This window comes from Desulfobotulus pelophilus, from assembly GCF_026155325.1.
GTDB classification, from domain to species: domain Bacteria; phylum Desulfobacterota; class Desulfobacteria; order Desulfobacterales; family ASO4-4; genus Desulfobotulus; species Desulfobotulus pelophilus.
Map to the genome: position 1 here is coordinate 1 of NZ_JAPFPW010000004.1, position 56,934 is coordinate 56,934.

At 51.6% G+C, this 56,934-nt stretch carries 54 protein-coding genes; 30 read left to right on the top strand and 24 right to left on the bottom strand.

The genetic code is table 11. The features are described from left to right. The 9 genes from OOT00_RS04765 to OOT00_RS04805 all read left to right on the top strand — a co-directional run. Nucleotides 1–459 (top strand): complex I subunit 1/NuoH family protein (locus OOT00_RS04765; RefSeq protein ID WP_265424167.1); only part of this gene is annotated, 459 nt, incomplete at its 5' end. Continuing rightward, entirely contained in the window at nt 456–905 is a 450-nt protein-coding gene (locus OOT00_RS04770; RefSeq protein WP_265424168.1) for a NuoI/complex I 23 kDa subunit family protein, read from the top strand. The genes OOT00_RS04765 and OOT00_RS04770, both read left to right, overlap by 4 nt. Further along, entirely contained in the window at nt 902–1,417 is a 516-nt protein-coding gene (locus OOT00_RS04775; protein ID WP_265424169.1) for an NADH-quinone oxidoreductase subunit J family protein, read from the top strand. The genes OOT00_RS04770 and OOT00_RS04775 overlap by 4 nt, the downstream gene beginning before the upstream one ends. 3 nt (nt 1,418–1,420) lie before the next feature. Further along, nucleotides 1,421–1,741 (top strand): NADH-quinone oxidoreductase subunit NuoK, encoded by a 321-nt coding sequence (nuoK, locus tag OOT00_RS04780; protein ID WP_265424170.1) that lies wholly within the window; start codon nt 1,421–1,423, stop codon nt 1,739–1,741. A gap of 27 nt (nt 1,742–1,768) precedes the next feature. Continuing rightward, nucleotides 1,769–3,256: a monovalent cation/H+ antiporter subunit D family protein gene (locus tag OOT00_RS04785; protein WP_265424171.1), complete on the top strand. Its 1,488-nt coding sequence runs from the start codon at nt 1,769–1,771 to the stop codon at nt 3,254–3,256. A 19-nt stretch (nt 3,257–3,275) separates the two neighbouring features. Further along, nucleotides 3,276–3,512, top strand: coding sequence for a hypothetical protein (locus tag OOT00_RS04790; protein ID WP_265424172.1), 237 nt, complete (start codon nt 3,276–3,278; stop codon nt 3,510–3,512). Then, nucleotides 3,502–5,307: a Na(+)/H(+) antiporter subunit D gene (locus OOT00_RS04795; RefSeq protein WP_265424173.1), complete on the top strand. Its 1,806-nt coding sequence runs from the start codon at nt 3,502–3,504 to the stop codon at nt 5,305–5,307. The genes OOT00_RS04790 and OOT00_RS04795 overlap by 11 nt, the downstream gene beginning before the upstream one ends. A 31-nt stretch (nt 5,308–5,338) precedes the next feature. Next, a complete protein-coding gene (locus tag OOT00_RS04800; protein ID WP_265424174.1) occupies nt 5,339–6,916 on the top strand; it encodes a complex I subunit 4 family protein in 1,578 nt (525 codons plus the stop codon). A 99-nt stretch (nt 6,917–7,015) separates the two neighbouring features. Beyond that, entirely contained in the window at nt 7,016–8,452 is a 1,437-nt protein-coding gene (locus OOT00_RS04805) for an NADH-quinone oxidoreductase subunit N (RefSeq protein WP_265424175.1), read from the top strand. A 494-nt stretch (nt 8,453–8,946) separates the two neighbouring features. Here OOT00_RS04805 and OOT00_RS04810 read toward each other — a convergent pair whose 3' ends face one another. The 3 genes from OOT00_RS04810 to OOT00_RS04820 all read right to left on the bottom strand — a co-directional run bounded on the left by OOT00_RS04810 (nt 8,947) and on the right by OOT00_RS04820 (nt 11,630). Further along, nucleotides 8,947–9,360, bottom strand: coding sequence for a hypothetical protein (locus OOT00_RS04810; RefSeq protein WP_265424176.1), 414 nt, complete (start codon nt 9,358–9,360; stop codon nt 8,947–8,949). Between the two features lie 187 nt (nt 9,361–9,547). Continuing rightward, a complete protein-coding gene (locus OOT00_RS04815) occupies nt 9,548–10,132 on the bottom strand; it encodes an LPP20 family lipoprotein (RefSeq protein WP_265424177.1) in 585 nt (194 codons plus the stop codon). A gap of 301 nt (nt 10,133–10,433) precedes the next feature. After that, entirely contained in the window at nt 10,434–11,630 is a 1,197-nt protein-coding gene (locus OOT00_RS04820) for a murein transglycosylase domain-containing protein (protein ID WP_265424178.1), read from the bottom strand. A gap of 453 nt (nt 11,631–12,083) precedes the next feature. Between OOT00_RS04820 and OOT00_RS04825 the strand changes: the two genes are divergently transcribed. After that, complete coding sequence (locus OOT00_RS04825) at nt 12,084–12,665, top strand: lysophospholipid acyltransferase family protein (protein ID WP_265424179.1); 582 nt, start codon at nt 12,084–12,086, stop codon at nt 12,663–12,665. 18 nt (nt 12,666–12,683) lie between these two features. Here OOT00_RS04825 and OOT00_RS04830 read toward each other — a convergent pair whose 3' ends face one another. The 5 genes from OOT00_RS04830 to argJ form a co-directional block, all read right to left on the bottom strand. Continuing rightward, the gene (locus OOT00_RS04830) at nt 12,684–14,792 is read right to left on the bottom strand and encodes an adenylate/guanylate cyclase domain-containing protein (protein WP_265424180.1); all 2,109 of its coding nucleotides are present in this window, start codon (nt 14,790–14,792) and stop codon (nt 12,684–12,686) included. Nucleotides 14,793–14,806: 14 nt separating this feature from the next. Next, nucleotides 14,807–15,706, bottom strand: a complete 900-nt coding sequence (locus OOT00_RS04835; protein ID WP_265424181.1) for a M48 family metalloprotease — start codon at nt 15,704–15,706, stop codon at nt 14,807–14,809. Next, nucleotides 15,703–16,182 (bottom strand): SH3 domain-containing protein, encoded by a 480-nt coding sequence (locus OOT00_RS04840; RefSeq protein ID WP_265424182.1) that lies wholly within the window; start codon nt 16,180–16,182, stop codon nt 15,703–15,705. The genes OOT00_RS04835 and OOT00_RS04840 overlap by 4 nt, the downstream gene beginning before the upstream one ends. A gap of 117 nt (nt 16,183–16,299) precedes the next feature. Beyond that, nucleotides 16,300–17,052, bottom strand: a complete 753-nt coding sequence (locus tag OOT00_RS04845) for a pseudouridine synthase (protein ID WP_265424183.1) — start codon at nt 17,050–17,052, stop codon at nt 16,300–16,302. Next, on the bottom strand, nt 17,033–18,214 hold the full coding sequence (argJ, locus tag OOT00_RS04850; protein ID WP_303649859.1) for a bifunctional glutamate N-acetyltransferase/amino-acid acetyltransferase ArgJ: 1,182 nt from the start codon (nt 18,212–18,214) through the stop codon (nt 17,033–17,035). Before argJ ends, OOT00_RS04845 begins: the two co-directional genes overlap by 20 nt. A 341-nt stretch (nt 18,215–18,555) precedes the next feature. Between argJ and truA the strand changes: the two genes are divergently transcribed. The 4 genes from truA to OOT00_RS04870 all read left to right on the top strand — a co-directional run bounded on the left by truA (nt 18,556) and on the right by OOT00_RS04870 (nt 21,295). Continuing rightward, on the top strand, nt 18,556–19,431 hold the full coding sequence (truA, locus tag OOT00_RS04855; protein WP_265424184.1) for a tRNA pseudouridine(38-40) synthase TruA: 876 nt from the start codon (nt 18,556–18,558) through the stop codon (nt 19,429–19,431). Then, nucleotides 19,395–20,087 (top strand): hypothetical protein, encoded by a 693-nt coding sequence (locus OOT00_RS04860; protein ID WP_265424185.1) that lies wholly within the window; start codon nt 19,395–19,397, stop codon nt 20,085–20,087. The genes truA and OOT00_RS04860 overlap by 37 nt, the downstream gene beginning before the upstream one ends. Nucleotides 20,088–20,285: 198 nt before the next feature. Next, nucleotides 20,286–20,474, top strand: coding sequence for a DUF362 domain-containing protein (locus OOT00_RS04865; protein WP_265424186.1), 189 nt, complete (start codon nt 20,286–20,288; stop codon nt 20,472–20,474). Nucleotides 20,475–20,602: 128 nt separating this feature from the next. Continuing rightward, the gene (locus tag OOT00_RS04870) at nt 20,603–21,295 is read left to right on the top strand and encodes a DUF554 domain-containing protein (RefSeq protein ID WP_265424187.1); all 693 of its coding nucleotides are present in this window, start codon (nt 20,603–20,605) and stop codon (nt 21,293–21,295) included. On the opposite strand, the gene OOT00_RS04875 is transcribed toward OOT00_RS04870, so the two are convergent. From OOT00_RS04875 to OOT00_RS04900, 6 genes are all read right to left on the bottom strand, one after another. Continuing rightward, nucleotides 21,246–22,250, bottom strand: coding sequence for a bile acid:sodium symporter family protein (locus tag OOT00_RS04875; protein ID WP_265424188.1), 1,005 nt, complete (start codon nt 22,248–22,250; stop codon nt 21,246–21,248). The genes OOT00_RS04870 and OOT00_RS04875 overlap by 50 nt on opposite strands. Continuing rightward, nucleotides 22,247–23,212: an alpha-L-glutamate ligase-like protein gene (locus tag OOT00_RS04880; protein WP_265424189.1), complete on the bottom strand. Its 966-nt coding sequence runs from the start codon at nt 23,210–23,212 to the stop codon at nt 22,247–22,249. Before OOT00_RS04880 ends, OOT00_RS04875 begins: the two co-directional genes overlap by 4 nt. Then, entirely contained in the window at nt 23,209–24,720 is a 1,512-nt protein-coding gene (locus tag OOT00_RS04885) for a UUP1 family membrane protein (protein WP_265424190.1), read from the bottom strand. Before OOT00_RS04885 ends, OOT00_RS04880 begins: the two co-directional genes overlap by 4 nt. Continuing rightward, the gene (locus OOT00_RS04890) at nt 24,720–25,682 is read right to left on the bottom strand and encodes an ATP-dependent zinc protease family protein (RefSeq protein WP_265424191.1); all 963 of its coding nucleotides are present in this window, start codon (nt 25,680–25,682) and stop codon (nt 24,720–24,722) included. The genes OOT00_RS04885 and OOT00_RS04890 overlap by 1 nt, the downstream gene beginning before the upstream one ends. Before the next feature lie 57 nt (nt 25,683–25,739). After that, nucleotides 25,740–26,531, bottom strand: coding sequence for an exodeoxyribonuclease III (locus tag OOT00_RS04895; protein ID WP_265424192.1), 792 nt, complete (start codon nt 26,529–26,531; stop codon nt 25,740–25,742). A 292-nt stretch (nt 26,532–26,823) separates the two neighbouring features. After that, nucleotides 26,824–27,831: an alpha-hydroxy-acid oxidizing protein gene (locus OOT00_RS04900; RefSeq protein WP_265424193.1), complete on the bottom strand. Its 1,008-nt coding sequence runs from the start codon at nt 27,829–27,831 to the stop codon at nt 26,824–26,826. Between the two features lie 310 nt (nt 27,832–28,141). Between OOT00_RS04900 and OOT00_RS04905 the strand changes: the two genes are divergently transcribed. The 4 genes from OOT00_RS04905 (at nt 28,142) to OOT00_RS04920 (ending at nt 31,756) form a co-directional block, all read left to right on the top strand. Next, nucleotides 28,142–28,612 (top strand): cytochrome P450 family protein, encoded by a 471-nt coding sequence (locus OOT00_RS04905; RefSeq protein ID WP_265424194.1) that lies wholly within the window; start codon nt 28,142–28,144, stop codon nt 28,610–28,612. Between the two features lie 56 nt (nt 28,613–28,668). Then, entirely contained in the window at nt 28,669–29,253 is a 585-nt protein-coding gene (locus OOT00_RS04910; protein WP_265424195.1) for a hypothetical protein, read from the top strand. A 117-nt stretch (nt 29,254–29,370) separates the two neighbouring features. Further along, nucleotides 29,371–29,919 carry a hypothetical protein gene (locus OOT00_RS04915; RefSeq protein WP_265424196.1) on the top strand — a complete coding sequence of 183 codons (549 nt, stop codon included), beginning with the start codon at nt 29,371–29,373 and terminating at the stop codon, nt 29,917–29,919. A 235-nt stretch (nt 29,920–30,154) separates the two neighbouring features. Beyond that, nucleotides 30,155–31,756: a hypothetical protein gene (locus OOT00_RS04920; RefSeq protein ID WP_265424197.1), complete on the top strand. Its 1,602-nt coding sequence runs from the start codon at nt 30,155–30,157 to the stop codon at nt 31,754–31,756. A 108-nt stretch (nt 31,757–31,864) separates the two neighbouring features. On the opposite strand, the gene OOT00_RS04925 is transcribed toward OOT00_RS04920, so the two are convergent. From OOT00_RS04925 to OOT00_RS04955, 7 genes are all read right to left on the bottom strand, one after another. After that, nucleotides 31,865–32,152 (bottom strand): hypothetical protein, encoded by a 288-nt coding sequence (locus OOT00_RS04925; RefSeq protein WP_265424198.1) that lies wholly within the window; start codon nt 32,150–32,152, stop codon nt 31,865–31,867. Next, nucleotides 32,149–33,147, bottom strand: a complete 999-nt coding sequence (locus OOT00_RS04930) for an NAD-dependent epimerase/dehydratase family protein (RefSeq protein ID WP_265424199.1) — start codon at nt 33,145–33,147, stop codon at nt 32,149–32,151. Before OOT00_RS04930 ends, OOT00_RS04925 begins: the two co-directional genes overlap by 4 nt. A 103-nt stretch (nt 33,148–33,250) precedes the next feature. After that, a complete protein-coding gene (locus OOT00_RS04935) occupies nt 33,251–33,451 on the bottom strand; it encodes a hypothetical protein (RefSeq protein ID WP_368407577.1) in 201 nt (66 codons plus the stop codon). 309 nt (nt 33,452–33,760) lie between these two features. After that, the gene (locus tag OOT00_RS04940) at nt 33,761–35,419 is read right to left on the bottom strand and encodes a fatty acid CoA ligase family protein (RefSeq protein ID WP_265424201.1); all 1,659 of its coding nucleotides are present in this window, start codon (nt 35,417–35,419) and stop codon (nt 33,761–33,763) included. Between the two features lie 33 nt (nt 35,420–35,452). Beyond that, nucleotides 35,453–36,121 carry a hypothetical protein gene (locus OOT00_RS04945; protein ID WP_265424202.1) on the bottom strand — a complete coding sequence of 223 codons (669 nt, stop codon included), beginning with the start codon at nt 36,119–36,121 and terminating at the stop codon, nt 35,453–35,455. Nucleotides 36,122–36,273: 152 nt separating this feature from the next. Further along, a complete protein-coding gene (locus OOT00_RS04950; RefSeq protein WP_265424203.1) occupies nt 36,274–37,170 on the bottom strand; it encodes an alpha/beta fold hydrolase in 897 nt (298 codons plus the stop codon). 56 nt (nt 37,171–37,226) lie between these two features. After that, nucleotides 37,227–38,264, bottom strand: coding sequence for a 3-oxoacyl-ACP synthase III (locus OOT00_RS04955; protein WP_265424204.1), 1,038 nt, complete (start codon nt 38,262–38,264; stop codon nt 37,227–37,229). A gap of 338 nt (nt 38,265–38,602) precedes the next feature. Between OOT00_RS04955 and OOT00_RS04960 the strand changes: the two genes are divergently transcribed. The 3 genes from OOT00_RS04960 to OOT00_RS04970 are packed head-to-tail and all read left to right on the top strand — an operon-like array spanning nt 38,603 to nt 41,226. Then, nucleotides 38,603–39,448 (top strand): ABC transporter substrate-binding protein, encoded by an 846-nt coding sequence (locus tag OOT00_RS04960; protein WP_265424205.1) that lies wholly within the window; start codon nt 38,603–38,605, stop codon nt 39,446–39,448. Nucleotides 39,449–39,493: 45 nt separating this feature from the next. Then, nucleotides 39,494–40,195, top strand: coding sequence for an ABC transporter permease (locus OOT00_RS04965; protein ID WP_265424206.1), 702 nt, complete (start codon nt 39,494–39,496; stop codon nt 40,193–40,195). Continuing rightward, on the top strand, nt 40,192–41,226 hold the full coding sequence (locus OOT00_RS04970) for an ABC transporter ATP-binding protein (protein ID WP_265424207.1): 1,035 nt from the start codon (nt 40,192–40,194) through the stop codon (nt 41,224–41,226). Before OOT00_RS04965 ends, OOT00_RS04970 begins: the two co-directional genes overlap by 4 nt. A 444-nt stretch (nt 41,227–41,670) precedes the next feature. Here OOT00_RS04970 and OOT00_RS04975 read toward each other — a convergent pair whose 3' ends face one another. Continuing rightward, on the bottom strand, nt 41,671–42,582 hold the full coding sequence (locus OOT00_RS04975; protein WP_265424208.1) for a TIGR01777 family oxidoreductase: 912 nt from the start codon (nt 42,580–42,582) through the stop codon (nt 41,671–41,673). A gap of 413 nt (nt 42,583–42,995) precedes the next feature. Here OOT00_RS04975 and OOT00_RS04980 point away from each other — a divergent pair, with 413 nt between their 5' ends. After that, nucleotides 42,996–44,687: a methyl-accepting chemotaxis protein gene (locus tag OOT00_RS04980; RefSeq protein WP_265424209.1), complete on the top strand. Its 1,692-nt coding sequence runs from the start codon at nt 42,996–42,998 to the stop codon at nt 44,685–44,687. 39 nt (nt 44,688–44,726) lie between these two features. Here the strand turns inward: OOT00_RS04980 and OOT00_RS04985 are convergent, their stop codons facing one another. After that, nucleotides 44,727–45,680 carry a YbgA family protein gene (locus OOT00_RS04985; protein WP_265424210.1) on the bottom strand — a complete coding sequence of 318 codons (954 nt, stop codon included), beginning with the start codon at nt 45,678–45,680 and terminating at the stop codon, nt 44,727–44,729. Between the two features lie 115 nt (nt 45,681–45,795). Then, nucleotides 45,796–46,632 (bottom strand): choline utilization transcriptional activator, encoded by an 837-nt coding sequence (locus OOT00_RS04990; protein WP_265424211.1) that lies wholly within the window; start codon nt 46,630–46,632, stop codon nt 45,796–45,798. A 505-nt stretch (nt 46,633–47,137) separates the two neighbouring features. On the opposite strand from OOT00_RS04990, the gene OOT00_RS04995 reads away from it, so the two are divergent. The 8 genes from OOT00_RS04995 to OOT00_RS05035 all read left to right on the top strand — a co-directional run bounded on the left by OOT00_RS04995 (nt 47,138) and on the right by OOT00_RS05035 (nt 56,864). Beyond that, nucleotides 47,138–48,223, top strand: a complete 1,086-nt coding sequence (locus OOT00_RS04995; protein WP_265424212.1) for a DMT family transporter — start codon at nt 47,138–47,140, stop codon at nt 48,221–48,223. Continuing rightward, nucleotides 48,220–48,486: a hypothetical protein gene (locus tag OOT00_RS05000; RefSeq protein WP_265424213.1), complete on the top strand. Its 267-nt coding sequence runs from the start codon at nt 48,220–48,222 to the stop codon at nt 48,484–48,486. The genes OOT00_RS04995 and OOT00_RS05000 overlap by 4 nt, the downstream gene beginning before the upstream one ends. Nucleotides 48,487–48,919: 433 nt before the next feature. Continuing rightward, nucleotides 48,920–49,522 carry a BMC-T shell protein gene (locus tag OOT00_RS16535; RefSeq protein ID WP_303649865.1) on the top strand — a complete coding sequence of 201 codons (603 nt, stop codon included), beginning with the start codon at nt 48,920–48,922 and terminating at the stop codon, nt 49,520–49,522. Between the two features lie 69 nt (nt 49,523–49,591). Beyond that, on the top strand, nt 49,592–51,103 hold the full coding sequence (locus OOT00_RS05015) for an aldehyde dehydrogenase family protein (RefSeq protein ID WP_265424214.1): 1,512 nt from the start codon (nt 49,592–49,594) through the stop codon (nt 51,101–51,103). A gap of 29 nt (nt 51,104–51,132) precedes the next feature. After that, nucleotides 51,133–53,673, top strand: coding sequence for a choline trimethylamine-lyase (cutC, locus tag OOT00_RS05020; RefSeq protein WP_303649866.1), 2,541 nt, complete (start codon nt 51,133–51,135; stop codon nt 53,671–53,673). Between the two features lie 111 nt (nt 53,674–53,784). Further along, nucleotides 53,785–54,717 carry a choline TMA-lyase-activating enzyme gene (gene cutD, locus OOT00_RS05025; RefSeq protein WP_265424216.1) on the top strand — a complete coding sequence of 311 codons (933 nt, stop codon included), beginning with the start codon at nt 53,785–53,787 and terminating at the stop codon, nt 54,715–54,717. Nucleotides 54,718–54,773: 56 nt separating this feature from the next. Continuing rightward, complete coding sequence (locus tag OOT00_RS16540; RefSeq protein WP_303649867.1) at nt 54,774–55,406, top strand: BMC domain-containing protein; 633 nt, start codon at nt 54,774–54,776, stop codon at nt 55,404–55,406. 3 nt (nt 55,407–55,409) lie between these two features. Continuing rightward, entirely contained in the window at nt 55,410–56,864 is a 1,455-nt protein-coding gene (locus tag OOT00_RS05035; protein WP_265424217.1) for an acetaldehyde dehydrogenase (acetylating), read from the top strand. The last annotated feature ends 70 nt before the right edge of the window (nt 56,865–56,934 follow it).

The following is a 56,934-nucleotide window of genomic DNA, read 5'->3' on the forward strand; positions in this document are numbered from 1 at the left end:
CGGACCATTGTGGATGCCCAGATTTCCGGTTTATGGTTCTGTCTGATTCAGCCTCTTGCCTTTATTATCTATCTGATAGCGGCTCTGGCAGAAACTAACAGGGCACCGTTTGACATGCCTGAGGCGGAAAGTGAGCTGACAGCAGGCTTCCATACGGAATATTCAGGGATGGGATTCGGGTTATTTTTTCTTGGTGAATATACCAATATGTTTATCGTGAGCAGTGTCGCCGTTGCTGTCTTCCTCGGCGGATGGAGCGGCCTGCCCCTGCCCATGGACGCATGGACCGGAGCCATATGGTTTCTGGTCAAGGTTTACATCCTGATGTTCATCATGATCTGGATCCGCTGGACCTATCCGCGGGTCCGTTTCGACCAGCTGATGAACCTTTCCTGGAAGTACCTGATACCTTTTGCGCTCCTTAACCTTATTGTAACGGCGGTGATCGTAAAACTATGAGCGGCTATTTTTCCGACCTCTACCACGGTACAAAAAGTTTGCTGGTGGGCCTTGGCGTGACCTTCAAGGAAATGGTCAAGCCGACGGTGACGGTTCACTATCCCCGTGAAACCATTGTCATTACGCCCAACTATCGGGGCCATATCGAGCTTGTTATTGATGAAGAGACCGGAGGTTCGCGCTGCATCACCTGTGGCATGTGTGCCAGAGCCTGCCCTTCGGACTGTATCACGGTACTAAGTGAGAAGCCCGAAGGTGCCAAAAAGAAAGTTCTTACAGGTTTTGAGCTGGATTTCACCCGCTGCAGTCTCTGTGGTATCTGCGTGGAGAGCTGTCCTACTGACGCCATTACCTACTCTCAGGACTATAATCTTGCCGGATTCTCCCGTGAGGAGTTCCATATGGACCTTCTCGGGCGCCTTGGGAAGGGAGGCTCTCTGATATGAGTACCTACGTTTTCATTGCAGAGGCACTTTTTTTTGCCTTTGTCATCCTGACCTTCATGGGAGCTGTTCTGGCTGTCCGTTCCCGCCTTTTAATGCATGCTGTTTTAGGGCTGGCGGTCTGCCTTCTGGGAGTGGCAGGACTTTATTTCTATCTTGGCAGTATTTTTCTGACCATGATGCAGATTCTTATTTATGTAGGAGCTATCTGTATCCTCATGGTCTTCGGGGTGATGGTGGGGTACACGCCACAGGAAATAGCTGAAAGTAACTTTACCGGAAGGAATCGTTTTCTTGCGGTTGCGGCTTCCTTTGCGGGTTTTTTTCTTTTGCTGATTCCTGTTCTTAGGGCAACATTCCCTGTAGCTGCTGAAAAAACTGGAGATTTTTCTTTGCCATGGCTGGGAGAAACCCTTTTGTACCGGTACTGCCTGGCTTTTGAACTTATTTCTGTGGTGCTTCTGGCAGCTATTATCGGTGCCATTATTCTGGCCACCGGTGGAAGGGAGTCCTGAAAGATGCTGAGTGCAAGCAGCTATCTGACAACCTATCTGATAATTGCCTTAGTGCTTTTTGTGATGGGTATCTACGGAATGGTACGTCACCGGTCTTTCATGGGGATGCTGGTTTCAACGGAACTGATTCTCTGTGGCGCGTCTATTAATTTTATGGCCTTTAATCGTTTTGTGCTGCCGGATCCCGCCATCGGTCAGGTTTTTACCCTGTTTATAATGGGTATTGCCGCGGCCGAAGCGGCAATTGTGGTCAGCTTTATTCTGGCCGTTTATCGTAAATACCAGACCGATGATCCCAGTGCGGTTCATGATCTGCGTCATTAACCCGAAGCCATTCGAGGCGAAACCGGTATGGAAACCATGATTACCAGTAAAATTCTTTTACCCGTGCTTCTGCCCATGCTGACAGCTCTGGCTGTTATGGCTTCGGGCTCCAGGCCAAACCTGAGAGAGGCCTGGTCTTTGACCGGTGCGGTTCTTACTTTTATCTCCGTTGCCCTTCTTGTACCTCACCTTCTGGCCGGTGGCAGCTACAGCTTTACACTTTTTGAGTTGTGGCCAGGAATATCGGTTACATTTCAGGTGGATGGACTGGGCCTTCTTTTTGCTGGAACAGCCTCGTTCCTGTGGATTCTGGCGTCCATTTACTGCGTCGGCTATATGCGCGGGTTGAATGAACATGCCCAGACCCGTTTTTATGTCTGCTATGCCGTTTCCGTTGGCGCGGCTATGGGTGGTGCCTTTTCCGGCAGTTTGTTTACCCTTTATCTTTTCTATGAAATAGTATCCATTTTCACCTACCCTCTGGTTATGCACCATCAGGATGAAGAGGGGTATGAGGGTGCACAGAAATATATTGTTTACCTGATGTTCACCTCCAAGGCTTTTCTGCTGCCCGCCATGGCCATCATTTATGTGCAGTGCGGAACTCTCGATTTTGCAGCGGGCGATATAGCCTCCGGTATTTTCCCTGGTGATGCTTCCCGGTTCATGGTGGTAACAAGCTATATCCTGCTCTTCTTCGGGTTTGCCAAAGCAGGCATCATGCCCCTTCATTCCTGGCTTCCGTCTGCTATGGTGGCTCCCACTCCGGTCTCTGCCCTTCTGCATGCGGTGGTGGTAGTTAAAATCGGTGTTTTTTCCATATGCCGCATCATGCTTTCCGTTTTTGGTGTGGATCTTCTGGCGGATACGGGACTTGGATTGATAACGGCCTATTTTGTCAGCTTCACCATTATCATGGCTTCCGTTATTGCTCTCACCAAAACCAACCTCAAGGCAAGGCTGGCCTATTCAACGGTTAGCCAGCTCTCCTATATTATTTTAGGTGTGGCGCTGCTGACACCCAATGGCATCACAGGTGGACTTATCCATATAGCCAACCATGGCTTTGCAAAGATTACCCTGTTTTTTGCGGCAGGGTGCATTTTTGTGGCAACGCAGAAAAAAGATATTCGCGAGATGGCGGGTCTGGGTTTTGCCATGCCTTTGACCATGCTGGCTTTTTCTCTTGCCTCCCTTTCCATGATTGGTGTGCCGCCTGTGTCCGGCTTTGTCTCCAAGTGGTATCTTGCACTGGGAACCATGGACATTAATAATTTGATTCTGTTGACAGTTCTGATGGTAAGTTCACTTCTTAATGCTGGCTATTTTGTGCCTGTTATTCTGACGGCCTTTTTTGGTAAGCCTGCTGAAGGAGCTGTCGTAACAGCGGGTTTTGTTGAGACCCGGCCACTTATTCTACTGATGGTGATTCCGCTTTGTATCACAGGTGCCATTTCCGTGGCTATCGGGATCAAGCCGGACCTTCTTCTGGCCATTATTCATCTTCTGATGTGAGGTAGGTATGGGACGACTGATGACCTGGCTCCGGGAACGGGCAGAATGGTTCAAATGGGCTTTTTTCGCCTTCCTGGCCGGCGCCGTTGCCTATGATTTTATGGCAGAGCGGCATGACCCCCATTTTTTCGGGGATACCCTGATTGGATTCTGGAGTGTGTTTGCCCTTTTCGGTTGCCTGGGCATGATTGTTATCTGCAAAGGTATTTCCCATGCCTGGCTTATGAAGCAAGAGGACTATTACGATGACAAGTAGTATGCTATCTCCTCTGGCCCAGCTGCACCCATGGCTCATGCATCCGGCAACGCTCTTTATTCTGGGTGCCTTGCTGATGCCGGTGCTCTGCCGGATAAATTTGAAAAATGCTGCTTTGGTGATTATTCCTCTGGTGGCTTTTTTTCAGATAAACATGCTGCCTGAAACATTTGGGCAGGTATCCTGGATGGGTTTTGACATGGTGTTTGGACGGGTGGATAAACTCACCTATGTCTTTCTCCATGTTTTTACACTCATGGCGGTAATAGGATCCCTTTTTGCGTTGAAAGTGGAAGACTGGGGGCAGCATACGGCTGCCTGGCTATATGTCGCCGGTTCCCTTGGAGTTACCCTTGCGGGAGATTATCTTACGCTCTTTATTTTCTGGGAGCTGATGGCCGTCGCATCCACCTTTCTGATTTGGTACAGAAAAAAGAAGAAGTCCATAGAAGCTGGATTCCGATACCTTCTTGTTCATGTGCTGGGCGGGTTGATACTGCTGGCGGGCATCTTTTTGAAATATCGCGCTACGGGTGGAGATCTTACCTTTGTGCAGATTCTGCCCACGGATGCGGGTCTTGGGGACTATCTCATCATGATCGGCTTCATGCTGAATGCTGCCGTACCGCCTATTCATGCATGGTTGCCCGATGCCTACCCTGAAGCAACGGTTACTGGTGCCGTTTTTATGTGTGCTTTCACGACAAAGACGGCTGTGTATGTGCTGGCCCGGGGCTTCCCCGGTTTTGAGGCTTTGGCCATTCTCGGTGCTATCATGGCGCTCTATGGTGTGGCCTATGCCGTTATTGAAAATGATGCCCGAAGGATTCTTGCCTACCATATTGTCAGTCAGGTCGGCTATATGGTTTGCGGTATCGGCATTGGAACGGCCATGGCTGTGAATGGAGCTGTAGCCCACGCGTATGCTCATATTCTTTATAAAGCACTTCTCTTTATGGGGGCGGGTGCTGTTTTGGAGATGACAGGACGATCCAAACTGAATGAGCTGGGCGGACTCTATGCTAAAATGCCCCTTGCCCTGATTTTTACGGTAATTGGCGGAATAGCCATTTCAGGTTTTCCGCTGACATCGGGTTTTGTGTCTAAATCCATGATTATTGCTGCCGCAGGTGAAGCCCACAGAACCGGACTTCTCCTTATGCTGACCCTTGCTGCTGTGGGGACTTTTCTTTCGGTTGGTATCAAACTTCCTTATTATATATGGTTTGGTGGAAAATCGGAGCCTTCGGTACCCCATGCCCAGGATCCACCGGCGTGCATGCTCTGGGCCATGGGGATTGCCGCTTTTATGTGCTTTTTTCTGGGTGTTTATCCGGAATTTCTCTATCGTATGCTGCCTTTTGCGGTTGATTACCAACCCTATACGGCCTACCATCTTTCTGAAACCCTCCAGCTTTTGGGCTTTACGGGTCTCGGTTTCTATCTGATGGTTAAAAAACTGGGGCCAGAGCCGAAGATGAATTTGGATCTGGACTGGTTTTATAGAAAAGGGAGTCTGAAATTTATGGCCTTTGCCTCCGGTCCCCTTTCAAAGGTGAATGATTGGGTAGGTGAAGTATACCGCAGCATAGGGCTAACCTGGACCATGTTGACAGCCAGGGCTCTTTCCTGGTTTGACAAAGAAGGTATTGACTATGTAGTGGATGGCACAGCGAAGGGCGTTGTGGATACGGGAGACAGACTCCGTCAGGCTCAAACGGGAAAAATTCAGCATTATATTGGTGCTGCGGCCCTTTTACTGTTCGGTATCATGATCGTTGTGATCCTCCTTTAAAGAAACCGAAGACCCGGATACGGTATTTACGATGACAAATGCTCTGCTTTATAACAGCCTGGGTTACCCCATTCTTTCGGCGGTGCTGCTGACACCCCTTGCCGGTGCTGCCTGCTGTTTTTTCATCCGGAACCAGACGGTTCTGAAATTATGGGGATTGCTGGTTACCCTCATGACAGCAGCCTTGAGTCTGCCGCTCTGGACTGCCTTTGACCGGAGCACTCCTGCCTATCAGTTTGTGGAAATGATGGAGTGGTTTCCGAGTATAGGGCTTTCCTATCAGCTGGGAGTTGACGGTATTTCCGTACTCCTGGTTCTGCTGACAACCTTTATCATGCCACTTTGTATTCTGTGCTCCTGGAAGTCTATTGAGCACAGGCTTGCGGAGTTTATTTTTGCCATACTGGTAATGGAAACGGCGATGATAGGTGTTTTTGTCAGTATGAACACGGTGCTGTTTTATATTTTCTGGGAAGCCATGCTCATCCCCATGTATCTCCTTATTGCCGTATGGGGTGGTCCGCGCAAGGATTATGCAGCCATTAAGTTTTTCCTGTATACATTTGTTGGCTCCATTTTCTTCCTTGTGGCAATTGTAGCCTTACGGGTTAAAACCGGCACATTTTTTATTCCAGATCTCATGGCAGCGGAATTCAGTTTTGGCTGGCAGGCATGGATATTTGCCGGATGTGCTCTGGCTTTTGCCGTGAAAATCCCCATGTTTCCTTTCCACACCTGGCTTCCAGCTGCCCATGTGGAAGCCCCTACTGCCGGATCGGTTATACTGGCTTCCATTCTGCTGAAAATGGGCGGATACGGCTTTCTCCGGTTTTGCTTACCCATGGCACCACAGGCAACGGAGTTTTTTGCTCCATTTCTCATCGTTCTCTCGCTTGTGGGAATCCTTTATGGCGGTTATCTTGCACTGGGACAGAGCGACATTAAAAAACTTATTGCCTATTCGTCTGTTGGTCATATGGGTTTTGTAACTTTGGGCATTTTCCTCCTGAATGATGAAGGGGTCAAGGGTGCCATGCTGCAGATGATCAACCACGGCATCACTACGGGCGCCCTGTTTCTTTGTATCGGTATTATTTATGAAAGAACCCATTCCAGAGAGATTCAGGATAATGCGGCTTTGGGAATGTTTATGCCTGTTTACGTTACATTCTTGGGGATTTTTTCCCTTTCATCCCTTGCCTTTCCGGGAACGAACAGTTTTATCGGTGAATTTCTGATTCTTATGGGAGCTTTCCGGAGTCAGCCTCTGGTGGGTGCCATTGCCATACCGGGTGCTATCCTTGCTGCGGCCTATATGCTGAGGCTTTTGCAAAAAATGGTTTGGGATTCCAGTGATGGTCATGTGCATCATCACGGTGAGGCAGCCCATGGCGGTGGTCAAGGAAATGACAATGACCATGCTCACGGGAGAAAGCTTTGGGATCTGGATCTTCGTGAAACCGCTTGTCTTACTTTTCTTGTGGTATTTGTTTTTTGGATTGGTCTGAACCCGCAACCTGTTCTTTCGGTAATGGATGCGAGTGTTACCCATCTGCTGGATCAGGTGGCCGCAGGGCAGGGGAGTGTCCAGGCTCTGGCCGGGCATTGATGACAGGGAGTGTATGTTTCTGCCCGGCTTGAATGAAGGAAGAGCACTTTTTTGCTTGATGATTACTTTGCCAACCTCAAGGTTTAGGATCGATACGCCATGTCTATGATGGAATTTCTCCCCGAACTGGTCCTCATCGGGATGACCCTGATTTTTTTCGGACTTTCCCTGTTCAAGGCAGATTCTGTTCTGGTTGGAAGGGTCGCTCTGGGCGGTGCGGGTATCCTGGTGCTGACTGCCTTTGCTGCGCTCTCATCGGAAGGCATGCTGTTCTTTGATGCTTACCGTGTGGATCTTTTCTCTCAGACTTTCAAGTTGCTGATAGCCTTTGGTTTTTTGGGTGTTTTGGCACTGGCATCGGGCTTCCCAGGAGTTCGTAATGAAATCAGTGCTGAATACGCCATGTTTCTGTCCATTTCCACCATGGGGCTTACCTTTCTTGTCAGTGGAGTGGAGCTTTTGACCATTCTTCTTTGCCTTGAGATTTCTTCTTTTGCCCTTTACGTGGCCATCCCCATGCGCAAAGGCGCGCATCGGACCCAGTACGAAGCAGGTATAAAGTATGTATTGTTTGGCGCACTGGCAACGGGTGTTACCGTTTTCGGCATGAGTTATGTGGTGGGGCTTACGGGAACGACCTATCTTTCAGAACTGGGGCCACTTCTTCCGGACCTTGTAGCTTCTGAACCTCTGGCTCTCATCGGCCTTCTCATGATTTTGTCTGGCTTTTTCTATAAACTGGCTCTTTTTCCCATGCATTTCTGGACCCCGGATGTGTATGAGGGGGCAGCCAATGAAACAACAGCATTTGTGGCCACATTGCCTAAAATTGGTGCTGTTGCACTACTGATTCGTTTTATGGCATCAAGTGGCGCAGATTCGGGTCATCTTGTTTGGGTTCTTTCTGTTTTTGCTGTATTTTCAATGACATACGGGAATCTCGCTGCTCTTGTTCAGAGTGATATCAAGCGGCTTTTAGCCTTTTCATCCATTGCCCATGCGGGCTATGTAATGGTGGGTATTCTTTCTGCGGGCCCTGAAGGTTTTGGCTCGGCTGTGTACTATATTTTCGGTTACCTGGTCATGACGCTGGGGTGCTTTTATGTTATTTGTCAGGTTGCACCAGCGGGTGAAAACCTGAGTTTCGACGGATTGAAAGGACTGCACCGAAAATCACCTGTTCTTGCCTTTACCCTTGCCGTTGCGGCGTGTGGCATGGCCGGGATTCCTCCAGCAGTGGGCTTTCCTACGAAATTTCTTGTTTTTACCGCTGCCATTGGTCAAGGATATTATGCCCTTGTGATTCTTGCAGTAATCAATGCTGCTATTTCTGCATTTTACTATCTGAAACTGGTAAGAGCGGCTTATGCCCTTCCCGAAGAAGAGCTTTCTTCAGGAGCTGTACATCCCCGTTTTGCTCTGGGTGTTCCCATGACGGCTTTGGGTATTTTTATCACAGCGGTGATTCTTGCATCAGGATTGTTTCCGGAGCCCATCGTAGCCATGGCCAGGGAGGCCGTTGGCGTACTTTTATAAAAAACCCTTTCATTGGGGTGATGAAGAAACAGGCAAGAGGAGATAAAAGCCACCGAAACAAGGCTTTTATCTCCTCTTTTTATGGATTCGAGAAGGTCCAGAACTGCTGTCAGATACTGATATCGGAGAGTTTTTCTGATTTACGGCGGGAGGGTGCAGGAGTATGCTGGCCTTTTTCAGGTGAGCATTAATGCAAAAGTCAAAAAAGCACGAATGATGTCGGCTATGCCCTGATAGGATGCCATAAAGATTTGTCGTACGGAGCAGACTGAAAGGTGCTAACCCGGCACTCACATTCTTTCCATTAAAAAGAGCGGTGCGTTTTGTTATTGTTATGGGATAAAGCTTTGAATTCAGGTGTTTATTTTGGTTTTACGAGGGGGATGGGTGGGCATTTTTTATGGGTCAAAAAACACGTATAATCAGGTGTTCCTTTTAAGGGGAAGCCAGATACACAGTTCTTTGTCAGTCAGTAGTAGGGGGAGGGCAATCAATCAATGAGTCAGCATCCAAATATAGAGCTCGGAGTTTGCCGGGTCATGCCACATCTGGCGTATGACTGCATGGATGGTTTCTCCTGAAGTTGTCTGAATGCTAACGGAATCCATGTGAGTTGTGGCACTGTCGCGGGTCCCCGTTGTCTGTACCGCATGCCATGATTGTACCTGGGTACCTTTTTGCCGTGCTATCTCGTCAATGGCTCTGGATATGGCCAGATTCCTTTGGGCATTGGGGCCATGCAGGTGCGGCCGGGCGATCCCCACTCCGCCAATCTGACCATTTACGGAAGGATTATAGATGAAAGCAGGCCTTGCATCATTTCCCTTGGGACCAGCAGGTGTACTGTGGTGGGTGCAGCCCATGGACAGAATAGTCATTAAAAGGAGTGGGATCGTTTTTTGCATCATGGAATTCAGTCCTTTCGCCGACATGCTGCGCAAAGATGCATGTTTCTGGCCATGGATAGGAGTGATGACAGCAGTAGCATATTGGTGCCTGCTGTGTGAAATGCGGAGGGAGATTTTCAACTTCCCCGCGTAAGCCTGCAGAGTTCAGTGCAGACCGCAAAGAGTGGTCTGCACTGAGTTATAACGCCTAGTTAAAGTCCGTAAATTCTTTTGCAATCATTGCATCGAGCTCGTCATGGGCTTTTTTTGCCTGGAACTGCTGCCACAGAGCCTGATCATTCTTATAGGATGTCGTCACAGCGTCTCTTGCAGCGGAGCGGACGGATTCGGGATCCACAACCATCCATACAAAAAGTTCGCCGTTGGGAGCACGCCACATGGACCGCATTTTGGATCCGGCAAGGGTTTCATTGGCAACCTGACGGGAGACCTGTGAAGATACGCGGTCAACGGTTTCATCGTCACCCATTCCCGTAGCCTGTGTGAAATTTTTTACCATGTTCTGTACTTTGACACTCATCTGGCGTGCAAGCTGATCCCTTCCGTCGGCCAGGGCTTCATTTCGGGCAAAGGCAAAACCGGCCTTACCGATTCTGGCTGTACCAACGGCGGCCACACCACCTTCCAGTTCAGGATTAAAAACCCAGCTGGGAGCATCTTTGTACTCATCGGGCATACCCGTATCGGCCACAGGTGTTTCTTTAGGAGCACAGGCAGCCATGAGTGCTGCAATCGCAGCCAGCATAATCAGTTTTACGAGTTGTTTTTTCATACAATCCTCCAGTTTTAACGGTTTTATTGTGGTAACATATCGTTATTTTTAAGGATCCGGGAAGAAAAAATCTTCTGCGGACCGCCAGGGCCGGATAGAATATGAGTCCGCTGTCTGGTTTTAGGTTAAAAAACCACTGGCCTCCTGCTTTTGTATCATACATATATTTCCGGATGACATATTCATATACCATATCTTTTTTTTTGGAAAGTTTTTACTTGATCCTTTTCAAAGAAGAAAGAGAAGAGTGCCGCGGCGCAAAAAACCTGATCCAGCTGATAGGGCTGTTATTTGGGCTGTTTCAGCGTACGGTAAAGTGGGTCTGATATCCTTTATAGCGAGGTGTTACCTTTTTCATGTAATTACGGGTTTCCTCATAGGGAAGATCTGCAACCAGTTTTGCATAGACCTGTGCCGGTGTCATGGTGTTGATCACCTCGGCCGCACGGCGTATGTTGGTATTGCCTGTAAAAGCCCGCGCCACATTGCCTGCGCCGGTGTTGTACGCGGCTATACTGCAGTATACCCTGCTTTCAGGATTCTGTATGGACGAAAGATAACGGTAATAGAGAATGTAAAGGTAGGCGGCACCCATTTTGATGTTGTTGTCCGCATTGTAAAGGTAGGAGGGAGAGAGCAGTTTCTGCTGGCCGTATACCAGCTGGGAAGCATCTTTGCCAGCGGACTGGGGTACAATCTGCATGAGTCCGTAAGCGGGAACGTGGGATTTTGCCATGGGGTTAAAGGAGCTTTCGCTGTGCATAATGGCTACCATGAGGGCCGGATCAATCTGACGTTCTCTTGCATACTGAACTATTTCTTTTTCATATGTTCCTGATTTCTCACTGAGCTTTACTTCAGGCAAGGGGATGGTAAAGCTGTGGATTCTGTTTCCTGCTTCCGGAGCATCCCGTTGGGTCTGTGTGCTTTTCTGGGCCAGCTCACTGACAGCCTTGGCCACTTCACGGTTTGAAGGAGTGGTGGTGCCCGTGAGGGTCTGGGTAAGGATGGGTTCCGGTTTTACGGTAGCTGTGACGACGTTTTTTGAGGCCTCTACAACCCGCTGTTCAATATTCTGGGAAAGGGTATCATTTTCAAAGGCTTTAGCTGTTGTGGCCGTGACCAGACTTTTGAGCCGGTCTTCCAGTTCCTTATGTACATCCTGAGCAGCGCTTTGAATTTCAATGGTGATGGTGTTATTTTCAAAATCCACAAGGGTACGATTTTTCATGTCCCTGCTGTACTCGACCCACTGGGTCGGACTGCTCAGAATTTCGTCTCCCCAGTGTTTTTTAATTTCATTTCTGTAATTTTCGAATTCTTCCTGAATAATTTTCTGGTACTCTTGGAATTCCTTTCTTATCTGTTCCTGGTAGGAAACGAAAGCGGTTTGCTGTTGTTTCATGTACTCTTCAAAGGACTGGGCAAGCCCGGCAGATGGAAAAATCAGAAAAGGGGCAAGAACCAGAGTAAGAATGCGGAAGGTTGCAGTACGCATGACAGAACTCCTTGGTTTATGGATCTGTGGAGGAAGGGCTTTTTTTTTATCCTGTAATGTACTACAGGCATTATAAGAATAAAAGAGTGGGCATGATACCTGTGTATGAGGGTAGAATGGCCCTGCCAAATGAACAATATGGAATTACATGGTTTTTTTGTACCATTCCGGAGCCTGTAAAATCCATATAAATTTTCATGTAAGAAAAAAGTGTATAAATAAATGATACTGATCTGGCCTTTCAGCCCAGAGAAAGGAGAAGAAATGTTTTGGAATCGTTTGGTTTCGTTTTTTTTTGTCTTGTCGGTAATGCTTGCGGGGCCTTTTTTTTTCGCAGGGGCACTTGTCATACGCTTTTTGACCAGGCCTTTTGATCCCCGTCTGCGTTTTTTGCATCTGTATACCTGTTTCTGGTCAACTTGCCATTACTGGACCATGCCCACATGGAAATTTGTGGTAACAGGTAAAGAGCATATAGATAAAAAAGCAACCTACGTGGTTGTGTCCAATCATCAGTCCCAGTTGGACATCCTTGCGGCATTCCGCACATTTTTTCATTTTAAGTGGGTATCCAAGATAGAGGTTTTCCGGCTCCCTTTCATCGGGTGGAACATGCACCTGAATGAATATATTCCTTTAAAAAGGGGGGATAAGGAGAGTATCCGTGAGATGCTTGAAAAATGTCGAAAAACCCTTAAAAAAGGAAATTCTGTTTTTATTTTTCCAGAAGGCACACGCAGTGAGACCGGTATTCTGCGTCCCTTCAAGCTGGGAGCCTTCCAGCTGGCCCATGAGCTGCAGCTGCCCATTTTGCCCATTGCCATTGATGGTACTCGGGAAGTTCTTCCTAAATACAGCCTCGAGCTGAAAAGTACCAAACCCATGAATATTCAGATTATGCCCCCTGTGCCCTACGAAAACTTTCAGCATATGAGCGAGGAGGAAACCGCTGCATTTTTCCGCAAGAAGATTGGTGCCCATGTCACGGCGCACACGGAGGATACGGAAGAGCCCTCTCTGCTGACAGCGGTCTGACTTGATTTGTTATGGCTGTTATTTCTGGTCCAGAATCCAGAGGCCTGACCAGGGGGTCGCTGGATCGGCAGAGATCTGTTTGATTTTTTCCATGTATGCCCTGGCCGGAGGATCTGTACTGGCTATCAGCCCGAAAAAATTTATGGCTTCCGTAAGGTTTCCTGTATAAAACGCATCCAGTCCTCTTCCGAATGTGGCAAAATCACCGGAAGGCAGTTCGGCCCATGCCGGTTCAAAAATCCGGATGGACCTTTCTTTGCCCACAACCTGCACTCTGGCTATTTCCCTAAGACGGATATGGGAGGAAAGATGGGCAGCCGTGCTTTCGGCGATGAGGATGCGGGTGCCAAAAACCTTATTCACTCCTTCCAGGCGGGCAGCAAGATTGACGGAATCTCCCAGCATGGTGTAGTCAAATCGTTTGCTGGAACCCAGGTTGCCCACAACAGCTGGCCCTGTATTGATGCCGATACGCATGCGAACAGGGCGCTCTGTCCATTGCCGGAGGTCTGTAGCCATTGCCTCAAGGCAGTCCTGGCAGCAGAGGGCGGCTCGCACGGCTCTTTCGGCGTGGTCATGAATGGCCAGAGGAGCATTCCAGAAGGCAATGATGGCGTCTCCTTCGTATTTGTCCACCGTTCCTCCGCTTTCCAGAATAATGTCTGTCATGGCGGAGAGATAGTGGTTGAGAAATGAGGTGAGGCTTTCCGGGTCCATGCCTTCGGACAGGGTTGTAAAGCCTTCCAGATCGGAGAAAAAAATAGATATTTCCTTTTTTTCTCCGCCGAGCCGGAGTTTACCCGGGTTGAGCAGAAGTTCGTCAATCACTGCAGGACTTAGATATTGGGAAAAGGCATTTTTGATGAAGCGCTTTTGCTGTCCTTCCGTGGTGTAGTTGATGAAAATGGACGCTGTTACGGCCATGAGCATTCCAGCCATAAGGGGGGTCAGGGGAAGAATGCTGCCAACTGCGTAAAGGGCCAGACTGATCACTACGGGTAGGGCAAATGATAGCGTGAGGGCGGTTGCAGCCATGGCTGTGGCAGGCACGGCCAGCACCAACAGGGAGGCAGCGGCGGAGAGGATGATCACCAGGCTCAAAAAGGGAAGTGTTTTCATATCGTCAAGAAAATCATTGGACAGGAAGTTGTCCAGAAATGTGGCATGTACCTCTACTCCGGGATAGGCACCGTCTAGGGGTACAGGAGCCAGATCGTGGAGTCCAGGAGCCGAATAACCTATCAGAACATAAGCATCTTTGAGCCGATCAGCTTCAGGCAGATCCGCATCATGCCCTTGCATTTCAAGGATGGCGGAACGGAGAATGGCCCCTGCCGGTATGGCGGTATGTGTTCGGGATGGGCCCCTGAACCGGAGTCTTGTTTCATGGTTGTGGTTCAGAGGAATGGTCCTCTGGTCAATTATAATTCTTTTTTCACCGTAGACTATGGAGACTTCCGGGTGAGCTGCCAGCCATGTGGCCAGACCCAGGCTGGGAAAAGCCCTGCCATCAAAAGAGGTGAAGGCCCGCATGTTTCGGTAAACGCCATCGGCATCGGGGTTGAGGCCCACATTACCGGGTATGCGCCAGCTGGCAGCAAGATTACCGTGGGCCATACTGGCTCTGGTCCTGGCAGGGGGTTCCTTTCCCTGCAGTAAGGGCGGCTGGGGTAGATCCGGGGGATAGGATGTGGTCGTTCCCGTGGTATGCCCCAGAAACATGGCACCGGCCACGGGTCCGAAACGCTGGGCTGCCAGGGCCAGGGCCGCGTCATCGTATTCTCCGTAAAAGGAGGGCTCCGTGAAAAGAATATCCATTCCTACGGCTCTGACTCCTCTGGAATGGCAGAAATCAAGGATGTGAGCCCATATCTCTCTGGGCCATGGCCATGGAAGCTGGCTGTTTTCCCTGGCCCAGTCCAGGCTGTTCTGGTCCACCAGTATGAGAATGATGCCTGATGTAGAGGGAGCTGGCCCCGCCATGATCCGGGCACGCAGATCAAAGCTTTTCCATTCAATTCCATTGCCAAGACCTGTGAAAAATAAAAGGCTGGCAAGACCTGTGGCCAGCGATGTTGCCAGCAGGCAGCGGTAGGCAAGCAGGTTGCGGGCCGGGCCTTTTCTCATGGAATTCTCCTGAATTATACGGCATGCAGTGCTTTGTGAAAACGGGCTTGACGGACTGAGTGTACCGTAATGTTTTTCCCATAAACGCCCATTTGCTGAAGATCCTGAATGCGGCTTTCCGGAGACGGATGGGTACTGGCAAAATCCGGTGCACCGGGTTTGAGTCTTTTTCCCATGGCGGCAAGCATGTTGGGAAGTCCGGAAGGATCATATCCGCAGGCTCGGAGTATGGCCACGGCCTCCTGATCCGCCTCGCGTTCAAAAGCTCTGGAATAGCCCCTGTTCATCAGTGTGCCCGTAATGTCGCTGATGGAGCCTCCAAATGCTTCCGTGAGCTCAGCCAGGTGCCCTCCTGCAAAGGCGCCGGCTCCTTCCACGGCAATGGTGGTAAGGGCCGTGGTAAGACGGGATTTGCGGATGGCCTTGAGCCCGTGTTTTTCAGAAACATGGGCAATTTCATGGGCCAGAACGGCGGCAAGTTCGGTTTCATTGCTGCAGAGGCGGAGCATACCCCGGGTGATGAAGATAAAGCCTCCCGGAGCGGCAAAGGCGTTGATTTCATCGGAGTCCAGGATAAGAAAGGAGTATCCTTTATAGACCTCGGGTTTGGAGGCGAAGCGGGCCAGAGTCTGGCCCAGAAGATTGAGGTAATTGGTAGCCTCCTTGTTTTCCCATGCGTTATAGGAAGAAAGCACCACAGCTCCCACACTTCGGCCGATATAGTATTCCTGCTCGGGTGTAATATCCTCAAAGCTTTTGGCAAGGGCGGCGGTACTGCGTTTGATGGCAGCAGCCTGGGACTCTGTAATGGTTCCGGAGGCTACACCAAGGGTGGTCCCAACCTCAGATACAGCCCCCATGGTTTGGCAACCTGCCATGGTCAGGCACAGAATCAGACAAAGGATCTGTTTCATCGGGCACCTCCGGGAGGATAAATGCCTCCTTGGCTAAGGAAATCCAGAGATTCTTTTGGATCTGTCCGGAAGGTTTCCATTCGGTTGATCCAGGTATAGTTCAGCTCCTGATTTTCAGCCCGGAAAGCGGCTTCCACTTCGGGGCTGAATCCTTTACCTGCAAGGGCGAGTTCATCTGCACTGACCTGGCCGGACAGGGCCTGGCCTGCGGCAAGTTCAATTTTTCGTTCCGTCAGGGCGGAGGCATGAACCCACCCTATTGTCCGTGTACCCGTAACCTGTACCCTGCGCCAGTCACCTTGCCTTGACAGCTCTTCAACGGTCTGCCCGTACGGGATGTCCCTGATGGATCCTGCGAGAAAGGAGGGCATTTCCCGCAGGGGAGTGCTGCGTACCTGAACCTGTAGGCCTGCTGCCGATACACCGCTAAGGGCCAGCAGCAGGCAGGCGAGGATAATTAAGGGAGAGATTCTCATGTCTGTCTCCTGAAAGGAAAAGTTGGTGTGGCTTTCCGCCCGGGGCCTGAGCGGAATTCTGATTCGCACCGGTGCCGGTAATCGGCAGGTGCTAAAGTACGTCCCGCAGGTGCCTGTTCATGATGCCCGGACAGGGAGCTGTAGGGACAGAAGCTGTTTCACCTCCGAAGATGTGAGATGGCGCCACTCTCCCGGCATGAGGTGTTGCAGCTCCAGAAAGGCCAGACGGATGCGGTGCAGCTGCAGAACTTTCGCGTCACAGGCTGCCACCATTTTGCGGATCTGGCGGTTACGGCCTTCTTTCAGGATGATGCGGAATCCATTCTGCTTTTCCCGAAAAACCCGGGCCGGCCTGGTTTTTTTCCCCTCAATGATTATGCCTTTTGCCATGAGGGCAAGGGCACGATCACTGAGAACGGGGGTTGTATGCACCACATACTCTTTTTCATGGTCAAAGGAAGGATGGGAAAGGCAATGGTGCAGGGGACCGTCGTTGGTAAGCAGGACAAGTCCGGTTGAATCCTTATCCAGGCGGCCCACGGGGAAAATTCGCTGGGGCAGTTTTACGAGATCGGTAACCACCTTTTCACCGGGGTGTTTGCAGGAGCTTACCACGCCAGCAGGTTTGTTCAGGATGATATACGTCATTCTTTCCCCCCCTCCCACGGCTCTGCCGTCCATCCGGACGCTATCCCCCGGGTCTACACGGGTACCCATTTCCCGGACAACCCTTCCGTTGACCTCTACCCGTCCGGCATGAATCCGGCGCTCTGCCTCCCGCCGGGAGCAGACCCCGGCGTCTGCCAGAAATTTCTGAAGTCTTGTTCCTCCCTGAGCGGGAGGGTCTTTTTCAGGAGCGGTAGTCTGCATTGATACGCACATAGTCATAGGAAAAATCACAGGTCAGCATGAAGTCCTGACCTTCTCCGACTCCGAGATCAATGAGGATGGTGAATTTTTTTTGTTTCATCACCGAGGATGCCTTTGCCTCCGCTTCGGGTCCGAGCCAGATGCCGTCTTTTACCAGCAGGGCATTGTCAAAGGAGAGGGTGATACGGTCGGGGTCGAGCTTTGCACCGGAGCGGCCAACAGCCATGGCCAGACGTCCCCAGTTGGCATCCTCACCGAAAAGGGCCGTTTTCACAAGGGGTGAGTTGGCAACGGTTTCAGCTGCTTTCAGGGCGTCTTCGCTGGTTGCCGCACCGGTAACCTCTATCCGAACCAGCTTGGTGGCTCCCTCACCATCCAGAACTACCTGTGTGGCAAGATCCATGCAAATCTGATTGAGAGCATCGGCAAAGAGTTTTTCATCGTTTTCCCTGATGCGGACACCGGAGGCGCCCGAGGCCATGAGCAGCACAGTATCATTGGTGCTGGTGTCCCCATCCACAGTAATGCGGTTGAAACTTCGGTTGACAGCTTCTGTGAGGAGTCGGGAGAGAGCAGCCGGATTCAGGTCTGCGTCGGTCATGATGAAACTCAGCATGGTTGCCATATCCGGACAGATCATGCCAGAGCCTTTGGCTACTCCGCAGACCGTAACTTCGCCGGATGGCAGTATCAGGGTTTGGGAGGCTGTTTTCCTGACAAGGTCTGTTGTCATGATGGCATGGGCCAGATCTTCAAGCCCGTCGTTTCGGAGGGAGGAAGCCAGTTTGGGTACGGCGGGAAGAATCCGGTCCATGGGGAGCTGCTGGCCGATGACACCCGTGGAAGCCACCTGTATCAGCTCCGGATCTGTTCCCAGAGCAAAGGCTGCGGCTTCTGCCATGGCTTTGGCATTTTCCATACCCTGACGGCCTGTGGCACAGTTGGCATTGCCGGAATTGACAATCAGGGCCTGGCATCGGCCGGATCGGATGTGATCACGGCTGATGCGTACGGGGGCCGCCGTGACCTGATTTCGGGTGAAAACCGCTGCTGCTGCCGCAGGATGATCACAAGCCAGCATGGCCAGATCCGGCCTGTCTTTGTGTTTGATCCCGGCGCAGACGGCACCGGCACGAAAGCCCTTGCAATACATGGATGTCATAGGGTGTAGTCCTGAAAAAAGTTTTCTTTAAAAAAAGGGAGAAGGATTCCCACAAAGACAAAGCCCCATTGTACTTTATCTTTTCAGGGGATCAAGGCATAATGCGCGCGTTTGTATAAACTTTTTGAAGACAGGGGGATGGATGGAAACGCTTCTGGTATGTCCTGTGTGTCACAAAGGACGCATTCGTGAGCGGCGGAGTTGACGCGAGCTTATTTTTCGCTGCACGGCGTGCGGCGCTGTCTGCCCGGATACCCTTGTCCGGGAGCTGATGGATGATGCCATGGAGGAACGTCTTGCCCGGATCCCGGTGGACCGCCTCTAGATGGAGAGCGTGATGGATGAGAGGAAAGGAAAGATTGGTGCGCCGGTTCAGGATTGTTATGGAGTATGACGGATGCAGTTTTCACGGATGGCAGCGACAGCCGGTCCTGCTAACCGTACAGGGAGAGCTGGAAAAGGCCCTTTCTCTCATTGCCGCCAGCCATGTGGATGTTCATGGCTCCGGCAGGACGGATGCAGGGGTGCATGCACTGGCTCAGGTTGCTCATTTTGACATGGACACCCGGATGAATGGGGTTCTTTTGAAAAAGGCGCTGAACTGCCTGCTGCCTCCTGGGATCGTAATTCATAATTGCATGGAAGTCGGGCCAGCCTTTCATGCCCGCTTCGGAGCAAGGGCTAAAACCTACCGTTACCGAATTCTGAACCGTGCCCTAAGGTCGGCTCTGGGGCGTACCCATGTGTGGCATGTGTGGCAGCCTCTGAACCGATCAGCCATGGACCGGGCAGCGGCCCTTCTTACGGGAACCCATGATTTTAAAAGTTTTGAAGGTGCGGGAAGCCCGCGAAGCAGCACGGTGCGGACTCTCTTTCATGCGGCCTTTGATGACGAACCGGCCAATCCAGGAGTTTTTGCCTTTGAGGTTACGGCCAATGGGTTTCTGCGTTACATGGTGAGAAATCTGGTGGGCACGCTGGTTCAGGTGGGTATGGGTAAAATCAGGGAGGAGAGTATACCGGAGATTCTTGCAGGGAAAAGCCGTCACCTTGCCGGTATTACGGCACCTCCTCAGGGGCTTTATCTGAAAGCCGTCCACTATGATTTTTCTGATGATTTCAGGGAGCCGGCCATGGGGGTGCGTCAGCCACCGGGTGTTGATATGGGAGGTAAAGGGAGATGCAGAGCGTGGAGCTGCGGCAGAGACCAACACTGAAACAGTGGATTTTGACCCATGATGAGCGGTGGTCTTTTATTCTTTGTTACCTGGGGCTTGCTGTAATATTGAGTGTCTGTATCAGCCTGTTTTGGCTGGTTGTAGTGGTGGGTCTTCATGGAACCCTTGAATGGATATGTCAGCGGTCTGAGGATGCCTGTGCTCAGTCCGGGGTGATTCTGAGTCGTGTTGCATGGGCGTTGAAGCTTGATATCAGCCTGATTCTCTTTGCTCTGGCCCTGGGCGTCTATATGGAAATTATTATGGGTATGGCAGGTATCGGTGCCGCAACCCGGGCTGGTGTTCAGGGTGCCAAAGGCGGAGCTCGTTTTCTTGTGTGGGAAAAGGCTCTCCGCGCCATGTTGCTTTCCCTTGATGATCTTGCTCAGGTGTTGCGGGTCCTGCTCCGCAAGACGGCCAGCCCAAAGACGGAAGGGGAAGCCGAATGTGCTGAAAGTCTTAGCCAGCCAGATGCGCCATTCGTTTCAGCTGAGACCGGACGGAGCTGGAGGGATGCATGGTCCACCGGTGACTGGTTCTGTATGATTTTTGGTGCGGCCTGCCTTCTGATGATCGGAATCAGCCCGTGGGTGACGGGTCATGGGCTGTCCGGTGTGCTGCGTCTCATTGGTGCGGAACTCCATCCATGGCCCTGATGACAGGGCTTGTTTTACGAGCAGGGTAATTTTTATTGCAAGATCTGTTGACACGGATGCCGTTTCGCTGTACCCCGAAGAAAGGTCCGAGGACAAGGACCGGCGGGAGACAATATTTTCAGGGCCTGTAACTGCCCTGAAGAAAATGGTGGGGATATCCCCGGATGGATTCAGATCAATATTTGAAGGAGAACAGCAATGTCTTATGAACCCGTTGTAGATCAGGACAAGTGTGTTGGATGTGAAGAGTGCGTGGATGTTTGTCCTGTGGACGTATTCGAAATGAAAGATGGTAAATCAGAGGTTGTCAATGCGGATGAGTGCCTTGGCTGCGAGTCCTGCATTGAGGTGTGTGAGCCCGGCGCCATTATAGTGAACGGCCTGTAGCCGTTCTGCTCCGGTATGTACGGTCAGGTAAAAGGGTGAAGCCGGCAATCGGTTTTCACCCTTTTTATGCTTCTGCTTTCGGAGCGGTTTCAGGCAAAAGCCCTTATTCCAGGAAGAGAACAGTCTGTATGTTGGGAACCCTTGTTAACGTTGCGGCGATCTGTGCAGGAGGCCTTCTGGGGCTTTTGTTCGGCAAAGGCATTGCTGAACGATATAAGCAGACTGTTATGCAGGCACTGGCTCTGGCCGTGATGCTCATCGGGCTGAAGACGGCCCTTGCCTGCGATGCCATTCTGATCATGATAGGAAGCCTTGTGCTGGGTACCCTTGCAGGAGAGTGGCTGAGGATAGAAGAGAGGCTGGCCGGACTGGGAACGATGCTGGAAAAGAGATTTGCGGGCAGAGGCAGTGAGGGTAGTCTGGCCCAGGCTTTTGTAACCACAAGCCTTATCTTCTGCGTGGGCTCCATGGCCATCGTCGGTTCTCTGGAAAGTGGCCTGACGGGCAATCACCAGACGCTTTTTGCCAAATCCGCGCTGGATGGTGTGGCGTCTGTTATTTTTGCAGCCTCCATGGGCGCAGGCGTGCTGTTGTCGGCTCTGGCAGTACTGGTGTATCAGGGGGGGATTACGCTGGCTGCGGTGGCCATTAAGCCCCTTCTTGTTCCGGAGGTGATTGATCATATGTCCGGTACCGGCGGACTTCTTATTTTCGCCATCGGCCTGAACCTGATGGGGATTACCCGCATCCGGCTGGGTAATATGCTGCCGGCTATTTTTGTACCAATTCTTTTTTATGCCCTATCTCTTCTTGCCGGATAATTCGTTCCTGTTTCGTATCCTGCCATCGCCAGAGAGCGGCCATGAAAGATCCGCTGATGTTGTGCCATATGCTGAAGATGGCACCGGGTAAAGCGGCAAGGGCTGTGAAGTGCTGCATGGCCATGGCCACGCTCAGACCTGAATTTTGCATTCCGACTTCAATGGATACGGTCCGGCTGATGGTAGTATGATATCCCATGAGGGCTGGGATCATGTATCCGAGTCCCATACCGATGGCATTATGCAAAAAGACCATAAAATAAATAATTGTTCCCGCTTCTGCTATCCGCTGGCTGTTCAGGGCAATGATAATGGCAATAATGATGGATATGAGCAGCATGGAAAAGGGCGGGATCAGCGGAACTGTTTTTTGCGTGAGCAAAGGGAGGTATTTTCGTAAGGTCATGCCTGTGGCAATGGGGAGAAGCACGATGATAAGAAGGGAACGCACCATCGACAGAACAGGAACGGTGGTGTCGGTACCGGCAAAAAGTTCGGTGAGCCATGGCATGAGAATGATGGCGGCTATGGTCGAAAATGCCGTCATGCTGACGGAAAGGGCCACATGCCCTCCGGCAAGATAGGCGATGACGTTGGAGGCTGTCCCTCCCGCACTGGCACCCACAAGCACCATGCCCAGCAGAATTTCAGGAGGCTGCTGAAAGGCCAGACTAATGGCATAGGCCGCTGAGGGCATGACAAGAAACTGAAGAGCGGTTCCTGTAAGAATAATTTTTTTATTTTTCCATGCTTCCAGAAAATCTGAGATTTGAAGGGTCATTCCCATGGTTAGCATAATAAGGCCCAGCATGGGAACTACAAGCTTTTTCCCGGGGATGAAGAGGTTCGGGGAAAAAAAAGCAGCAAGAGAGAGGAGCAGGGCTGTCCACGGGAAAAGGGCAGCCCAGAAGAGGGGAGGACGTACCGCAGACAGGGTCAGCATATGTCCGTTCATGGCAGAGTTGTTCCCTTTGTTTTTCCGAAAGACTCCATGGCCCAGCTAACCCTTTCATCAATGTTTCGGTTGTTGCAGGTCAGGGTTTCAATGGCTGTAAGGCGTTGCAGAAGGCCTTCTCCGTTGGTCATTTGAATGGCAAGGCCGGGTCTGGCGTTGAGTTCCAGCATTAAAGGTCCACGATTTCTGTCGAGCACAATATCCGCGCCAATATAGCCCAGCCCTGTCATTTCATAGCACCGGCTGGCAAGGGTAAGCAGATGTTTCCAGTCAGGTATTGTGATGGAGTCCAGCGGTTTTCTTGTGTCGGGGTGCAGCAATACGGGCTTTCCGAACTGCAGGGCTCTTAACCCTTTGCCTGTGGCCATATCCAGACCGACCCCCACAGCTCCCTGATGCAGGTTGGCCTTGCCGTCGGAAGCTTCTGTGGCCAGTCGAAGCATGGCCATGACAGGATAGCCCTGAAAAACAATCACACGAATATCGGGAATTCCCTGATGGGAGTATCCTTCAAACAGGGGATCCATCTGAATGATGTCTTCGATCAGAGCCGTATCTGGTGTGCCACCGAGGGAGTAGAGACCTGCAAGAATATTGGAAATATGTCTTTGTATATCCCGTTCATCGAGACGTCTTCCGGAAGATTTGATAAAGCTGTTACCACGGCTTCCGGAGATGACAAGAATTCCTTTCCCACCGGACCCTTTGGCGGGTTTGATAGCAAAACCCTCACCGTTCTGAAGCTGTTTATTTACATGCCTGACTTCATGCTGGGCACTGACGATGAAGCGCAGGGTGGGCGTGGGTACACCGTAGGCACTGGCAAGCTGCTTGGTTTTGAGTTTGTTGTCCACAAGGGGGTAGTGGCAACGGGGATTGTATCGGGCTACAAAAGCATGATTACGGCGGTTCATGCCTAAAATACCCATGCCTTTTAAAGTAAAGGGTGAAATCCAGCTCATGGTGTCCGGTCTTTCATGGCCGCAAAACGGTGCAGTTCAAAGAGCCTGTAGCCGGTGTACTGACCCAGCAGGAGGATCAGGGCGGCTATGATCAGATTGAGTTCCGGAAAATTAAAGCTTAAATGGGCAATGATGGGTTGACGCATGAAGGCATAGGCGCAGAGTGCCACCACAAGACTGCCCGTTCCCTGTACCATCACTTCCCGCATGCCTTCTTCTTCCCAGAGAATGGACATGCGTTCAATGGTCCAGGCAATGATGATAAGTGGAAAGGCAGTGACAGGCATGCCCGTGTGGAAACCGAGGCGGATGGCCATAAGACTGGCCAGGGTGATGAGGGTGATGACAATGATGACAATGGTGGCAATGCGGGCTACCAGAAGAAGGTTCAGATAAGAAAGATAGCTTCTGAGAAGCAGGCCGGTTCCCACAATGGCCAGAAAATAGATGAGCCCCGGTACCAGCGATGTCTGGAGAAAGGCCATGCCGATGAGTACGGGCATGAAGGTGCCGGATGTGCGTACGCCAATAATAATACGCATGAAAGTGACCACCAGAGCACCCATGGGAATCAGGAGCAGCAGCTTGAAAATACCCTGTTGATCCAGGGGCAGGTGGTGCATGCTTAAAAAGGAAAAACCATTACTGCTGGATTGGATTCTGGCCATTTCAAGGGCCGGAATACTTTGAAAAATCATGGAGAAACTGACCCTTGCTGAACTGCCGCCGGAAAGATCCAGCAGTGACGGGCCGCCCCTGTGCCATACAAGAAAATTTTCCGGTACGCCCTGCTGGCCCGTTACAGGATTGAACAGAATCCACTGATTTCCGGTAAAGACTTCAACCATGGGAACAAGGCTCTGATTTCTTCTGCCGTCTTCCAGAAAAATACCCTGCACCACACGGCTGGGGATTCCTGCTTCTGCCAGAAGGCGGGTCAGAAGGATTTCCTGCCTGTATTCTGTGAGCAGGAGGGCTGCGTTCTGTTCCTTTTCACTGGTGGTAAGAATTTTTATGATCTCCCGGGTAAGGCTTTCCGGTGTGCTGGATGTGGCACCGGCTGTTTCAATGATAGCGAGGGCGGCCGTTGCTTCGGGAGGCTGCCAGTAAACGGTATCGGGGGACGCTGGAGGATCATGGAGTTTTCCCGTTTTTTCCGGATGGCGGGTGAGCTGGATTTTATAGTACAGCGTCTGGCTGCCCTCAGCCGTACGGCGGGACCATTCTGCCCTTCGGTTTTCTTCCTGGCCCACAATGGAGAAACCATACCCCGGAGATGCGGCCTGTTCGTTGAAAATCCGGAATCCGGGTGGCATTTTGGGAATGCTCAGGCTGGCCAGTACGGGGCGCTGGGAGGCCGTAAAGCTCACGCGGGCCTCAATGAGCCAGACACCGGTATCGCTGCCGGGTTTAAAGGGAATCTGCATCTGGTTGTGGCGGAGCCATGCAAGGCTGAGGCCTGTCAGGATAAGAAGGCCGACAATCCAGTAAAGGCTGACTCGGTGCATCAGGGAGTATCCGTTTTGTTTGATGTGGATTCAACGGGGCGCTCTGTCAGGGGGATGGCGTTGGAGATGCCCACATCCACCACCATGACATCTTTCAGAATATTGCGTCCAATGAGTATGGGAAAGCTTAAGTGGCTGCGGTCCGTAAGGGTGAATTCCGCAAGCTGGGTGGTTTCTCCTATGGTAAGGGAAAGCTCGATAACAGCCCGTCGTTCGCTTTCATCCGTGCTGGACTGGAGTATGCGGGCTTTGCGCAGGAGTTTCTGTTCCATGGGAATCATTTCACCGGTTTCAGGATGGGGCATTTCAAAGCGGACCCAGCGGTCTCCGTCCCGTTCAAAACGCTCAATGTTTCTGGCATCCAGAGAAGCCGTTTCCGCTCCTGTATCCATACGGGCCGGAAAAACGAAGCCCGGAGGGGTAATCCGCACTCTTTCCTGAGCACCAACGATTATTTTTTGTGTTGGCAGGGTTTCCGTTGTACGAGGTGGCGGCAGTATGGCCGTTTTTTTTTCTTCTGGAGTATCGCAGGCCTTTGCGGCGTTCAGCCTGGCGGGCAGGTTTTCCAGCAGGCGGTTAGTTCTTGCCTGTTTTTCAAGGATTTCCAGAGTGAGGGGGATAAATTCGCTACAGCCCTGTTGTGTTCGGGCTATCTGCAGAAGGCTGGTAAGCAGATCATTGTTTCGGTTCTGCAGTTCCAGCATGTGGCTGCTCATGAGTGCCTGATCAGACAGACGCCGGTCTACCCGGTCAAGATCGGCTTCCCGTATCAGCATGCTGCCGGAGGTACAGCCGGAGAAAAGAAAAAGGAGCAGTAACAGGCATGCGCCCCCGTGTATTGCCGTGGTTGTATGGGTATTCCTGCGGTCCTTGTCAGGGCAGGCTTTTTTCTTCTGGGAGAGCGAGGGTACGGGCAGCAGAGAGCTGTATGTACGGAAGGAGCCGGACAGAAAATATACCATAAACCAACCTTTTGTATGGGTATTGCTGTGAATCGTATTGGCTTGATGCCCGGATTGTCAGGGGATTTCCAGTATGAGCCCCACGGGGCAGTGGTCCGATCCCATGATATCATTGTCAATGAAAGCATTTTTCAGCCAGCCATTTTCTACGATATTCTGTGAGATAAGGCAAAGGTCAATGCGCCAACCCGCATTGCTCCTTCGGGCATTGGAGCGGTAGGACCACCATGAATACTTCACGGTTTCGGGGTAAAGATGCCGGAAGGTATCCGTCCATCCGTTGGCCATGATACGGTCCAGCCAGTCCCGTTCAATGGGCAGGAATCCGGAACGATCCGCATTGGCTTTGGGATGTTTCAGGTCAATGTCATTGTGGGCAGTATTATAATCTCCGCATACAATGACAGGACGGCCTTGCTTGCGCAGCTGGTCCGCATGAAAGAAAAAGGCTTCATAGAAGCGTAGCTTGTAGTCAAGACGTTCCTCGTTCATCTGTCCGTTGGGAAAATAAACATTGAAGAGGGTGAAATGGTCAAAATCCAGCTGGTTGACACGGCCTTCATCATCAAATTCAGGTACTCCTATATCCGAAGATGTGGCCATGGGCGCAATACGGGAGTAGGTCATGACACCGGAATAGCCTTTTTTTGTCCGGGCATAGCTCCATGTCTGATGGGGATAACCGGTCATCTGAAGCATTTCTGCGCTTCTCTGATCTTCCTGCAACTTGGTTTCCTGCAACATGAGGATGTCTGCATCAAGGGTTTTGACAGATGCTTCAAAATCTTTTTTCCAGATGGCCCGAAGGCCGTTCACGTTCCAGGATACAATGCGGAATGTGCGTCCCACTGTTTCTCCTTATGTTATTTCCTGAGTACCTGTTCAGCACAATTTTTTTTAATAGCTCAAAAGCCTTGAATCAAGTGCACAGACAGCCGGGCCATTTGCTTGTGGCACGAATCCTATTCGCAGGGCTTTATGTCCGAAACATATGGTACCATTACTCACAAACAGCCCGGCTGACTTATGCCAGAATCAAGACGCTAAAATTAAAAGGTAAATTTCTATAATAAAACATGCTGAATAATTGCTTTTCCGGCAGAGAAACACCTTCGGCTACTCATTTTCTTCGTTTCCGGTTTCAGTACAGGATGGACTCATCCACGTCGGCAATACTGGCACAGCCAGTCATCACCATGGCCTGTTTCAGTTCGGTACGCAGCTGCCGGATATAGGCAGAGACGCCTTCGGTTTCTCCGCCACAGGCTGCAATGGAAAAGGGTCTTCCGATGAGCACGGCATCGGCTCCCAGAGCCAGCATTTTCAGTATATCTACGCCACTGCGAATGCCGCCATCCACCAGTACCCGGATTTTTCCGTTTACGGTTTCAACAATTTCAGGAAGAACATCCGCCGTGCCGGGCGTCATATCCAGCACCCGACCGCCATGGTTGGAAACCACAATGGCATCGGCCCCGGCATCCATGGCCAGTTCCGCCTGATCCCCTGTCATGATGCCTTTCAGGATAAAGGGCCTCTGGATATACTTTCTGATTTCCCTGAGCTTTGAAATGGATTTGGGGGAAACGGGCCGGCCCTGCAGTCTCAGGGTAATGAGGCCTGCGGCATCAATGTCCATTCCGATGGCCATCGGATTGCATGCCAGAGCTCTGTCCAGTTTTTCAAAAAGCTCTTTGTCTTCCCATGGTTTAATAAAGGGTATGGCCTGGCCCTTGGCGGCCTCAATGGCCTGAAATCCACACTGGGATATTTCCGGCGGCACGCCATCGCCTGTACACCCGATGAGGCCTTCCTTACAACAACCATCCACAATGGCATGGATGTACGCCGCTTCGGAAACGGCACCTCCCATATTATAGGAAACCCCGCCAATGGGTGCTGCCAGCAAAGGGAAATCCAGGGTTGCCCCAAAGAGTTCTGTCCGGGTATCCGGTTCTGTAATATCGTGGATAAGGCGCATGTTGAGCCGGATGTCAGCAAGGGCTTCACCATTGGCACGGAAGGCTTCACCCGTACCAATACCTCCCATCCCCGGAACGCCGGAAGCGCAGTTTTTGCCGTTGCAGATGGGGCAGACCCGGCAGTAGCCGGTCATCCTTTCCCGTGCCGTATCCCGTATACTTTTCATGGAGAGCCTCCTTGCCGATGATATGAATGGGAGTTTAGGGGAAAACATCAGACAGGATATCTGTTGATGTTACCCTGCACTTTCTGGCCAATATCTGCTATCACTGCTGTGCATAAAAATCAAATTCTCATGAAAGAGATGTGGAGTCTCTCCGGATCCTATTCTTTGTGCAGAACAGGATACCTGCTTGAGGCAGGAGGGCTTTTCGGTTACAAGGGATAGGGAAGGTATAAGGAAATCAGAGTTCTCTATTCCTCCTGACGGAGAACAAAATCAGGTGGGCAGAGGATGGACAGCAACCTTTGGGAATATGGGACGAAACGTGCTGATCTTTACGAAAAAACAGCTGTACAGAAGTATGGACAAGGCCTTTGACCAGGTTAAGCATGGTATATACAGGAGGCTGGCGGAACGTTACGGGGAGGAGATGGACAGGGAAAGGGCTGGGCTGATGGCCGCTGCCGTTACCAACCGGCTTTTTTCACTGCCTCCGGCAAGCAGTGACGGGGTTCGTTTTCTGGAAGAAAACAGTGGAAAAGTCCGAAAGGCGGCCGAAGCCCTTAAGGGAGATCAAGAGATTCTCCATGCCGTAACCATGGCTCTCCGGCAGCGGCAGAAGCTGTTATTTACACTGATAGATACGGGAAAGGCCTCCGGTTCTGCCATTAACAGGCCTCTGGATAACCTCATGAAGATGGGGCTGATGGCTGAGGTGAAAGAGCTTTCTGAGCCAAAGGCTTTTTTGAAGTTTGCCCGTAAATTTCTGCAGAAGAGTTCCTGAATGTCCGATAATCAAAAAGAGTCTTTGCCCCTGTCCGTAGACCATAAGGAGCTGCCATGATGAATCCGGAAGCCGTATATCATTACACTACGGGAAAAGCCCTCGGGGATATCCTGCAGGCAGCTTGCATCCGGACATCCCCTTCCTTTTCCCATTCCATGGAAAAAGCCGTGGTCTGGTGTTCTGTCCGTGAAGACTGGGAACCCAGTGCTGCCTGTATTCATGCGCTGCCCGATGGCAGGGTTGTGCGGCGCAGCCGGGAGGAGATTCGCAGGGCTGAAGGGGGGCTGGGGCGCATCCGTATTGCTTCTGGGGCCAGATTGTTCACCTGGGAGCAATATAAACGAATCAGCAAAATTTCTAACCGTCACCTCCGGATACTTTCCCGTTTTGCCGAAGACTGCGGAGCGGATACACGGCAGTGGCGGGTCTGTTTCAACCCGATTCCAGCCGCCCTCTGGGAAACTGTGGAGATGCAGCACCCTGAAAGCGGAAACTGGATTGACCATCCCGTTCAGAAAAAAGCTGTGTTGGCGGCAACGCTGCGCGAAGTCAGGGCACATATTCCTTTCCTGTCATTTTCTCAGCGAAGAGAGCTTCATTCCCATCTGAAACGCCTTATGGCGACCTGTTTTACCTGAACGTTCCGGATGGCAGGCAGGATAGGGGAGGAACCTATGGGTAACCCGGCCGGTTTGTAGGGACAGGAGATTGGGAATGGTGTATGATTTGAAGGTGATGTCCCTTTGGGAGGCGATATGACCGGGAAAAATGTTCTGCGGATTATTGTCTGTCTGTCTGTCATGGCTGTTGGAGGTGGAGTGACGGCAGCCTCCGTGGAGGAGCCACCGGACACGATCCCTGCGAAAGACCATGTGCGGGTAACCATGGAAGTGGAAGCTGTTCTGGGACAGCTTGTGGCAGCTTATCGTGCCGGTTCCGTTTCAGAGTTTTTCGGGCTGGTTTCCGAAGCCCATTTTCGTCAGAGTCCTTCGATTTTCCGGGATGCCCTTCAGAGTGATTCCCGGCAGTATATGATTCACCATGTGGATTACTGGCCGGAGCGTGTGGTGTCGGACCATACACGCCATTTTCTTTTTGTTCGGTGGGAAAAACGTTTTGAGTTGTTGGGCAGCGGGGGAGTTCAGACCGTCCGGGGATATTCCCGTTTCCTTTTTGAAGAGCGTGACGGGCAGTATTTTCTTGTGGAACTGGCCGGAAACGGTCTTTTTGGATCCAGCCTTCCTGAATGGGAAGATAGTTTGCCGAAAATTCCGGGTCAGGAGGCAGGGCCCTCTTTCCCTTAAACAATTTTATCAAATCCTTTGTTTTTGTTCAGCACATTTTCTTCTCCCCCGATCCTGCCATGCTGTGCAGACTTCCCGGCTGTTGTGAGACCATGATCAGGCCGGATGTCTGAGTAAAGGGAGGCGCAAGTTTTGTAACTGTGAACTTCCATTCCCAATGGGGCATCATTTCGGCAGGTATGGGTAAGGAATCCGCACAACGGCCTGAGGGCAGAAAGGAGCCGCTATGTCAGCCATGGGACCCATCTCAGTGATGGTGATGCTGATCGGCAGCTTCTGTTTCCTGCCAGCATGGGCAGCCATGGAAAAGGAGCCTTCTTCCGATTGGCATATCAGCGGTAGCTCTGAGACCGGTTTCCAATGGCGCGATTCCAATGACCCCGATGCGGATCATTCTTCCGGCAGTTATTTTTTTCAGGAAATATCCCTTTCAGCAGTCCGGGAAAAAATGGATGGCAGTCGTGGGTTCCGTTTCAGAGGAAGAAGTACCAATGACAGCCAGATAGATGATGAGGATTTTCGTTTACTCTATATCAATGGCTTTGCCCGGAAGGGAGAGGCGCATATAGAGATCGGAGATGTGGCGGCTGCCTATAATCCCATGGTTCTGTCCGCTTCCGTAAAGGGAGCCAAGCTGGAATACGGTCGCCACCGGGAATATGGATGGCGCCTGAGCAGTATTGCTGGTGTGGATAAAGACCATTGGGATGACCTGTATGGGTCAAAAGACCCGGATCCTGTGGATCGTTATCTGGCTGGTCTGGAGACGAGACTGATGCTGGGAGGAGGTCAGGAGATTGCTTTTTCCGCATCCGGTGTGCGGGATTCACTGAATGCGGATGCTATTCCCCTGGATCCTAAAAAAGAAACTGTGCCTGTCAAGGCTTTGACAACAGGCGTTCAGTGGGACTGGCGATTCAATAATTACCTGAGAACACGGGGAGAAGGTGCCTTCAGCCGTTCTTCTGAAGACACACGGGAAACCGGTAAACTCCGTGAATCCGGTGCTGTCAGAATTCGTCTGCTCACCGTTCCGGTTCCCCAGACGCTGAATGTCAACCTGTTGTATGAAAGAATTGAGCCGGATTTTATTTCTCCGGCGGGATCGGCCGTACGGGACAGAGAGCGGTTGGAAAGTGATACCAGCCTCACCATTTCGCCTGCCCTGAAGGCAAGATTTCTTTTTCAAACCTACCATGACAATCTGAATAGGGAGCTTTCCGAAACCTTTGAGGTGAATGACGGAACACTGGATCTGCACTGGCAGCCGGGATGGATGAGTCAGGGAAAGATTTTGTTGAGTACACGCCATAAACAGAGCCGGGGACGGGGCAGAGATCAGGATCTTCGTATGGGGGAGATTCGGAACGAATACAAAACAGAGTCTGGCTGGAAGTATGGGCTTGGGTGGACGGTTACGGATATCAAGGCAGGTTCTGACCGTTCAAAGGAGCAGCAGATCCATACACTGATGGGACTGTACGGGCTGGACAGAGAACTGGCCAATGATCACGTCTGGCGTTCAACCCTGCGGCTGGATGCCAATTTTATGGATAAGGAAGAAGGCGGAGAGACAGCCTTGGGCGGGCGCTTGGATTTGGGGTATGAGGCGGGCAAACACTGGTCGGCTGGTCTGGGTGCCTCCACACGCCGGGTTTACGTGGATCATGCGGAAGACAGTGAATATCGTTCCTATGAACTGAGGGGACATTACCACCCCGGTGGAAATCGGGCCAGGGCCATCCGTTTTTCGGCGGGTATGCGGGAGTTTGAAAATAAAAAGGGACTGCCCGTTCGTGAACACGTAACAAAAGTTGCTTACCACATGGGTTTTTAAGTCTGGCCCTTCCGTGTAAAAGGGAAGGCACAGAGGTTGAACGGCTGTGCCTTTTTCATTCGGGTGTGGGCTTGGGCCTGCCCTTTCCTTTCACAGGCAAATACGGCTCTAGTTCCCGTAGGTTTCTGCAAGGTAATGGATGAGGTTGTTGCGTTCATTGTCCGTAAGCATTACCCCTTTTTGTTCCATCCGTCTCACCGTTCGTTCCCATCCGTTTCTGTCCTTTTTTGAACGGGTAATTTTGCTTGCCCCATGGCAGGAAGTGCACCGGTTCTGGAGCAGGCTTTCTCCTTCCGTCAACGCATGGGAAGATGCGGCAGGAGAAGAGAGGGCAAGGGGAAAGGCCATGGCAACAGTCAGGACAAAGGAAAGAAACAAGGTTTTTTTCTTTTTCATAATGAATTTCCTTTCAGATAGTGCTCAAGCTGGTTAAGGCCTTCTTTTCTGGAAACCAGAGGTGCATAACCCGTGTCCCGGCAGAGATCTTCAATGTCAAACCAGTGGGCTGTGCTGAGTTCTTTAACGGTGAAGTCCGTTAGCATGGGTTCGCCGGGAAGATGGAAGAAAGTATAGAATTTTTCAAGGAAAATTGCCAATCCCCTGGCAAGTTTCAGGGGTACCTGCCTTGATACGGGAGGTTTTCCTCCGGCGGCAAGGATGGCATCCACCATGTCCCAGAGGGGAACGGGATCTTTATCGGAAACAAAATAAATTTTACCGGAAAGTTCAGGCCTGGCGGCAAGGGCCGTATCCGCAAGGATGTGGGCGTGGGCTGCGTTATCAATATAGACGGTATCAATGAGGGGATTTCTGCTGCCGATGCGGGCCAGTTTTTTTGAGCGGGCAAGGATTCTCGGTACAAGGTGGTTGTCACCCGGTCCCCAGATCAGGTGGGGTCTCAGTATGATGCAGGAAAGCCCCTCTCCTGCGGCTTTGCTTACATTTTTTTCCGCTTCCGCCTTGGTTTTCGGATAGGCGGCACCGTAGGTCTCCGGGTAGGGATGTCCTGCACCCACTCCTTCCATGTCACTACCGTCAAAGATTACCGAAGGCGAGCTGCTGTGGATGAGGCGACAGCCTTCGGATCTGCATGCGGTAAGGACATTTTCCGTTCCTTCCACATTGATGCTGCGGTAATTTTCTTCCGGCCCCCAGACACCGGCCAGAGCTGCCGTATGAAAGACGGTTTCAACGCCTTTGACCGCCTGCATGACCTGCTCTTTGTCCCGGATATCTGCCTGAATCCAGGAAAGGTTTTCCTTTTTTCCCGGTATACCTGTCTGTCCTCTGGCCAGAATCCGGACGTTCCATCCGGTATCAAGGAGTTTTCGGGTGATGGCTGAACCAAGAAAGCCGTTGCCGCCCGTTACCAGTGCTTTGTTCTTTTCCACGTATTCTCCGTAATTTTGAAACACATTTCATCTCCTCCCACAGGAAGAGGAGCGTGGATGGAAGTTTTTCTGGTTGTTGACAGATTCTCTATGGCTTCAAATATCAGTCCATATCAAATACCCGGAACCCTTTATTACCGAAACAAGAAATCACATGCTGTGAAATCTTTGCCTCCGGGTATTCCTTTTTCAGCCCTTCCACATAGCCTGCCATCTGCTCCGTGTCTTTAGGAATCAGGGTAAAATTTTTACTATAGGTAAGGATTTTTTGAAAGGCCGCGATGGGAAAATACTTGAATGCCATGACCCTGCGGATGCCCGTACAACACTCAGTGAATTTGCCAACAAACTCAAGATCTGTTCTGCCTTTGGGGCTGGATCTTTCCACATTTCAGGTGTGAGCATGGGCAGAAAAGAGATGCTTTTTTTGTGAATAGGGATGTGAGCGGCTACAAAGGCATCCTGTGTAGCCATTTTCTGTTACAAACTCATCCCGTAAGATTTTCAGGCGTGTGTACCGAAAGTCGCCGTAAGGCCCCTGGCTTTAGTCATGGGGAGGTTCAGCGAAAGCCGCTTTATATTCCCATGGCTTTCGCCATGGGGAAGATCCGGCTCATTTGATTGCTCCGGCCATTTTTTTCTGTGCCCATACGGCCAGCTTTTCCCTGTAGATTTTGGCATTGTGGCGGATATCCACGGGGAATTCCCGATGGAAGAGAAGCTGGCGGATGCCCGATGTATGGTCAAAGGCGCCTGCCAGCTGCAGCAGTTCGCTGCGGAGTTCGCTTCTTTCTTCTTTACTTATTTTATCGGGGCTTTCTATGATAATAACCGGTGTTTGTGCCCTGTCTGGGCCGATGCCCACCAGAGCACTCCGCCGGACTCGTTTATGGGTATTGAAAATGGCCTCACAGGGAAGGGTATAGAGTTCACCTTCTTTTGTGCATACTCTGTGGGATTTTCTGCCACAGAACCAGAATCTACCGGAGTTATCCTTCCATGCCAGATCCCCCATACGATGCCAGAAGCCTTTTCCGTCCTTGATCTTTGACAGTTTGTTCGCTTCTGGATTGTCGAAGTAGCCGGATGTCACCATGGGACCTCTGGCTATGATCTCTCCTATCTCACCTTCGGGTAGTTCTTCGGCGTCGTCCATGGTGTCTATGGGCTCATCACTGATGCGTATGATGGATATGTCCACCCCTTTCAGGGGGCGTCCCACACAGATCCCCATGCCCTGATCCGTAAAAGACCGGGTTTCGGACAGAATTTCTCCGGCATGGATGCTCATAAGGGGTACGGCTTCCGTTGCTCCGTAGGGTGTGTGTATGATGGCCGGATTGCCCGTTACCGGTACAAAGGATTGCAGAATATCCGGCCTCACCGGCGCTCCTGCAGAAACTACCCTTTTGAGGCTGGGCAGGCGGATTCCTTCCCGGCTTCCGTAACGGCCCAGACGATCCAGAAGGGCAGGAGAGCAGAACATGGTGGTGATGCCGTGGTGGGCGATGGCTTCCAGTATGGGCCGCGGGTTCGCCTTGCCCGGTTTTGTTGGGTCCATTTCCGGTATGAAAGCTGTCATGCCAAGTGCCGGATCAAAAAGGGCGAAAAGGGGAAAGGTGGGAAGATCCCGGTCGTCTTCCTCTATCTGAAAATGATCCCGTATGGCCTGAATCTGGGCATGAAAGGTACCATGGCTGTAGACCACGCCTTTGGCCGGTCCCGTACTTCCTGTGGTGAACAGGATGGCAGCCGTATCTTCCGGTTCACGAAGGGCTGTTTCAAATCCCGTTGGATCTGTTTGGAGCAGTTTCTGTAAGGGGGTTATGCCGGGAAGGGGAAGGGATCGGGTACAGACTTTATAGCGGATCCCGGAAAAAGCTCTGGGGAAGAGGCTGCGGAAAAGATGGGCCTTGGGAATCCCAACCAGAGCTTCGGCCCGGGTGGAGGCAAGGCAGTCTGCCATGCGGTTCAGACCCATGCCCGGGTCCACTACCACGGGGACGGCACCGGTTTTGAAAAGGGCAAAGGTGAGGATGAAAAAATCCATGCCCGGTGGAACCATGAGTACGGTTCGGGTCCCGGAAACAATCCCTCTGGCCTGCAGTCCGGCAGCCACTTTCGTACTTAAGGCTTCCAGCTGGGCAAAGGTGAGCTGGGTCGTTCGGATCCGTCCGAGGGAGTCTTTGCCTGATGGCATGACTACAGCCCGCTTCCAGGGTGTTTTTTCCGCATTTTTTGTGAGGAGATTGGCTATGTTGGCATTTTCCATGGTTCAACCTTACCGGTTTCGTGTCGTAAGAATTTATTTCATCCATGGCATCCGGCTGAGCACGCGCTGGGCCATGGAAGGTCGGGGAGCGAAGGGGTCAGGATCCAGTCGTATGGTCTGGCTGCGGGAAAGGGCAAGAGTTGTCCGGAGGTCGGAAGAGATGGCATCTGCTTCGGTCCGGATGGCATCGCGGCCTTTTTCGGCATTGACAAGACGGGTGACATACAGGGCCTGAAGAGCGGTACCTGCACGGGATATGCTTGTTTCCACTTCCCGGCGGAGGCTTTCCCATTCCCGCATTTCTGACTGGGGAATGCGCCTCTGGTCGGGAAAGCGCTGGGCGATGGCTTCAATTCTATTCATTTCCTTTCCGATGAGAGCCAGTTCCGCATTGAGTCCCCTCAGGGCTTCATAGCTTTGCGGAATATGCTCCCAGATGAAGAAAAGAAAGGCATCTTCAAAGGCAAGGTGCTCCATGATGTGGGCAGGATAAACGGGAGCTTTTTCTTCCTTTTCCGGTTGGAGAAAAGAGAGAAGGGCAAAGGCTCCGGCAATGGCCGCCATGCCTGCCAGAACCGCCACCAGAAGAATTTTTTTTCGTGATCTGGGTGGTGGGGGCGGAGGTGGCGGTGGTTCCGGCTCGTTTTTTCTGCCTTTTTTTTTATGGGCCGACTTTGTAGGGACTTTTTCTTTTTTTTCCAATGGATTCCCTTTTTACTGTCCGGTGCGCAGTGGCAGAAACTTATTCAGAAGATGGGATAAGTGTACCCTGAATTCTTTTTCGTTTCAAATGGCATCCTGTCATTCCGGATGAACTGTACGGATTGTATGAAAGCAGAGGGAGCCTTTCCCGGTCAGTTTTTTTGCTCCAGAAAGGCACGCAGCAGGATCATGCAGCGTTCCCTCTCATCTTCAAAAAGATAATGACCGGCATTGGGAAAACTGTGGCAGGCTGCATCCGGGAAACAATGCTGCCAGCGGTCCCGGTAGTCCGTGTCAAAAACAAAGTCTTTTTCTCCCCATAGAATGATTTTGGGCAGAGGGGTGAGGATGGAAAGATTTTTTTCTGCCCAGGCAACGGCTTCATAACTCCGGTCGCCGGGAGTGAGGGGAATATCCTGTACAAAGGCCAGCTGGGCTCGGCGGTGCACAGGACGGCGATAGGGGAAAAGATAGCCTTCCTGAACGGTAGAAGAAAGTTTTCTTACGGAACAGAAGAGCAGGGCGCATTTGGAAAAAAGATTCATGCCCAGAATGGCAGGGACGGCAAGGGGGCGGACATCTCTGGCAAGCCGGATGCGAAGGGGAAGCTGTTTTTCTGCCGGTTGCAGGAATCCTGCCGTATTGGTGATGACAAAACTTTTGATCCGTTCCGGTCTGCGCAGGGCCAGAAGGGTGCCGATCATGCCGCCCCAGTCGTGAACAATGAGGTGAACGGGTTCTTCCGGAGCTACGGCATCCAGAAACGTTTCCGTGTCCCGTACCCGCTGCATAAGAGAGTGCTCATGATCTTCCGGATGGGGTTTATCGGAAAGACCCATGCCGATGTGGTCCGGTACCAGTACCCGGTACATCGGAGAGAGGGTTTGCACCACATGTCTGTAATAGAAACTCCATGTGGGATTACCGTGCAGGCAGAGGACAACGGGCCCGCTGCCTTCATCAATGTAATGCATGGAAAATCCGTTGACAGAGACGGCCCGGGACCGGAAGGGATAGATTCTTTTGAGTTCATGGGACATTGTCTGCATGGACAGATCCTTTTATCAGAGGAGGTTTACGCTGTGTTCCCGGTCGGGGTCTGAAATTACCAGTCCAACGCCAGCATGAGGCAGTTGAGGCCGGAGCCGATCCCGAAGAACCCCACCCTGTGACCTTTTAGTATAAAACCCTGTTCGGCGGCAACGGCAGCGGTAAGGGGCAGGGAAACGGTACCCATGTTTCCCAGCAGAGGAAAGGTGGGATAATCCTTTTCAAGGGGGATACCCAGAGAGGAAAGTACCCTTTGGCGGTGGGGTGCTCCCACCTGATGGCACACAATGCGGTCCAGTTCTTCCCTTGTCATGGAAAGTTCCCTGAGAAAGGCTGTAAAGGTGCTGATGCCCAGATGCACGCCGTGGTGCAGAACGGCTGCCGCATCCGTTCGCATGCGCATGGGGGCGGATGCCGGTATACCCGTATCCGGTCCCCACACGCAGAGATCGTGGCAGGCTGCATTGTTGCGCAGTACGCCGCCCAGAAGGCTGTGACCGGGTAGTGAGTCCTTGCGGGAGAGAACCATGGCCGCAGCGCCGGAACCACCGGTCAGGGTGGCAATGCCTTTGGTGAAAACATCCATGGTGGGTGTGGCCAGCATGGTATCCATGGTGATATCCATAATTTGGCGTGAGGATTCACAGGCAACGACCATGCCGTTTCGGATACGGCCGGACTCAATGGCATCGGCTATAAGAAGGAGGCCGTTGATCATGCCGAGGCAGGCATTAGAGAGATCAAACATATGGGCATGGTCTGGCAGGCCGAGGCCATGGGCAACGGAACAGGCCGTTGCCGGTTCCAGATTTTCCCGGCAGACGGCGGCGTAAATCAGCATGTCCACATCCTGTGCTGGGATTCCAGCCGATTCCAGAGACTTCTGCCCTGCAGCAATGGCTCCGCGGGAAAGGGGTTCTCCCGGCTCCCATTGCCTCCGCTCCCTGACGCCCGTAAGGGCTTCCAGTTGGCCGCTACGGAGCCTCAGCCTGCTGTAAAGGGGCGCAAGGCGTTCTTCAATTTCTTTCGATGTAACAACCCGGGACGGCAGTTCATAGGCAATGGAACGGATGACAACGGAACTGTAAAGCAAGGGAAACCTCTATGGATGCGGAATGCGGAAGTGGACAGGCCGTCGGAAGAACCCGTACAGAAGGAGTCAGAGTCTGTCCGGAAAACAAGCCTGAAACTGTAACCTGAAAAATGCATATACCGTCTGGGCCTTATTTTAGCAAGCAAGGTGGACTGAATGGGCGTAAAAAGAAGCCGTATCAGGTTTTTGGCTGTTTTTCCTGCTCAGTTGCTCCGTAGCCATTGTCAGGGCATTTCTTGTATCTTGCAGGAATGGTTTAGCCTGGTATAGCTTGCGGATGTGATTCTTGGTAGGTACAGTTTTTTTCTGACGGAGAAATTTCTTGAGGAAAGGGTTGAATGATGAAAAAAACAGGAATCTGGATGATGGCTCTGCTGATGGCTGGGGTTCTGCGGGCCGGAGCGGCGGAAAATATGATTGTCATGAGCACGACTACCAGCACTCAGGCGTCGGGACTTCTGGATGTACTGCTGCCCGCTTTTCTGGAGGATACGGGCATCCATGTCCGGGTCATGGCCAAGGGAACGGGTGCGGCCCTCAGGGACGGCATGGATGGTAATGCGGATATTCTTTTTGTCCATGACAGGGCAAGGGAGGACCGTTTTGTGGCAGAAGGCTACGGAACCCGCCGTTACGGGGTGATGTACAACGATTTTATCCTTGTGGGGCCGGAAAAAGATACCATTTGCAGACAGGCGGACAGTATTGTGAAGGCCATGGAAGGTATTGCGCAGGCCAGACAACCCTTTGTATCCAGAGGAGATGACAGTGGCACCCATGCCCGTGAAAAGGCTTTGTGGCAGGAAAGCTCTGTCCCCCTGCTGCCTGACGGTACTCCGGAGCAGGGCCGCAGCTGGTATTATTCCATTGGGCAGGGTATGGGCGAGGCCTTGATGTTTGCTCAGGAAAAGGAAGGATATGTGCTCAGCGACCGTGGGACCTATCTCCAGTATGCATTCGGTCGTAAGGAAGGTTATGATCTGACCATCGTTTATGAAGGGGATGAAAAACTGAAAAATTCCTATGGAGTGATTCCCGTTAATCCGGAGAGATTCCCCCATGTTCGTTGGAATCATGCCGATACTTTTGCCCGCTGGTTGGTATCGGACCGTGGGCAGGCGGTGATAGGCGGTTATCAGCTCCATGGTCAGCCCCTCTTTTTTCCGGATGCAAAACAGCAGTGATGATCCGTTTGGGACGGCTAAAACAGGTAAGGGAAAAGAGCGGGCATGGATTTTTTGGTGCGAAGCCTGACGGAAGCATTTTGTATGATTCTTTCCTTTGATGCGGAGCTGTATGCCATCATCGGGCTATCCTTGTATGTGAGTTTTTTTGCGGTTCTCTTTGCGTCCCTTCTGGGAATTCCCATGGGATTCTGGCTGGCCGTTTCCTCCTTTCCAGGGAAAAGGGGGGTGATTACCCTTGTGAATACCTGTCTGGCGTTGCCCACGGTGGTGATTGGCCTTTTTGTTTATGTGTTTCTTTCACGGAGTGGTCCCTTTGGGTTTCTGGGCTGGCTTTATACGCCAAAGGCCATCATCATCGGTCAGTTGATTCTGATTCTGCCGTGGGTTGTTTCCCTGACGCTCACGGCGGTCAACCGAGTGGATGCTCGGTATTACCGCACGGCACTCACCCTCGGTGCCACGGCTTTGGGGGCCTCTCTGACCGTTGTCCGGGAAGCCCGTTTTGGTATTCTTGCGGCGGTGATCGCGGCATTTGCCAGAGCCATTGCTGAAATTGGCATTGCCATGATGCTGGGTGGAAATATCCGTGGATTTACCCGCACCATGACCACTGCCATGGCCCTTGAGCACAACAAGGGTGAATTTGTTCTGGCCGTGGCTCTGGGGCTGGTCCTTCTGGCCGTGAGTCTTGCCATGAATGTGGTTCTGCAGATGGCTCAGGGCAGGTACGGAGAGGGTGCATGAGTGCGGTTTATATTCTGGAAAATGTGGAGCAGATTCTGGGAGGCCGATGTGTGCTGTCTCTGGATTCCCTGATGGTTGAATCCGGAAAGGCCTATGCCCTTCAGGGACCTAATGGCAGCGGCAAAACCACACTTCTGCATCTGCTGGCCTTTCTTCGTGCCCCGGTTTTGGGGGAGGTTGTGTTTCAGGGTGAGCGGGTCCGTTGGGACGCCCGCTCTCTCACTGCCCTGCGGCGCAGGGTGGTGCTGGTGGAGCAGCATCCGGTGATGTTTACGGATACCGTAATGAAGAATGTGTGTTACGGCCTTCGCAAAAGACGGGTACCCGGAAGTCGTCAGCAGAGCATGGCCAAGGAATGTCTGGATCTTGTGGGAATGGCAGATCAGGAGCATCGTTCGGCCCATCTTTTGTCCGGGGGAGAAATTCAGCGGGTGGCCATTGCCCGTGCCCTTGCCTGCCAGCCGGATGTATTGTTGTTGGATGAGCCCATATCCAGTGTGGATATGGAAAACGCAGGAAGGATTGAGTGCCTGCTGGAAGATCTTCGCAAAAAAGGGAGAATGACTTTGATTTTTTCCACCCATAAGCCCCTTGAAGCCTTGAGGCTTGCGGATGAGAGGATTTTTCTCTCAGGAGGCAGAAGGGTGGCGGCGGGTGGAGAGAATATGGTTTCCGGAACCCTTTACGGTGAAAAGGGACGGACGCTGTTTCGTACGGCAAATGGAATGGAAATAGGCGTATCCGCCCAGCACGTGGCCTCCGGTCAGGTGCGGCTTGTGATTCGGCCAGAAAAAATCCGTCTTTTTACCCTGGAAGAAGCCATAGATAAGGGCATGGAGAATGTATTTGAGGGCAGGATACTGCAGATGCATGAAGAAAATGGCCAGATCAGTCTTGTTATGGATATGGGGATGCCTCTGTTTGTCCGCACATCCAGACAGTGGCTGATGCGGGCAGGGGTTCTGCCGGGAGACAGGATTCGGGCCGCATGGGGACCGGAGGCCATGGATCTTCTGCCTCCGTCGTCCTGAAACGGGGGTTGATATTTTTGGTGAAAAAGCGTGGCCTTCCCATTTTTTCCGGAATGGGTGAGGGCGGTGGCAGGCAGGTACCGGAGGTCTGGATGAACGGGAAAAAAGTACCTGTCTGTCATCGTCATGTCCTGTACGGAAGTTTGACATAAGTTACCACATTGCTTGCAGCTGTTTCCTGCTGGTGCAGGATGGGGGGCACTCCATTTCGTTGAGGACTTGCCCGAAAATGACAGTTGGCCGTCAATCACACGTAACATATAGCCATAACTGGCTCATAATGCACAGAGTCTATTGTGTGTCGAGTTGTTCGGGCAGGGGATTTTGGTCAAGCTTGTTTCTTTTTTAAAAAGGGAGGGGAAGGCCCGTTCCTGTATTTTTTGTGCCACAGCCTGTGGGTACCGGATGGGCCTCCTTTCAGAATGAAAGCCGCATCCGGTCTTTTTATTCTTTTTTTTCTTCCATGGCGGCTGTGAGGGCTTCATCCAGTGTGGGGTATACAAAGGAAAACCCTTCTTTCAGGAGTTTATCCGGTACGCCGCGCTGGCTGGCCAGGAGCACTTCTCCGAAATGACCGAGGAAGAGGCGGAGGGCAAAGGCAGGTACCCGCATAAAGTTGGGTCGGTGGAGTTTTTCAGCCAGCGTAGCGGAAAAGATTCCGTTGGTAACACTCTCCGGTGCGGAAAGATTATAAACTCCTTGTGTTTCCGACTGATCTGCAAAAAAGCTTACAGCCCGCACAATATCGTCTGTATGGATCCATGGCATCCACTGCGTCCCCGATCCCAGTGGTCCGCCCAGGCCCATGCGGTAGGCCGGAATCATTTTTGAAAGGGCTCCTCCCTTATCTCCCATAACAATCCCCAGGCGCATGCAGATAACCCTCACCCCCTTTGTTTCAGCTTTCATGGCTGCGTCTTCCCAGTCCACACAGAGGCGGGCCAGAAAATCACTGCCGGGTCCATGGTCTTCCCGGAGGATATCATCTCCGCAGGAGCCGTAGTATCCGATGGCGGAGGTTGAAACAAGGGTTTGTCCCTCTTTACCGGATAAGGCATTTACCAGATTCCCTGTGGTCAGAATACGGGAATTATACATGGTTTCCATGGAAGATTTTGTCCAGTAATGAAAGATACTGCGACCGGCAAGGTTGATGATGAGATCGGCATCTCCAGCGGCCTCCTGCCAGGTGCCGGGCCGGGTGGTATCGGCCTGGATGTAGGAAAGCTTTTCATGGAAAAGGCCGGGATGGGCTGGCGCCAGATCCACAGCTGTTACGTTATGGTCTTTGTCCAGCAGGGAAGAAAGGATGCGGGTGCCCACAAAACCGGCACCGCCGGTGACAAAACACTGCATGGGATACCTCCTTGGTTTTCAAAAAGTCTGTTGCAGGGCTGCGGGCCACGGTGAAAGGGACTCTTATCCGGTTCCGTGAACAGCCATGGGGTTTCCGGCGCAATGGGTATTACGATCCCTGTTTCTGTAACCTCGGATCTGAGTTGGTCTTGTGCATGTTGGGCAGACAGTTTTTTTGCGACGGAAGGGCTGTGGATCAGCCAGCTTCCATGAAGGAAATACTTGTCTTTGTTTTGCCGGTAGAATCATGCTTCAGTGTAATATGGACCCAGCCCCATGTAAAAGTTTTTATTCAGAAAGACTGGAAGTGTGCCGATGCTTTCCAAGCGCATGGAAGAGGGGTGGGTTTGAAGTGGCATACTTTTTAAAAGTGGTGCGAAAGCAACGGTGGAGTGAAAACTCTGGAGGATCGTATGAATTTGAAAATTAAGGCGAAGCTTGTTTTGCTTACGGCAGGTCTTCTGGTGATGACTGGAGTGGCTCTGGGTGTGGCTGCCTATACCAACGCGGCCAGTATGGCGTATGGGCTTATGGCAGACACTCTGCAGCGTAAGCTTGGCGGGGATATTCATGCGGCCCGTCTTTATCTGAAAGACTATTATGGTGAGCTTTCTATGCAGGATGGGCGTCTTGTGGACAGGGAAGGACGCACCCTTGAAAACCGATTTGATATGGTGGACAGAATTCTCGAAGACCTGGGTGTGGCAGCAACGGTCTTCCAGAAAGAAAGGCAGGATTTTATCCGTATTACCACCAATATCCGTGGTGAAGATGGCAGCCGGGCTGTGGGGACAAGGCTGGGAAGGCAGAGCCCGGCCTATGATCCTGTGCTGGGTGGGAAGCTCTATTCGGGGGATGCCCTGATTTTGGGAGCCCCCTTTCTTACGGCCTACGATCCCATTTTGGATAAAAGAGGTGAGGTTGTCGGCATCCTTTTTATCGGTATTCCTCAGGCGGAAGTTGTGGCTGTCATATCCCGTGGTCTGAATGCTCTTGCGCTGGCCACTGTTTCGTTTTTTGCAGTTTTTCTGGCGGCGGCCCTGGTTATTCTTTTTGTCAGTCTTCAACGTCTTGTGCGCCCTATTCTTCTGGTTAGCCGGGGGCTTCAGGATATCGCCCAGGGAGAAGGGGATCTGACCCAGCGTCTTCCGGTGCAGGCAAAGGATGAGGTGGGAGAACTTGCTGGATGGTTCAATACCTTTGTGGCCAATCTGCAGGATCTGATTCGGGATATTGGCCGGGGAGTGGAGACACTGGCTGCCGCTTCCCTTGAGCTTTCCACGGTTTCCGGAAGAATGCAGGAAGGAGTGGTAGCCGTGTCAGGAAAAGCAGAAGAGGTGGCCGTTTCGGCCGATGTCATGCGCGTCAGCATGCTGCAGTCTGCAGCGGGACTGGAGCAGTCTGCCAGTAATGCCGCACTTCTGGCTGCCGCATCCGAAGAAATGTCAGCCACCATAGATGAAATGGCAGCCCGTACACAAAGGGCCGGGGCAACATCTGATGATGCGGCAGAAAATGTTTCCCAGATGGCCGCCCACATGGAAAGTCTCAAGGAAGCGGCTGGCAGTATTGGGAAAATCATTGAAACCATCAGTGACATTTCCGATCAGGTAAATCTTCTTGCACTGAATGCCACCATAGAGGCAGCCCGTGCCGGAGAAGCCGGTAAAGGATTTGCGGTGGTTGCCAAGGAGATCAAGGACCTGGCCCGGCAGACAGCCGGTGCCACGGAAGATATTCGAAAGCAGATAGAAGGGATTCAGCAGACAACCGTAACCACGGTGGAAGATGTGGAGACCATTACTACAGTCATTCATGGTGTGAGTGAGATGATGGGCAGTATCAGCGCGTCCATTGAGGAACAGTCTTCTGTGGCCCGGGAAATGGCGGGTAATGTGGCAGATGTATCGCAAGGAATTGAAATGGTGTACAAAACGGCCGATAAAAATGCCCTTGTGGTGGAAAGCGTAACAGCGGATATGGGAGGTATCAGTGCCGCCATGGGTACCATGCAGGAAAGCGGAAGCCGGGTGAAGGACAGCGCAGCAGAGCTTTTGGGTCTGGCAGAAAGTCTCCGGCAGATGGTGGGCCGTTTCAGGGTATGACCATCCTGCCTGACCTGACAGTCATCAGGCAGGATGGTGTCATACGTGGTTGCGAAGGGCCAGTTCGGCAGGATGGGGGTTGAGGTAGCTCTGTCTGGCAAGATAGCTCACATCGTATTTGCGTACATGATGTGCCAGCAGGGTGACGGGTACGATCAGGGGAAGCTGGCCATCGTGGTAGCGGGTGATGAGGTCCAGCATCTCCTGCCGTTCCTCCGCTGGCAGAATTCGTTTGAAATATCCCAGCATGTGCTGCAGCACATTGGTGTTTTTCTTCCGCGTGCTTTTACGGCCAAGAGCTTCCAGCAGCAGCATTTCATAGTCTGCAAAAAGCTGGTTGCTTTCCATCTCTCTGCCCTTTGCCACAAGGCGGCCCATCTCCCTGTAATGTTCTGGGCTGTGTCCCAGTATAAGGAGCTTGTTGTCCGTATGAAAGTTGACCAGATCGCCCATTTTCATATTTATTCTGGCCTCACGCCAGCGGGTGAGGGCAAAAATACGGATGATGAAATTTTCCCGCAGAACAGGATCGTGTAACCTGCCATCCTCTTCCACTGGAATAAGGGGGAAACGCTTCATAAAAGCTCGTGCAAAAATTCCTACCCCGTTTTTTGTGGCAGCCCCTCCTTTCTCGCTATATACCTTAACCCTTTCCATACCGGAGCTGGGGGATTTGGACTTGAAGATAAAGCCGCACAGAGTTTTCTTTTCCAGTTCCTGCAGGCGTTTATCCGCCCAGCTCTGCATCTGTTCCGTATGGTCTTCTCCGCTTTTCCGGGTTATCAGTCTGGGATATTCCGGATTTCCCACCAGCCGGAGGGATTCTCTGGGAACGGGCATGCCGCATTCCACCTCCGGGCAGACAGGTATGTAATGGACATACTGACCCAGTGTGTGAATCAGGTAGGGGTCTCTCTGGTGCCCTCCATCGTAACGGACGGGATTGCCCAGAAGGCAGGAGCTGATGCCAAGGGTGATAGGCTGCTGAGTCATGCGGAATCTCCTTTGTTTTCGGATAAGCTGAAAAGAAGGCCCTAGGGGGAAGGTCTGCCCCGGCAGGACAAACGGGCATGGAAGGGACGGAGGTGGTTTCCCCCCCCCACAAGGTTCAGTTCCTCGAAACGCCCATCATGATTTCAGTGACAAACTGGGAGCTGTTCCGGGTTGTCCAGTAATCGGTAACATATCTTTCAAAGGAATCTTCACTGAGAACATAGCTGTGATTTTTGGCCCATCGTAACATTTTTTCATAGGTTTCACCTACGGTTTCGTGGGAGCCTATGTGGTAGCAGGAGAGCATCATGTGACCACCGAAGGTCATTTTTTCATGTTCTTTGCACTCCATCAGTGTTCTTTGCAGTATTCTGATTGGCTGGGGCTTATCCTGCATTCTGTCCCTGACGGATGAAAAATTGATGATAACAGGGCCTGTGATCTCATTGTTCACATTTTCCACATAATTAGTGAACTCAATATTGATAATGGATGCTTCAATGTTATTGTCAAAGGCCTGAATCTGGAAAAGGCAGTCCGATGATTCCACAAATTTGATGGCTACTTCCTGGATATTATTGTCGATGACCATTTCTGCTTCAATGATCAGGTCGTACCAGTCCGTTACGGAAAGATACTGTCTGCGGATTTCTTCCTGATGGTGTTTCAGTTCCGTAATTTTAGATCGGAAGGAATGCTGGATAGCTTTATATATATTGAAGGCGTTTCCCTCAATGAAATCCCGCATCTCATCCAGCTTGAAACCCATCTGCTTATAATATTTGATGACAGGCACGGCCAGAAGTGACTTTTGGGTGTAATACCGGTAGTTGTTGCTTTCGTCCCTCTGGGAGTTGATCAGGCCGATTTTATCGTAGTACCGGAGAGCTTTTTTGGAAACATTGCACAGAGTGCTGACTTCTCCGATGGAATACCTGTCTTTATCTTTCATGGTAACCCTTTACTGCTGAAATCCTGAAGTTCAGCCCGGCAGGTATGATTACGGGCGGGGCAGGTACGGTTGGGCGGAGTATGGTTTGCCCCATGGCAGGGTTTGGCGGGAGGTTTGATTTCAAAAGGCCGGGCTCCCATTGTAACTCCACACGAATACAGAATACAGCAAAGACTTTACTCCTTCAATTCGTTTATTCTCTTTCTTAAATTCATTCAATTAAAAGGACTGTTCACTTCCGTGTACGGGGGGTACCGCAGGGGCAGGGGGGGAATACTCCCCTGTTTTATGAAGAGGGGCAGGGGGGGATGGATAAGTTTTTGAAAATGCTTCTAAGTTTTTTTAAAAAACCTTCATTTTTTTGTTGGATTTGCCATTGACCTTCCCCTTAGGGGTAAAGATATAGTCCCAAAAAATCAAAAGCTGTGACCATGGAAGAGGAAGTGTACAAAAGGTGAGTTTTCAGGCAATGGGTTTAGAAAGTGAAAAGGGAGGAAAGGTACTTATGCAAACATCAGGTTCCGTCTCTTTGGCGGCTGTAGCTGCCAAACACAAAATGGCTTCAGATTTCAGGCGCAAGGGCATTATCATCGCCCTGGGCTCCGGTCTGCTGTATGGTTTTTATACGGCATTCATGACCCTTGGCATGTCTGTGGGCATCTGGGATCACTGGTATGGAGAGGACTCCGGTCTTTCTGCCTTTGCGGTGTTTTATCTGCTGGCAGCCCTGGGTGCTGCCACAACGGATACCTGCAGTGCCCTGTGGGCCCTCAGCATTGCCACCATCCGAGGGCGGATCGGGGATTTTGTGAGGACCATTAAGACAAGACCGGGTCTTGTCATGGTCGGTGCTGCGGTGATCGGTGGTCCCCTTGCCAGTACGGCCTATGTCGTGGGTATTCAGCAGGCAGGTTCCATTGTTGTCCCCATTAGTGCGCTTTGTCCTGCCGTGGGTGCCGTTCTCGGCCGATTTCTGTTCAAGCAGGAGCTGAACGCCCGTATGATGCTGGGTATTGCCATCTGTCTGTCGGCGACCTTCATGATCGGGATGACAGGCCTTGAAGAGGAAGCACCTCCCGGATTGCTGATAGGGATTTTCTTTGGGTTTATTGCGGCCGTGTGCTGGGGTATCGAGGGTTGTGTCTGCGGGTACGGAACTTCCATGATTGATCCGGAAATCGGTATTACCATCCGTCAGGTAACGGCTGGTCTTTCCAACCTTATTATTCTTGTTCCTCTTTTCGGCATGATTGCCGGTGCAAACACCTTTGGTATGGTAGGTCAGGCCTTTACCGACGGGTATGCCATGATCTGGTTTGCCCTTGCCGGCCTCAGCGCCTATCTTACCTTCATGTTCTGGTACAAAGGCAACGGTATGTGTGGTGCACCCCTGGGCATGTCCTGTAACGGTACCTTTTCGTTCTGGGGGCCTTTCTGCTGCTGGATCGTTATCGGTGTGATCATGGGCTTTGAAGGATGGGGGATGTCTCCCGTTGCCTGGGCAGCTGCCCTTATCATGGTTGTGGGTATCTTTATTATTGCCATGAACCCTTTGGATCTGTTTAAGAAAAAGGATCAGGTGACCGCATGAAACCATTGAATTATGCCATTTTAAAGCACTTTACCATTGTTGATGAAGCCTGCGTCGATGATGTGATGGCGGCACTGAAGGCCCAGTACGGACATTTTAAAGCCTTTAATAAGCCAACAATAATTTCAGCCATCATGACGGCAGAGGCCAATGGGCTTCTGGAGGAGGTCCGTTTTGAGCTGGCATCCGGTAATGAGCTGAAGGTGTATTATCGTGCCCATGAAGAGGGTGCTGCCACCATCAACCGGTATATCAGGGACTGATTGTGCATCGGGAAAAGGGTGTTTCCGAAGATGGAAAATCCCTGCATCCCATCATTAGTTGTTTTATAAAAAATATGTCTGACCGCCATCTTCGGCCTTTCAGGTCCGGGGATGGCGTTTTTTTATGCATGGCTACGGGCGGAAGGAAGTGATTCCGGTGCAGGCGGCTGGACAGGCTGGGGTTTGACCTGTGGGTAGCATCTTTTTTTTACCTGATCAGACCAGTTCTTTTGTGGTTGAGGGCAAGAGCATGGCTGGTTGATTTTTGATTCCTGTTAAGGGGTAAAAAAATATTTTTTTGTTGAAAATAAGTGTTGACCTTCCCCTATGGGGAAAGGGGTAAGCTGCTGGCAGCAGCGGAAAAAATTAAATGGTCAAGGTTTTGTTGATCAGTTTTCATAACATATGACCGGGTAGCAGAAGAGGGACTGGCATGCGCTATTATGGAGAAGAGGCCCTGGGCCTCATAGAAACGGTGGGGATGGTCCCTGCAATCAACGGGGCCGACAGAATGCTCAAGGCTGCCAACGTTGAGCTGATTGCCTATGAAAACGTGGGCTCCACCCTTGTAACCGTTATGGTGAAGGGGGATGTGGCGGCGGTTCGTGCCTCTGTGGAGGCGGGGGCCGCAGGTGCTGCGGAAATCGGTAAGCTTACCGCACACAATGTGATGCCCCGGCCCATCCGTGGGGTGGGGGATATCGTTTCCATCTATGCCGTGGAAGAAGAAAACTGCGAACGCCCCAGGGCCATGGGGCTGATTGAGACCTTTGGCATTGTCTTTGTGCTGGAAGCGGCTGATGCCATGCAGAAGACGGCAGATGTGGATGTGGTGGGTTTCGAAAACGTTGCGTCAGGTTACATTTCCGTTCTGGTGGAAGGGGATGTGGCTGCCTGTAAGTCGGCGGTGGATGCCGGAGTAAAGGCGGTGGAGAAAATGGGGGCCAGTGTGTACAGCTCTGTGGTCATACCTACCCCTCATCCGGATCTGGTAAAAATAACAAGGCGCTACACCATTGAGAACCTGCTGCCCTGAGAAATAATGGGTCGGGGGAGATTGGTCTTGCAGGAAAGGCCGGTCATGTCAGAGAGGGGAGAAGCATAAATGACAATTATTGATAATGATCTGCTCTCCATTCAGAAAGCCAGAATTCTGGCGGAAAATGCCTTTGAAGCCCAGAAGCGTCTGGCGGCTTTTTCCCAGGAAAAGCTGGATGAGATCGTTGAGTGTATTGCGGATGCAGCGGGAAAGCAGGCGCAGGCACTGGCTGTCATGTCCCATGAAGAGACGGAATATGGCAGGTGGCAGGACAAGTATGTGAAAAATGGTTTTGTATGCGGCCATGTGCGCCGGCATCTGAGGGGTCTGCGCTGTGTGGGTATCATTGGTGAGGACCGACAGAAGCAGATTATGGACGTGGGGGTACCCATGGGTGTGATTGCTGCCCTTTGCCCTGCAACGAGTCCGGTTTCCACCACCATCTATAAAGCCCTCATTGCCATCAAGTCCGGCAATGCCATTGTATTCTCCCCCCATCCCAGAGCCATCAAAAGCATAGGGCATGTCCTTGATATAATGATTGATGCTGCCCATTCCAAGGGGTTGCCCGAAGGATCTCTGGCTTATCTGGATACCGTTACCTCGGGAGGAACCTTTGAGCTGATGGCACACAGGGCCACCTCCCTGATTCTTAATACCGGAGTTCCCGGTATGCTTCCGTCCTGTTACAGGGCAGGGAAGCCACTGATTTATGCGGGTACGGGTAATGGCCCCGCATTCATTGAGCGTACGGCAGATATCCGGCAGGCGGTACGGGATATTATCCTAAGTAAAACCTTTGATAACGGTATTGTTTCTTCTGCTGAGCAGTCTGTGGTTGTTGACAGCTGCCGGGCCGATGAGGTCCGTCAGGAGTTTTGCCAGCAGGGTGCTTACTTCATGTCTGAAAAGGAATCGCTGGAACTGGGGGCTCTCTTTTATCGTCCTGACGGAAAGCCCAGCTCCAGAATGATAGGGGTCAGTGCCGCAACCCTTGCCCGAAGAGCCGGCTTTGATGTTCCAGATCATGTCAGGGTTCTCATTGCTGACCGGAAATATGTTTCTCCGGACGATCCCTATTCACGGGGGCTTATGGGGCCGGTTCTGGCATTGTACGTGGAGGATGACTGGATGGGTGCCTGTGAGAAGTGTATTGAACTGCTTCTCAGTGAGAGAAACGGCCACACTCTTGTCATTCACTCCAGGGATGAAGAGGTTATCCGTCAGTTTGCACTGAAAAAACCCGTGGGAAGGATGCTTGTGAATACACCGGCCACCTTCGGCGGCATGGGTGCTACCACCAACCTTTTTCCTTCCATGACCCTTGGCAGCGGATCTGCCGGAGACGGCTTTACATCTGACAATGTCTCTCCCATGAACCTGATTTACATTCGTAAAATTGGCTATGGGGTGAGGAGTGCCGAATCCATGGGCTATGATGTTTGTCCGGTAGAAACCGTGCCCTGCCTGTCCGGAAACCCCGGCCCGAAGGGACTTGACATAAAGAGCATGCAGACACTGCACCGTATTCTGCGGGAAGCTGTTCAGGTACTGGACAGGCCCGGTAACAGATACTGAAAGATTATTCGTAAAAGGGAGGTATGATTTTGGATCTTCGAGATTTTTCAAATAAGCTTGCCGAAGCAACAAAAAATCTGAGTCCGGACGAACGGGCTGCATTGAAAAGAATTTTTGAGGGCGTTTCTGCGGAGATTGCCAAGGGCGTGCCCTCCGATGGGGTTGCCGCTGTGTGCACCGGAACGGCTGTTCCCGATGGTCCCACAGAGCGTCATTTGAAGCTGAAGGAAAATTTTTTAAGGCAGGTCCCGAGCATTACCACCCACCGTGCCCGGGCCATTACAAAAATTGCCAAAGAAAACCCCGGAATGCCAAAAATTCTGCTGAGGGGTAAGTCTTTCAAATATTGCTGTGAAACAGCTCCCCTTGTGATTCAGGAGCATGAGCTGATTGTGGGCTCACCCAACGGTGCACCCCGTGCGGGGTCATTTTCTCCGGATATTGCCTGGCGCTGGGTGGAAGAAGAAATTGATACCATTGGTAACCGTTCCCAGGATCCATTCTATATCTCTGAAGAAGATAAGAAAATCATGCGCGAAGAGCTCTTTCCCTTCTGGAAAGGCCAGTCCGTGGATGAGTACTGCGAAGGCCAGTATCGGGAAGCGGGCCTCTGGGAGCTTTCTGCAGAAGCCTATGTGACGGACTGCTCCTACCATGCGGTCAATGGTGGCGGAGACTCCAACCCCGGTTATGATGTCATTCTGATGAAAAAAGGCATGCTGGATATTCAGAATGAAGCCAAAGCCCACCTTGAAAAGCTGGATTACGAAAACCCCGGTGATATCGATAAAATTTATTTTTATAAGTCAGTAATCGATACCACCGAAGGCGTCATGATCTATGCCAGACGGCTGTCTCAATGCGCATCGGAGCTGGCGGCAAAAGAAACAAACCCCGTGCGGAAGGCCGAGCTGCAGAAAATTGCCGAGGTGAATGCCCGTGTTCCTGCCCATGCGCCCAGCACTTTCTGGGAGGCCATTCAGGCGGTATGGACCATAGAATCCCTTCTTGTGGTGGAAGAAAACCAGACCGGCATGTCCATCGGTCGTGTGGATCAGTACATGTATCCCTTCTACAGGGCCGACATAGATTCCGGTCGCATGACGGAATACGAGGCTTTTGATCTGGCAGGGTGCATGCTGGTGAAGATGTCGGAGATGATGTGGATTACCAGTGAAGGTGCATCCAAATTTTTTGCAGGGTATCAGCCCTTCGTCAATATGTGCGTGGGTGGTGTGACCCGCGATGGCCGGGATGCCACCAACGACCTGACCTACCTGCTCATGGATGCGGTTCGCCATGTTAAGGTATATCAGCCCTCCCTTGCCACCCGTGTGCATAGCAGATCACCCCAGAAGTACCTGAAAAAGATTGTGGATGTTATCCGGTCCGGCATGGGTTTCCCGGCTGTTCACTTTGACGATGCCCATATCAAAATGATGCTGGCCAAGGGTGTATCCATAGAAGATTCGAGGGATTATTGCCTCATGGGGTGTGTGGAGCCCCAGAAAGCCGGACGGTTGTATCAGTGGACCTCCACGGCCTATACCCAGTGGCCCATTTGTATAGAGCTGGTGATGAATCAGGGGGTTCCCCTCTGGTACGGTAAAAAGGTGTGCCCGGATACGGGGTCTCTTTCCAGCTTTGATACCTATGAAAAGTTCGAAGCTGCGGTCAAGGAGCAGATCCGCTATGTCACCAAGTGGTCCAGCGTAGCCACTGTGCTTTCCCAGATGGTACACAGGGACCATGCCCCCAAACCTCTCATGTCCATTATGTATGAAGGCTGTATGGAGTCCGGAAAAGATGTGGCAGCTGGGGGCGCCATGTACAACTTCGGGCCGGGGGTGGTCTGGAGTGGTCTTGCCACCTATGCGGATTCCATGGCGGCCATTAAAAAGCTGGTTTATGACGATAAAAAGTACACCCTTGCTCAGCTGAATGAGGCCCTGAAGGCAGATTTTGTGGGCTATGATCAGATTAAAGCAGACTGCCTTGCCGCTCCCAAGTACGGCAATGACGATGACTATGCCGACCTTATTGCGGCGGATCTGGTTCATTTTACGGAAACGGAACATCGTAAATTCAAGACTCTGTATTCAGTTTTGAGCCATGGGACCCTGTCCATTTCCAATAACACACCCTTCGGGCAGTTGCTGGGTGCTTCTGCCAACGGCCGTAAGGCATGGATGCCCCTTTCCGATGGCATCAGTCCCTCCCAGGGTGCGGACTATAAAGGTCCCACGGCCATTATTAAATCCGTTTCTAAAATGGCCAACGACAACATGAACATTGGCATGGTGCACAACTTTAAGCTGATGTCCGGCCTTCTGGATACACCGGAAGGTGAGAACGGTATTATAACTCTGATCCGGACGGCCTGTATGCTGGGCAACGGAGAGATGCAGTTTAACTATCTCGATAACGATGTCCTGCTGGATGCCCAGAAGCATCCGGAAAAGTACAGGGATCTGGTGGTTCGAGTGGCAGGGTACAGCGCTTTCTTCGTGGAGCTGTGCAAGGATGTACAGGATGAAATCATCAGCCGAACCGTACTTCGGGAGATCTGATGTCTTTATCCGGCGGCCGTATCGGATGGATGAAGGCCGCCGGAAAAAGACGGCCAAACAGATCAAAGGCCAGGCAGAAAATTTCGGAACGACAGGGATCAGGGGCGCATCATGATTGAAAGAAAAGCACTGATTTTTAACATACAGAAATACAACATGTATGACGGACCAGGCGTCAGAACCCTTGTATTTTTTAAAGGCTGCCCCCTGCGCTGTCAGTGGTGCTCCAATCCGGAAGGTCAGAAGCGCCAGCATCAGGTTCTGTTTAAAAAAGATGCCTGTGTAAACTGTGGTGACTGCATACCGGTATGCCCTGTGGGAATTCACCGTATGTCACCGGACACCGGGCTCCATGAAGTGAGGCGGGACGTGGAGTGCATTGGATGCCGTCAATGTGAGAAGGTATGCAAGGTTACCGCCCTGTCTGTTGTGGGAGAAGTGAAAACCATTTCTGAGCTGCTGGATATCATTGAAGAAGACAGGCCTTTTTATGAAATGTCCGGAGGTGGTGTCACCCTTGGCGGGGGGGAAGTGCTGATGCAGCCGGAAGCGGCAGCCAGTCTGCTCATGGCCTGTCGGGAGCGAGGCATTCATACGGCCATTGAAACCTGCGGGTATGCCAAACCCGAATCGCTGACAGCGGTGGCCGGGTTTACGGATCTGTTTCTTTTCGATCTCAAGCACATGAATTCGGAACGGCACTATCAGCTGACCGGTGTGCGCAATGAGTTCATTCTGAGCAACCTGACCATGCTGCTGGAAAACAGGCATGCGGTGCAGATACGGGTGCCGCTTCTGAAACATGTGAATGACAGTGAGGAAGAAATCCGCCAGCTCATCGGATTTCTGGAGCCTTACAGGGATTACAGCAACCTCAAGGGTATTGATCTGTTGCCCTATCATCGGCTGGGTGTGCACAAATATGCCCAGCTGGACTGGGAGTATCCCCTGAAAGGGGATCCGGCCTTAAGCGAGAGTGATCTGGACCGTGTGGAACAGTATATACGGAAATACAGTTTTCCGGTGTCTGTTATCCGGCACTAGGCAAGGGTTACGGCCGGATTCGCAAGATCTGCAGCCGCTGCTGATGGAGGGAAACAATGACAGCACTTGGACTGATAGAAACCAAAGGACTTCTTGCCGCCATTGAAGCGGCGGATGCCATGCTGAAGGCAGCGGACGTTCGTCTTCTGGAAAAAAACCTTGCCAGTGGAGGGCTTGTCACCATCAGTGTGGCCGGGGAGGTAGCTGCTGTGAAGGCGGCTGTGGACGCCGGAGCTGCGGCGGTGGGGCGGATCAGGGGGGGTAGAGTGGTTTCTCAGCACGTCATTGCCCGTCCGGATAAAGAGCTTGGCTGTATCATTGCCACAGGATGGGCGGGTGTAAGGGAAGAAAATTCCGCAGAAGAGCCGGTATTTTTGCTGAAAGATCCTGACAGTAAAGACCCCGAGGCAGGCAAGGGAAAGACTCCGGGCAAAAATGGGCCGGAAGGGTGCACGACAGGTGCGCCGGATAGGGAAGTACCCCCTGAAAGAGTAGAAAAACAGGTGGTTTCACAGAGAAAAGTCAGCCATCACAATATTTCACAACTGAAAAAGATGAACCTGAGCAGTTTGCGTAAGATTGCCCGGAGTTTTCAGAGTATTTCCATGAGCCGGGCAGAAATAGACACGGCTCGAAAAAAAGACCTGGTGGAAGCCATTACAGGCGCTTACAGACAGGAAGAGGAGTAATCCATGGTAGACAGAGATTTGATGTCCATTCAGGAGGCCCGTGCCCTTGTGCGCTGTGCACGGAAAGCCCAGGAGGATTTTGCCCGCCTGGATCAGGGCCGGATTGATGCCATTGTCAAAGCTGTTGCGGATGCGGCTGTGGCTCAGGCGGAATTCCTTGCAACCCTTGCTGTGGAAGAAACGGGTTTCGGAAAGGTTCCGGACAAAAAAGCCAAAAACCTTCTTGCCAGCGAAAAGCTGCATGAAGCCATCAAAGACATGAAGACCATCGGCGTGCTCAGCGATGACAAGGTAAGAAAAGTCGTTGAGATTGCAACGCCCGTAGGTGTGATTGCAGGGATTATACCTTCTACGAATCCCACATCCACCACAATCTATAAATCCATGATTTCTCTGAAATCCGGCAATGCCATTGTTTTCACGCCCCATCCCAGCGCCAGAAAGTGTATTGGGAAAACCGTTGAGATGATCCGCGGAGTGCTGAAAAACTGTGGGGTATGTGAAGATCTTGTCAGTGTGATGAGTGTGCCTTCCATGGAGGGCAGTGCGGAGTTGATGAAGGTTGTGGATCTCATTCTTGCAACGGGCGGTCCCGGCATGGTGAAGGCTGCTTACAGCTCCGGAACACCCGCCCTTGGTGTGGGTGCGGGCAACGTTCCGGCCTTTATTGAGAGAAGTGCGGATATAGAGGATGCCGTTGCCAAAATTTTTGCCAGCAAAACCTTTGACAACGGCACGGTCTGCGCATCGGAGCAGGCCATTGTAACGGAAAGTGTGATTGCCGAGCAGGTGAAAAAAAGTTTCGTTGCCCATGGTGGATATTTTCTCAGCGGTGATAAGGCGGAGAAAGTGAAACGGTACATGGAACGGGGCAATGGCTCCATGAACCCTGATATTGTTGGCCGGGATGCGGCTTATATAGCCCGTTTTGCCGGTATCGATGTTCCCCCGGGAACCCGGATTCTTATTTATGAGGAAGAGGGTGTGGGGCCGAAGTATCCCTTCTCCAAAGAAAAACTCACAGCTCTTCTGGGCTTTTATACGGTGAATGACTGGAAGGAAGCCTGTGAGATCTGTGACAAACTCTTGAGAAATGGAGGCGTGGGACATTCCCTTGCCATTCACTCCAGAAACGAAGAGGTGATCCGGGAGTTCGGACTGCGAAAACCCGTTTCCCGCATGCTGGTTAACACCCCCTCAACCCAGGGAGCCGTTGGTATCAGTACCAGTCTCTTCCCATCTTTTACACTGGGTTGCGGCACCGTTGGCGGAAGCGCCACTTCCGACAATGTTACCCCGCTGAACCTGATGAACGTGCGCCGGGTCGCCTATGATCTGGGGAACACCTGCTGTTCCTCTGCGCCGGTACCGGCGGCATCCGCCGCATCGACGACATCGTCCATTGATATCAATGCCGTAACGGCGCTGATTGTGGAGCAGCTTAGAAAAATGGCCTGATTCCCTTTGCGGGATTGGTCGGTACAGGAACCAGCAACAAACGGTAATCTACAATACAAAAAAATAAAAA

Coding starts and splice junctions, on each gene's coding strand:
- OOT00_RS04770 (WP_265424168.1), top strand. CDS start 456: ATGAGCGGCTATTTTTCCGACCTCTACCACGGTACAAAAAGTTTGCTG.
- OOT00_RS04775 (WP_265424169.1), top strand. CDS start 902: ATGAGTACCTACGTTTTCATTGCAGAGGCACTTTTTTTTGCCTTTGTC.
- nuoK (WP_265424170.1), top strand. CDS start 1,421: ATGCTGAGTGCAAGCAGCTATCTGACAACCTATCTGATAATTGCCTTA.
- OOT00_RS04785 (WP_265424171.1), top strand. CDS start 1,769: ATGGAAACCATGATTACCAGTAAAATTCTTTTACCCGTGCTTCTGCCC.
- OOT00_RS04790 (WP_265424172.1), top strand. CDS start 3,276: ATGACCTGGCTCCGGGAACGGGCAGAATGGTTCAAATGGGCTTTTTTC.
- OOT00_RS04795 (WP_265424173.1), top strand. CDS start 3,502: ATGACAAGTAGTATGCTATCTCCTCTGGCCCAGCTGCACCCATGGCTC.
- OOT00_RS04800 (WP_265424174.1), top strand. CDS start 5,339: ATGACAAATGCTCTGCTTTATAACAGCCTGGGTTACCCCATTCTTTCG.
- OOT00_RS04805 (WP_265424175.1), top strand. CDS start 7,016: ATGTCTATGATGGAATTTCTCCCCGAACTGGTCCTCATCGGGATGACC.
- OOT00_RS04810 (WP_265424176.1), bottom strand. CDS start 9,360: ATGATGCAAAAAACGATCCCACTCCTTTTAATGACTATTCTGTCCATG.
- OOT00_RS04815 (WP_265424177.1), bottom strand. CDS start 10,132: ATGAAAAAACAACTCGTAAAACTGATTATGCTGGCTGCGATTGCAGCA.
- OOT00_RS04820 (WP_265424178.1), bottom strand. CDS start 11,630: ATGCGTACTGCAACCTTCCGCATTCTTACTCTGGTTCTTGCCCCTTTT.
- OOT00_RS04830 (WP_265424180.1), bottom strand. CDS start 14,792: ATGAGAAAAGGCCCGGCCCGCAACCTGCTTGCCTACCGCTGCCTGCTG.
- OOT00_RS04835 (WP_265424181.1), bottom strand. CDS start 15,706: ATGAAACAGATCCTTTGTCTGATTCTGTGCCTGACCATGGCAGGTTGC.
- OOT00_RS04840 (WP_265424182.1), bottom strand. CDS start 16,182: ATGAGAATCTCTCCCTTAATTATCCTCGCCTGCCTGCTGCTGGCCCTT.
- OOT00_RS04845 (WP_265424183.1), bottom strand. CDS start 17,052: ATGCAGACTACCGCTCCTGAAAAAGACCCTCCCGCTCAGGGAGGAACA.
- argJ (WP_303649859.1), bottom strand. CDS start 18,214: ATGACATCCATGTATTGCAAGGGCTTTCGTGCCGGTGCCGTCTGCGCC.
- truA (WP_265424184.1), top strand. CDS start 18,556: ATGAGAGGAAAGGAAAGATTGGTGCGCCGGTTCAGGATTGTTATGGAG.
- OOT00_RS04860 (WP_265424185.1), top strand. CDS start 19,395: ATGCAGAGCGTGGAGCTGCGGCAGAGACCAACACTGAAACAGTGGATT.
- OOT00_RS04865 (WP_265424186.1), top strand. CDS start 20,286: ATGTCTTATGAACCCGTTGTAGATCAGGACAAGTGTGTTGGATGTGAA.
- OOT00_RS04870 (WP_265424187.1), top strand. CDS start 20,603: ATGTTGGGAACCCTTGTTAACGTTGCGGCGATCTGTGCAGGAGGCCTT.
- OOT00_RS04875 (WP_265424188.1), bottom strand. CDS start 22,250: ATGAACGGACATATGCTGACCCTGTCTGCGGTACGTCCTCCCCTCTTC.
- OOT00_RS04880 (WP_265424189.1), bottom strand. CDS start 23,212: ATGAGCTGGATTTCACCCTTTACTTTAAAAGGCATGGGTATTTTAGGC.
- OOT00_RS04885 (WP_265424190.1), bottom strand. CDS start 24,720: ATGCACCGAGTCAGCCTTTACTGGATTGTCGGCCTTCTTATCCTGACA.
- OOT00_RS04890 (WP_265424191.1), bottom strand. CDS start 25,682: ATGGTATATTTTCTGTCCGGCTCCTTCCGTACATACAGCTCTCTGCTG.
- OOT00_RS04900 (WP_265424193.1), bottom strand. CDS start 27,831: ATGAAAAGTATACGGGATACGGCACGGGAAAGGATGACCGGCTACTGC.
- OOT00_RS04905 (WP_265424194.1), top strand. CDS start 28,142: ATGGGACGAAACGTGCTGATCTTTACGAAAAAACAGCTGTACAGAAGT.
- OOT00_RS04910 (WP_265424195.1), top strand. CDS start 28,669: ATGATGAATCCGGAAGCCGTATATCATTACACTACGGGAAAAGCCCTC.
- OOT00_RS04915 (WP_265424196.1), top strand. CDS start 29,371: ATGACCGGGAAAAATGTTCTGCGGATTATTGTCTGTCTGTCTGTCATG.
- OOT00_RS04920 (WP_265424197.1), top strand. CDS start 30,155: ATGGGACCCATCTCAGTGATGGTGATGCTGATCGGCAGCTTCTGTTTC.
- OOT00_RS04925 (WP_265424198.1), bottom strand. CDS start 32,152: ATGAAAAAGAAAAAAACCTTGTTTCTTTCCTTTGTCCTGACTGTTGCC.
- OOT00_RS04935 (WP_368407577.1), bottom strand. CDS start 33,451: ATGGCATTCAAGTATTTTCCCATCGCGGCCTTTCAAAAAATCCTTACC.
- OOT00_RS04940 (WP_265424201.1), bottom strand. CDS start 35,419: ATGGAAAATGCCAACATAGCCAATCTCCTCACAAAAAATGCGGAAAAA.
- OOT00_RS04950 (WP_265424203.1), bottom strand. CDS start 37,170: ATGCAGACAATGTCCCATGAACTCAAAAGAATCTATCCCTTCCGGTCC.
- OOT00_RS04960 (WP_265424205.1), top strand. CDS start 38,603: ATGATGAAAAAAACAGGAATCTGGATGATGGCTCTGCTGATGGCTGGG.
- OOT00_RS04965 (WP_265424206.1), top strand. CDS start 39,494: ATGGATTTTTTGGTGCGAAGCCTGACGGAAGCATTTTGTATGATTCTT.
- OOT00_RS04970 (WP_265424207.1), top strand. CDS start 40,192: ATGAGTGCGGTTTATATTCTGGAAAATGTGGAGCAGATTCTGGGAGGC.
- OOT00_RS04975 (WP_265424208.1), bottom strand. CDS start 42,582: ATGCAGTGTTTTGTCACCGGCGGTGCCGGTTTTGTGGGCACCCGCATC.
- OOT00_RS04980 (WP_265424209.1), top strand. CDS start 42,996: ATGAATTTGAAAATTAAGGCGAAGCTTGTTTTGCTTACGGCAGGTCTT.
- OOT00_RS04985 (WP_265424210.1), bottom strand. CDS start 45,680: ATGACTCAGCAGCCTATCACCCTTGGCATCAGCTCCTGCCTTCTGGGC.
- OOT00_RS04990 (WP_265424211.1), bottom strand. CDS start 46,632: ATGAAAGATAAAGACAGGTATTCCATCGGAGAAGTCAGCACTCTGTGC.
- OOT00_RS04995 (WP_265424212.1), top strand. CDS start 47,138: ATGCAAACATCAGGTTCCGTCTCTTTGGCGGCTGTAGCTGCCAAACAC.
- OOT00_RS05000 (WP_265424213.1), top strand. CDS start 48,220: ATGAAACCATTGAATTATGCCATTTTAAAGCACTTTACCATTGTTGAT.
- OOT00_RS16535 (WP_303649865.1), top strand. CDS start 48,920: ATGCGCTATTATGGAGAAGAGGCCCTGGGCCTCATAGAAACGGTGGGG.
- OOT00_RS05015 (WP_265424214.1), top strand. CDS start 49,592: ATGACAATTATTGATAATGATCTGCTCTCCATTCAGAAAGCCAGAATT.
- cutD (WP_265424216.1), top strand. CDS start 53,785: ATGATTGAAAGAAAAGCACTGATTTTTAACATACAGAAATACAACATG.
- OOT00_RS16540 (WP_303649867.1), top strand. CDS start 54,774: ATGACAGCACTTGGACTGATAGAAACCAAAGGACTTCTTGCCGCCATT.
- OOT00_RS05035 (WP_265424217.1), top strand. CDS start 55,410: ATGGTAGACAGAGATTTGATGTCCATTCAGGAGGCCCGTGCCCTTGTG.